The sequence below is a fragment of the Paenibacillus sp. FSL H8-0048 genome (genome assembly GCF_038002825.1).
Classification (GTDB): domain Bacteria; phylum Bacillota; class Bacilli; order Paenibacillales; family Paenibacillaceae; genus Paenibacillus_AQ.
Genome location: NZ_JBBODF010000001.1, coordinates 3,571,635 through 3,629,305, shown reverse-complemented (window position 1 = coordinate 3,629,305; position 57,671 = coordinate 3,571,635). Strand labels below are relative to the sequence as shown.

Here is a 57,671-nt window from a genome sequence, read left to right as displayed (position 1 = left end):
CCGGCTGGGCTGCTAAGCAGGGGCTGCATCCGGCGAATCAGCAGTACATCGGAATCTCACTGGATGACGGGGAACTTACAGAAGAGTCTGTATGCCGCTATGATGCTTGCATTACACTCCCGGAGGGATTCGAACGGGAGACCCACCGGGAGGAGGTAGCATACAAGACTCTATCCGGCGGGCTGTATGCGGTGTATTCCTACTATGATGCGGTAGATAGATTTGTCCTTGCGTATGATACCATGTTCAGCGTATGGTTACCCCGCAGCGGCTATGAAGCCGATGACCGGCCATGTCTTGAATTCTGCCTGAATGATCCTGCGCAAGATCCGCAGGGCAAGTGCATGGTTGATTTGTACGTCCCCATTAGGCCAAGCGCTTAAGGATCAGAGAAGGGAGTGCCCCGGATGAAGATGGAGATTGTGTTTGACCAGTTCCCTGTCTTAAGGTCAGAGGAGCTGGTATTGGGCAAGATTGAGGAGCAGCATCTGGATGGGCTATTCGAGATTTACAGCAATGACCAGGTGTTCGAATATTGCGGCATTATCCCCAAGCACAATAAGACTACAGTCAAGAGCATGATCGGTCATTATGAGCGGGATTATGGCAAAAGATCGCGGATCAAGTGGGGCATCTTCGCCCCCGCAGACGATACGCAACTGCTCGGAATTATTGAAGCCTGCGACTTCAATCAGAGGGTCAATATGGTGACCATTGGCTACTTCCTTGCGGAAGCCCAGTGGGGGAGGGGCCTCGCTTCCAAGGCCGTTGAGCTGTTGACAGCATTCCTTTTCCAGCAGGCTCAGGTGAACCGGATTCAGGCAGAGGTGATGCTGAACAATGAGCCTTCCAAGAAGGTGCTGCTGAAGAACGGATACGTCAAGGAAGGGATGCTGCGGCAAGCGGCCCTCTGGTCCGGCAAGGGAGTGGTCGATCTGGAGATCTACAGTATGCTGAGGGAAGAGTACATGAAGCAGGAATAAATAATGCACGGGTAACAGGTTTTCCGCTTAAAGGTTTTACCACCGGACCATGAGGCTCTTATTTTGTGAAAAAGATAGCTTTATCGCTCGCCTGCGGACTGAGGGGCCGTTATAGGGCCAATTGGTGATGGAAATGAGGCGAAAATGACTAGTTAAGTGCATGTGAGTCCGCCTGGCCCGCAAAATGGTACAATGTACAGGAATAGCGGCTCTCCAGTCCGCGTGGACCGCAGTAGTAGTACTGCTTCATTGCACATGATAGAGGAAGCCAGTAACAGTAGTGTTAGGCGGTATCCGTTCTTACATGTGTAACTATTCTTCACTGAAGATGTGCTGTACGGTTCAACTAAGCACGCAAAAACCGCAGACAGGGGAGTCCCTGCTGCGGTTTTTGGTATATGCCTATTGGGATCTAAGCTTTATCCTGCGTTGCACATCAGGCTTCCATCTTCTGCGCCGTATACAGCCGGTGGTACAGGCCGCGGCGGGCGATCAGCTCGTCATGTGAGCCGCTCTCGGCAATGCCCTTATTTGAGACATACATAATCCGGTCGCAGTTCTTCACCGTAGACAGGCGGTGCGCGATGATGAACGAGGTGCGCCCTTTGAGCAGCTCATTCAGCCCCTTCTGGAGCAGACGTTCGGTCTGCGCATCAATGGAGGAGGTGGCTTCATCCAGGATGAGTATCCGCGGGTTAGCCAGCAGTGTTCTGGCGAACGAGATCAGCTGGCGCTGTCCCTGGGAGAGCTTGGAGCCGCGTTCGTTCACCTCGGTCTGGTAGCCCTGATCGAATTCGCGGATGAAGTCGTCCGCACAGACCGCCTTCGCGGCGGCGATAACCTCCTCCTCGGTCGCATCCGGTCTGCCGTAGCGGATATTATCCAGAATGGTTCCCGAGAAGATGAAGCTGTCCTGCAGCATAATTCCCATCTGGCTGCGCAGTGATTTCAAGGTAATCTGTGAGATATCCTGCCCGTCAATCAGGATGCGTCCGCCGGTCAGGTTATAGAAGCGCGAGATCAAATTAACGACGGTGGTCTTACCCGCACCGGTCGGACCGACCAGAGCGATGCTCTCTCCGGCAGCCACATCGAAGGAGATGTTCTCCAGGATATTCAGGCCCGGATCGTAGGCGAAGGTGACATCATCGAACGTCACCCGGCCTTGTACAGGCGGCAGCGCCTTCGCACCGGGGATATCGCTGACCGTCACCGGCTCATCCAGCGTCTCGAAGATCCGCTCCAGATAAGCGACTGCATTAATGAAGTTATTGTACAGGTTCGACAGGTTCAGGATCGGCTGCCAGAAGCGTGCCGCGTAGCTGCTCATGGCGAGAATCACGCCCAGCGTCATGTTCTGAGGGTCCAGAGTCAGCAGGCCGACCAGGAAGATCATAGCTGTAACAATGGTAGACAGGTTATCGACACTGAACGGAATCAGAATGTTGTAACGCAGCGCCTTCATCCAGGCCGTGCGGAAGTTGCCGGCCAGACGGGTGAAGATGCCTTCATTGCGCGTCTCCCGGGAGAACATCTGGGTGACGCCGATGCCGCTGATGCTCTCCTGGAGATAGGCATTCAGATTGGAGCTTTTATTCGATACGGCCTGCCAGGCCCGGCGCTGCCGGGTCTTGATCAGCAGCATGATGCCGAGGAATACCGGCAGTCCGGCCAGAATGATGAAGGAGAGCCGCACATCCACGGCGAACATGAACACTGCAATGAAGATCAGGTTCACAATTTCCAGAATGAAGTTGATAATTCCGTTCGATAACACATCGGAGACCGCATTGACATAGTTCACGACCCGGATCAGGATTTTGCCCTGCGGCCGGTCGTCGTAATATTTGAATGGCAGGTCCTGCAGATGCTTGAACAGATCTGTGCGGATATCGAAGATAATATCCTGACCCACACTTGTCATAATCCGCGAGCGGATGGTCGCCAGAATGACGCTGACCACAATCGTTGCCAGCATTAGCGCCGACCAGCCGGCCAATGCGCCCATATCTTTGGCGGGAATCGTCACATCCACCACATGCTGCATGATCAGCGGGGCCGACAGGGCAATCGCCGCCGACAATGCACTAAGCGCGAATGCAATCAGCATAGGCTTCTTTTTGCGTCTGATATAGACCATGGCCCGCCGGAAATGCTTGATATTGAACGGCGATTCCAGATTCTCGTCGACATCGAATTTATTTCTGGCCACTCTCAGTCACCTGCCTTCCAATACCCTCGTTCTGAAGCATAAATACATCATAGTAATAACCCCGCTTCGCGAGCAGCTCGGCATGAGTCCCTTCCTCAATTAAGCGTCCGCCCTCAAGAATCAGAATGCGGTCAGCCTGGGCCGTAGTGGATACCCGCTGCGCAATGATGATCTTAGTGCAGGGGTACTCCAGCTCCCGGAGGCTGCGCTGGATATGCTCCTCCGTCTCCAGATCGACCGCAGAGGTCGTATCATCCAGGATCAGAATCGGACGTTGGACCGCCAGGGCGCGTGCCAGCGCAATCCGCTGCTTCTGTCCACCGGACAGACCGACGCCGCGCTCCCCGACTACCGTATCGTAGCCTTCGGGCATCTTAACAATGAAATCATGGGCAGCGGCCAGAGCCGCATAAGCCTTCGCATCCTCCTCCGGCAGATCCGGATCGCCGTAAGCGATGTTGCCGTCAATGGTATCGGAGAACAGCAGGACATCCTGCGTAGCCATCCCGATGTTCCCGCGCAGCTCATCCAGCTCCAGCTCCCGAACATCTCTGCCGTCGACCAGCACACGCCCGCCAGCCACATCATAGAAGCGGGGAATGAGGTTGATCAGCGAGGTTTTGCCGGAGCCGGTGGCTCCCATAATCGCAATGGTCTCGCCGGGGGCAATTGTGAAGCTCACATCATCCAGCACGGTAGCGTTATCATATTTGAACCGGACATGGTCGAATTCGATCCGTCCCTCATAGCGGCGTTGCTCCACCGGATTATGATCATTGGCAATCGCCGGACGGGCGTAATAGATATCGACGATTTTGGATAAGCTGGCAAAGAAACGTTGAATATCATTAATAATAATTCCGATATTGCGCATCGGGTTCGAAACGGCCCAGATCAGCGAGGAGAACGCCGTGAACTCACCGAAGGTAATCCGCCCCTCCATCACGTAGTAACCGCCGGCCAGCATCAGGACCACGTTGAACCCTTGGGCGAACGACTCCAGATAAGGGAAATAGTCGAGCCAGACGAGGGCCGCTTTTTTATTCGCCACCGCGTAGTTGACATTCTTCTCTGTGAACTTGGAAATCTCGAACTCCTCACGGGCAAAAGCCTTCACCACCCGGTTCCCGGAGATATTCTCCTGGGTCGTTGTATTGAGCTGGGACAGCCGTTCGCGCAGGTCGATGTACATGGGACGCACCCGTCTGGCGAAGATAAAGGCCACCACAAAAATCGGCGGTGACAGGATCAGCATCCACAGCGTCAGCTTCACATCAATCGTGAGGAAATAAATGACGGCTGCCAGGAAAATCGTAAGCGATTCAATGATCGTCTTGAAAATCCATGCCATCGAGTGGCGGACCATATCCAGGTCCCCCGTCATTTTGGTCATCAGGTCCCCGGTGCGGTTACGGTCATAATATTCCCGGTCCTGGCCCTGAATCTTGTTGTACAGATAAATCCGGATATTGTACATCATATTCTGTGAAGAAATTTCGTACTGCATGGTCGTGAAGTATGCCAGCCCTGTACGGAGCAGAGAGAAGCCGATCATGCCCAGGCACAGTGCAATGAGCAGTCCGCGTCCTGTAGCAAGATTCTCTCCTGCTTGGTCACCGGCAATGAACGTATCGACGATGCGCTGGCTGATGTAGGGGTTCACTATCGTAAGACTTGAGCCCACCACCGAGAGGCAGAGCGCCACGATATACCGCGCCCGGTTGCCCTCCAGGTTCTGCCACAGCCATTTGATTTCAAACATCTGATCACCTGTTTCCTGTTGTCTTGTGATAAACAAAGTGATTATAACACTATGAACCAAAATGTATAGGGATACGCTTAATTTCTTTTTACAAAAGCTTGAACTTTGTAATGGAGTAATTCTGCATTGCGTTAATGTAGATCACAGCTTACAATGATGCTTACATATTAAGATAGATTGCGTGGAGTACATGTGAGGTGTACAGGTGTACATTTGAGGGGGAGCATAACGCTTGGAATCGAAACAGTTAACAAGAGGACTTAAGCCGCGGCATATCGAGCTGATCGCACTGGGCGGCACGATTGGCGTGGGATTATTCATGGGCTCGGCAAGTACGATTAAGTGGGCGGGACCATCCGTGCTGCTTGCGTATCTTATGGCAGGAATCATTATGTTTTTTGTGATGCGGATTATGGGGGAGATGCTGGTGGTGGAGCCGGTGACCGGTTCGTTCGCCACATTTGCCCACAAATATATCAGCCCGCTGGCCGGCTTCCTGACCGCCTGGAGCTACTGGTTCCTCTGGGTGACGGTCGGTATGGCCGAGGTTACGGCGATTGGTATCTATGTCGGGTACTGGTTCCCGGATATTCCGCAGTGGATTCCGGCGCTGATCGGTGTAGGCATCATTGCAGCGGCCAATCTGGCGGCGGTGAAGCTGTACGGGGAGTTTGAATTCTGGTTTGCGATGATCAAGGTGGTCGCTATTGTGGTGATGCTGGTGATCGGCACCGGGGTGATTTTCTTCGGTCTGGGGAATGGCGGGCAGCCGCTCGGGCTGTCCAATCTGTATAGCCACGGCGGTTTTTTTGCCGGAGGACTCAAGGGCTTCCTGTTCGCGCTCTGCATTGTCACGGCGGCCTATCAGGGGATTGAGCTGGTGGGGATTACGGCCGGGGAAGCGGAGAATCCGAAGCATACGCTGCGAAAAGCAATCAAGAATATCATCTGGCGTATTCTGATTTTCTACGTGGGGGCCATCTTCATCATTGTGACCATCTATCCGTGGAATGAGATCGGCGGGATCGGCAGTCCGTTCGTGTTGACCTTCGCCAAGGTCGGGATTGTCGCTGCGGCAGGCATTATCAACTTCGTGGTGCTGACCGCGGCGATGTCAGGCTGCAACAGCGGGATCTACAGTGCGGGAAGAATGCTCTACACGCTCGCCCAGAACGGACAAGCTCCGAAGTTCTTCGGCAGAGTCTCTGCCAGCGGAGTGCCCCGCAACAGCATAATCACAACGATCTCCCTGCTGCTGGTCGGCGTATTGTTAAACTATCTGATGCCGGACTCCAAGCTGTTTCTCTATATTTACAGTGCCAGCGTGCTTCCGGGAATGATTCCGTGGTTCGCCCTGGCCTTCAGCCAGTTCAGATTCAGAGAGCGATGGGCAGGCGAGATGGCCGCCCATCCGTTCAAGTCCCGCTTTTTCCCGGTCAGTAACTACATTATTATCATCTTCCTGTCGCTGGTCATCATCGGCATGTGGTTCAACCCGGATACCCATCTGTCGCTGATCGTCGGCGCGTCGTTCCTGGCTGTTGTTGTGGCGGGGTACTATGCGTTTGGGATCGGCAGACGCCGTATGCCCGGGGATGGGGAGGAAGTGTAGGATTGTTGCGGAAGGGTGGCAGGCAAGCGGCCGCAGCTGCTTAACATAACAACAAGTGGATAAACGTCATCTAATTATAACAAAAACGTTGTTTGGCGAAGTGAAGTTGGAAATTATACACCTACTCCAGCCGGATACAGGTAATATCGCAGATATGGGCAGAGTTAAGTATCATAAATCCAACTAATTTCCGTCACACGGGAGATAGCCCGTTAACAAGTGCCTGAAATCCAACTAAAAGGCTTCCGAAGCAAACTACGCTCCGGAAGCCTTTTGCATGTCAATTCCTAAGAAGAAGCTGCCGCCGCAGCAGAGGCCGCAGCTACAGCAATCGCTGTCTGCTGGGCAATGATGATGTTGGTCAGACTGGTAGATAGGGCGGATTCAATAATGCCGTTTCGCACGTCCACTATATATTGATAGGAGACGAGTGCGGCAGACAGCAGGAGCAGCTCCTGCTTGTTGATCGACCAGCCGCCGAAGCCCTTCTGCGGACGGAGAAACTCATAGGTATCCGAGACATCGCTTACCAGCTGTTGCTGTTCGTACGGAAGCAGGGCCAGGATGCCAAGGGACGAGAGAGTATACTCCTTATCCAGCCGGATATCCCGGGCCCGGAACGCCTCGCGCAGACTTAGCACCCGGCTTGTGAGATCCCCGCCGCCCAGCACCAGCACCTGTGTCAGCGCCTGAACACTATTACCGGAGAAGAACTCGGGCTTGAGTGTAACATAGAGCTGTTCCAGCTGCTCCAGCCCTTGCTCTACAGGGATATCGGACAGCCCGAGCATGGCAGCGAAGATATAGTCGTCCCGTCCGGTGAGGAAACGGTGCTTCGACCGCATCCCTTCATAGAAAGCTTGAGTGTGGTCTATGGCTGCGGCATATTGATCGTACGGGGTATGAGCAGCGATCTGATAGGCGGCAATGACCAGGTAGTCGGAGGCCCGGAATTTACGTTCCTTAAGGAGGTCATATACAGCCAGCGTTGCTGCAAGCTGTTGTTCCGGCTGGGGGGACAGGGAGAGCAGCGCAGCAATACAGATGGCTGAGGTTCCCCGGAAGGACGAGAAGCCCCGGGTGTTATCCTTGACCATCTCATGGTACATGCGGATCGCCTGCACATTGGCGATCTTGTCCTCCACGGCGTAGAGCAAGGCTGCCAGCCGGTTCACGGAGGCATTTTGCCAGGGGAATTCCTGTTTGATCTGCTGGGCGTTGGTTACGAATAATTCAAGTCTGGCTATGTACGATTGCTTCATCTGATGCACCTCTCATTTAGCGGTAGAAATTTGGGTATATTCTACTATAAAAACCAAATCGATGAAATTGAAACTCATTCTGCAGACTTGCCCGCAAACCTATGAGAGCGTATTCTTGAATAAAGTATACTAGAATGATGGATATTTATTCCGGAAAGAGAGGCATGAGAATGATACGAGCATCTGAAGATAACCAATATTATGAGCTGTCCAGTCCCACAATCCTTCCTAAGGCTTCGGGGTTCCTGTGGAATGAGCAGATGATGATTCATATGAACTGCCGGGGATATGCGGTAGCCCAGTTCATGCAGCCCGAGCCTGCGAAGTATTCCTATGCGCCGAATCTGGAGGCCAAGACATTCATGCAGCCGGAGCAGCCTTATTATGCCCATCACCCCGGACGCTTCGTCTATGTCAAGGATGAGGAGAACGGCGAGCTGTTCTCTGCCCCCTATGAGCCTGTCCGCACCCCTCCGGATCATTACACTTTTGCGGTAGGTAAACATAATATTGTATGGACCATTGAGAAGAACGGGATCGCGATAGAGATGACGTTAAGCCTGCCTAAGGATGACCCGATGGAGCTGTGGCGGGTGAAGGTGACCAATCTGTCCGACGCTCCCCGCAAGATCAGCATCTATCCCTACTTCACCATCGGTTACATGTCATGGATGAATCAGTCGGGCGAGTATAAGGAAGCCTTGCAGGGAATCGTGGCTACAGCGGTCACCCCTTATCAGAAATATCAGGATTACGCCAAAATCAAGCATCTAAAGGACAAAACCTTCCTGCTGGCCGACCATGCCCCGGCTTCCTGGGAAGTGAATCAGGAAGCCTTCGAGGGCGAAGGGGGGATCGGCTCGCCGTCAGCGGTCAAGAACGAACGGCTGGCGCAAGGCGAAGCCCGTTATGAGACTCCGGTTGCTGCCTTGCAATACAGTCTGGACCTGGCTGCGGGGGAAGAACGTGAATACCGCTTCATCTTCGGGCCGGCCCACGATGAACAGGAGATTGCCGAGATCCGCCATCGGCTGTTCCTGGATGCGGGGGCAGACGGCGAAGACGGATTCGTCCGCGCCGAGCGGGAATATGCCCAGTACATCGCAGAAGGCAGAGGGAGCATTGATATCTCCACACCGGATGCGGACCTCGACAATCTGGTCAACCACTGGCTGCCCCGGCAGATGTACTATCACGGGCAGACCAACCGCCTGACCACCGACCCGCAGACCCGGAATTATCTGCAGGATAATATGGGGATGAGCTACCTTAAGCCGCAGACGGCAAGAGAAGCGTTCCTGACGGCCTTAAGCCAGCAGGAGGCCAGCGGAGCGATGCCGGACGGCATTATTTTGCATGAAGCGGCTGAACTGAAATATATCAATCAGGTTCCGCATACGGACCATTGTGTCTGGCTGCCGATTTGCCTCAGTACCTATCTGGATGAGACGGATGATTACAGCATTCTGGATGAGCAAGTATCGTATGCGGGCGGCCTGGAGACAGGGCCTGTGCATGAGCATATCGACCGTGCGGTACAGTGGCTGCTCCAAGAGCGGGATGAGCGCGGCCTGAATTATATCAATCAGGGAGACTGGTGCGACCCGATGAATATGGTAGGGTACCGGGGACAAGGCGTGTCCGGCTGGCTGACCATCGCTACCGCGTATGCATGTATGGTCTGGGCGGATATTTGTGAGCGTAGCGGCCGGCAGGAGGTTGCGGACACCTTCCGCCTGGCGGCGGACGAGGTGAATGCGGCGGCCAATCGGTATCTGTGGGATGGCGAGTGGTATGCGCGCGGGATCACCGACGACAATGTCCTGTTCGGAATCAGCAGCGACAAGGAAGGCCGGATATTCATCAATCCCCAGGGCTGGGCGCTGCTCAGCGGTGCAGCGGATAAGGAGAAGCGGGCGAAGCTGATGAAGTCGGTCCATGAACAGCTGGAAACCCCGTATGGAGTGGAAAAGCTCGCACCGTCCTATACGGCCATGCGCGAGGATGTGGGCCGGGTCACCCAGAAGCATCCGGGGACAGCCGAGAACGGTGCAGTCTACAATCATGCCGCCGCCTTCTATATCTATGGCTTGTATGCAGTGGGTGAGCAGGATCACGCGTACCGTCTGCTGCGCAAAATGCTCCCCGGGCCTGATATCGGGGATATCATCCGGCGGGGCCAGCTGCCGGTGTTCATCCCTAACTATTACCGGGGTGCTTACAAGCAGTTCCCGCAGACTGCCGGACGTTCCAGCCACCTGTTCAACACCGGAACCGTTCCTTGGGTGTACCGTTGCCTGATCGACGGGCTGTTCGGCCTGCAAGGCTGCCGGGAAGGGCTTCAGGTGAAGCCACAGCTTCCGTCCGTCTGGCAGGAGGCCACCGTGAAGCGCAGCTTCAGAGGGGCTGAGCTGCAGATTGAGATGAAGCGTGAGTCTGGCGTAGCGGCAATCGAAGTCTATCTGGACGGACAGCTTGTGGAAGACGGTGTTCTGAAGGAACTGAGACCGGGTAAGCAGTATCAGGTGCTGGTTAAGATTCCGGCAGGGGCTGTTACTATTTAAATAGAGGAGGCTGAATGAACATGACGAATCATATTCCGGAAGTACTGCTGAACGACGGGGTGAAGGCGCCAGCCATCGGCTTCGGAACCGCGTGGATCAGAGGCGCGAAGGGTGTAGAGAGCCTGAAGACGGCAATGGATCTGGGGTATCGTCTGATCGATTCCGCATTCAACTATGAGAATGAGGGTGTTGTCGGAGAGGCGGTGCGGCAGAGTGGTGTCCCGAGAGAAGAGCTGTTCATTACTTCCAAGCTGCCGGGCCGGCATCATAAGTATGATGAGGCGGTCAAGACGATTGAGGAATCGCTGTACCGGGCCGGACTCGACTATTATGACCTGTACCTGATCCACTGGCCGAATCCCAAGGTGAACCTGTATGTGGAAGCATGGCAGGCACTGATTGATGCGCGGGCAAAAGGGCTGATCCGTTCAATCGGCGTCAGCAACTTCCTGCCGGAGCATCTGGACCGTCTGATTAAGGAGACAGGTGTGGTACCGGCGATGAACCAGGTTGAGCTGCACCCCTTCTATCAGCAGGCGGAGCAGCGCGCGTATCATGAGCAGCACGGAATCGTCACAGAATCCTGGAGTCCGCTGGGACGCGGCGAGGATCTGCTGAAGAATGAACAGCTCCAGACCCTTGCCTCTGCTCGTGGCAAGTCCGTCTCACAGATTGTTCTGCGCTGGCATGTGCAGCTGGGAGCCGTTCCGATTCCAAGGTCGCAGTCGGAGGCGCATCAGCGGGAGAATATAGATATCTTCGGCTTCGAATTGTCGGAAGAAGAGATGAAGATGATCTCGGACATTCCGACCACCGGCCCGCTGTGGGAGCAGGACCCGGCCGTGTACGAAGAGTTCTGATTCATTAAATGATATACAGTGGGGGCCCCTTGCTCTTTTGGCAAAGGGCTTTTATTTTTGTGGCTGCACTCATACATAATTCGTTTAAGAAAAAGGGAAGCTGGTTACATAGAAAGAGTCAGAAGCCTACACAATCAGAAGCGAACAGAGGAGGAATATTATCATGAGTAATCAATATAAGATTCAAGATCCTGTGCAGCAATATGAAAAGGCTACGCCGGAATTCGAGCAGCAGCAGCCCAGCCCCGGCCTGGAGACGAAGATGCATCCGCGTCCCGATGACGGAGCGGGCACCTACAAGGGCAGCGGACGGCTCACCGGACGGAAAGCAGTAATCACTGGAGCGGACAGCGGAATCGGGCGGGCGGTGGCGATTGCTTTTGCCCGTGAAGGCGCGGATGTGGTATTGGCATATCTGCCGGAGGAAGAAGCTGACGCGAAGGAAGTGGTTAAGCTCGTAGAGGAAGCCGGCCGCAAGGCAGTGGCCCTGCCGGGCGATCTGAAGGACGAGAAGTACTGCGAGCAGTTGATTGCCAAGGCCGTAGAGGAGCTGGGCGGGATTGATATCCTGGCTAACATCGCCGGTAAGCAGCAGTTCGTGAAGACAATAGCCGATCTGACTACAGAACAGTTCGATGCTACCTTCAAGACGAATGTCTACTCGCTCTTCTGGCTCTGTAAGGCAGCGGTGAAGCATATGAAGCCGGGTAGTACGATTATTAATACATCCTCGATTCAGGCCTATGAGCCTTCAGAGATTCTGCTGGATTACGCCACCACCAAGAGCGCGATCAATACCTTCAGCAAGGCGTTCGCCCAGCAGGTGGCGCCGAAGGGAATCCGGGTGAACGTTGTCGCACCGGGACCGGTATGGACTCCGCTTCAGGTAAGCGGCGGACAGCCGGAGGAAGTCCTGAAGGAGTTCGGAGCCAAGACCCCGCTGGGACGCCCCGGCCAACCGGCTGAAATGGCCCCGGCTTATGTATTCCTGGCCAGCCAGGAATCTAGCTATGTCAGCGGCGAGACCCTGAATGCCAACGGCGGAATGCCGACCCCATAAATTAAGGTTGAGTAGCATCATCGGGCAAGAACATCGGGTAAAAACCTCCGTCAGGAGGTTTTTTGCTGTGAGGGGAAAACTTGCTGGCAGTCTGCGTCACCTGGATTCAGCGGGGACTTAGCTGCCGTGGCAGCCGGAGCAGCCGGAGGATGAAGCTTCATTCTTTTGAGGGAGAAATGGGCTAGGAGAAGAGACTGGCAGGCAGATCAGCAGGAAATAGTTGGATGAATGGCATTAGCTAATTAAGGTTGGGTCTAATAACAGACAACAGTTGGAAAAAAGCCACTTAAATCCGCCCGTTTCATCTAAAATAGCAAAATTGACCTGATTAGATGCTATTTTTCCACTTGCTTCCGGAAATATATTGGTAATCCGGGAATTAAGATACGTTTTTCCACTTGCTTACACTTGCTGCGACCCGCCTGGCTTGCTCCGGGGTCCTTCCGCTTGCTCTTCTTACTCGCGCGTGCTCCACGTCCTTCCGCGTGCTCCAGGTACTCGCCTGCTCCGCGTACGTGCCGCGAAGCGGCGGGTTTCCTTTTCCGCGAGGAGGTGCAATGCGTGATGCCCCTACTTTTGCCATCATAGGGGGTTCATGTGCTACACTTGAGTCATTGAATCGTATCTGCCAGTTCTGGTGCATTAGCGGTTTGTGGAGAAGACAGGAGGAGACGGCATGGCATTTGTAACGGTGAAGGACGAATATAAGCGCTATAAGATGGGGGAGACCCTGATTGTTGCCAATGACGGCATTGCGTTCGAGATTGAGAAGGGTGAATTTGCTGTAATTGTAGGGCCCAGCGGGGCAGGAAAGTCAACGGTGCTTAACATACTGGGCGGGATGGATTCCGCCGACGAAGGCCAGGTCATTGTGGACGGTACTGACATCGCACGTTTCAGCGCCAAGGAATTGACCGGCTACCGCCGTAATGACGTGGGTTTCGTGTTTCAGTTCTATAATCTGGTCCCTAATCTGACCACCCTGGAGAATGTCGAGCTGGCTTCGCAGATTTCGCCCCGGGCGCTGGATGCCCGGAAGGTGCTGGAGGATGTAGGCCTTGGCGCGCGGCTGAATAACTTCCCGGCCCAGCTCTCGGGCGGGGAGCAGCAGCGCGTGGCTATTGCCAGAGCGCTGGCGAAGCAGCCGAAGCTGCTGCTCTGTGATGAGCCGACCGGTGCGCTTGATTACAACACCGGCAAGCAGGTGCTTAAGCTGCTGCAGGATACCTGCCGCGACACCGGCACAACGGTGATTGTGATCACGCATAACCTGGCGATTGCTCCGATGGCCGACCGGGTCATTGAAATTAACAACGCCAAGGTACGGAAAATGGTGAAGAATCCAGCACCGGTATCCGTGGAAGATATCGAATGGTAAGGGGCCGGAAATGATGAAGAAACGGGCACTATGGAAGGATGTTTTTCGGGAAATCGGCCGCACCAAGGCGAGGTTCCTCTCGATCTTTGCGATTATTATGCTGGGGGTCAGCTTCTTCTCCGGGATCAAGTCGGCCGGGCCGGATATGCTGGATACCGCAGCAACGTATTATAAGGATCTGCGGCTGATGGATCTGCGGGTCCAGTCCACTTACGGCCTGTCGGAGCAAGGGATTGAACAGCTCCGGGGGATACCCGGGGTGCAGACGGTTCAGCCTGTATACAGCTCCGATGTCTTTCTTGGCGACAGCGGGCTGATTGCCAAGGTCTATTCATATACAGACAAGAATGAACTGAATGGCTACAAGCTCACCGCCGGGCATCTCCCGGCAGCCTCTGGAGAGATTGTACTGGATGAACACCTGCGCGAACAGGACAAATTCAAGCTCGGCGATTCCATTACCTTCGGCGGGGAGGCGGGGGAGCAGCCCGAACAGAGCTTCCGGACCAAGACCTATACCGTAGTAGGCTTCGCGCAGAGTCCGCAATATATTGAGACCGCGAACCGCGGAACCAGCCGCATCGGCAAAGGGACCCTGGATGCGTTCGCCGTCATCCCGGAAGGGGATTTCACACTTCCTGTATATACGGAGGCATACCTCAGCTTCAAGGATACGGCTGCCCAAACAGCTTATACGCCTGCGTATGACAAGCTGATTGAGCAGCATCTTTCCGGGGTGGAGGAGGCGCTGAAGGATTACCCGGCGCAGCGTCTGGAAGAGCTGAAGGCGGAGGCGGTAGCGGCGGCCCAGCAAGGGACCAAGCAGCAGCCGCCGCAACAACAGGCAGCCGCCGTCGCACAGAGCCAGCCGGAGCTGCCCAAGGTATATGTGGCAGACCGCACGATTAACCCGGGATACGCCGAATACAAGGATAATGCGGACCGTTTGTCTGCGATTGCGTCGGCTTTTCCGGTATTCTTTTTCCTGATTGCAGCGCTTGTCAGCTTAACGACGATGACCCGCATGGTGGAGGAGCAGCGGCTCCAGATCGGGACGATGAAGGCACTTGGATACGGCTCTATGGACATTATGACCAAGTTTCTGGTGTACGGAACACTCGCCAGCATAGCGGCGTCAATTGCAGGTCTGGCGGTCGGCTTCACGTTCTTCCCGGACCTTATCTATAATGCTTACAGCTCGCTCTATAACCTGCCGGATGTGATCAAGAGCTTCTATCCTTCTTACGCCGTTATTTCCATCATCGTGGCGCTGGTCTGTACAACGATGACGGCGATGATCGCTTCCCGGGTGGAGCTGCGGAGCAACGCCTCTGTGCTGATGCGGCCCAAGGCACCGAAGAGCGGGCAGCGGATTCTGCTGGAGCGCTTCACCTTCCTGTGGAGAAAGCTCAGCTTCGTGCAAAAGGTGACGGCCCGCAACCTGTTCCGCTACAAGCAGCGGATGTTCATGACCGTTATCGGGGTGGCAGGCTGTACCGCGCTGATCCTGACCGGCTTTGGGCTGAAGGATTCCATCGGCAGCATTACCGAGCGGCAATTCGGCGGGATTATGAAATACAGCGCCCTGGTGGCTCTGCATGATAATGCAGCCGCCTCAGATCAGGCTTCCTATAAGAAGCTGATTGAACAGGAGACTGCGGTAACAAGCACGCTGAATGTGCTGCAGGAGGCTATGACGGCCCGGGCCAAAGGCGTGAACGACCAGGAGGTGCGGATCTTTGTTCCCTCGGATACAGCGGAGCTGGCGTCTTTCGTTAATCTTAAGGACCGCAGCACTGGTAAGCCGCGTGTATTAAGTGACGAGGGCGCGGTCATAACAGAGAAGCTGGCTAAGCTGTACGATGTGGCACCCGGGGATATGATGACGCTTCTTGACAGCAACAATGAGCCATTCCAGCTCAAGGTAGCGGCGGTCACTGAGAACTACGTGCTGCATTATGTATACATGACCCCGGTTTACTACGCGAAGGTGTTTGGCAAGGAGCCGGTCTATAATACGCAATTATTGAACTACAGCGGCAAGGATAAAGCGTGGGAGAGCGCCTTCGGGGAGAAGCTGACTGCGAATGGACAAGTGGCCTTGGTCAGCTTTTCCAGCGGAGTGGGAGAAGCCTTCGAGGAAACTATGGACAGTATGGATATCGTCATGGTGGTGCTGATTGTCTCTGCTGCCGCGCTGGCCTTCGTGGTTCTGTACAATTTGACCAATATTAACGTGTCCGAGCGGGTCCGCGAATTGTCTACGATTAAGGTGCTCGGCTTCTATGATAAGGAAGTCACTCTGTATATTTACCGGGAAAATATTCTGTTAACGCTGCTCGGCATACTGTCCGGCAGTGCGCTTGGGGTGATCCTGCACCGGTTCGTCCTGTCGACCGCCGAGCTTGATGCCACCATGTTCGCTCCGCTCATCAAGTGGCAGAGCTACATCTATGCAGCGCTACTGACCATACTATTCTCAGGGATCGTAATGGCTTTCATGCACATCAAGCTCAAGCGGATTCATATGATTGAAGCACTGAAGTCGGTAGAGTAGTTCAGTCACGATTTTGTCAAAAAAAATCAGCATTACAAGGAAGGATAATGAGCCGGGGGCAGAGGGAGCCCGGTGCCATTATTCTTCTTTTTTATGTGATTTATGATGAATAGTGTCGAAATTACGCGAAAATAATAAGAATGTGTCATATAAACTAACCTTATTAAACTCATTACAATAATGAGAAAAAGGTTTATTTACAGTTATTCCAGAATACATTGGAAGTAAATGTTTCAATAGCAAAAAAGTAAGATTCCTCAGCGATAAATAAAAATATTGACGTAAGATATATTCACATGTAATATAAACCATAATTTATGAAGGAAGCTGTAAGGTTTCCCGCCGGGAAAGTTGTCCCTGACCCTAATTGACCTGCGGTCTATTCACCGCATTCCTTCCATATATATTAGGTGTGATGTTATGTCACATGTAATGCGAAGGCGGTCATTAGAAGTCTTAGGCGCACAACGATCCGGAGCATCCCAGTCTCCCGAGAAGCTTTGAAGAGCAGGAACAAGCACTTAACTAAGGAGGAGTAAAGGAATGGCGAAAAAGAGAAAATGGTGGTCAGGTTTACTAGTCTTATCGTTGGTAGGGGTTCTATTTACAGGATGCAGTACGAATAACACTGCGGGTTCTTCAACAAGTGCGCCTGCAGCCACTACAGCTCCGGCAGAGAGTACGGCGCCTGAGGCTACGGAGGCACCCGCGGCTGACGCGCCGGTTGACGGCGGAACACTGGTTACAAGCTCATTCTCCGATATTGTTAATATTAATCCCCTCTTAGTTAATGATACTGCGTCTGGTGATGTGGCCCAATTCGTCTTTGCCAAGCTGTACAATCTCGACCGTGAAGGCAATGTACAGGCAGAGGATTGGTCGCTGGCTGCCGCGCTGCCGGAGATCTCCGAAGATGGTTTGACTTACACCGTGAAGCTGAAGGATACCGCCAAATGGAGTGACGGCCAGCCCGTCGTTGCAGATGATGTAGTCTATACCGTGGAAACGGCCAAGAATAAGGAGACAGGCTCGCCCCTGATCAGTGCCTTTGATAAGGTGAAGACCGTGGAGAAGATCGATGACCACACGGTGAAATTCACAATGTCCCAGATTTACGCCCCATTCCTGTACGCCCTCGTTCAGGAGGTTGTTCCCGCTCATGTTCTCAAGGATGTGAAGCCGACCGAAATGCAGAAGAACGCCTTCGGTACAGATCCGGCTAAGACCGTTACAAGCGGACCGTGGAAATGGACAGCCTGGAAGCAAGGCGAGAGTCATACCATGGATGCTGATCCGAACTATTGGGGAACTGTGAAGCCTCATATCGCTCAGGTAATCTACAAGATCTATGCTGACCAGAACACTGAGGTTCAGGCGATTATGAAGGGTGACACAGACCATATCAGTGCGATTCCTGTAACCCAGGTTGAAGCAGTTAAGGCTAATGGCAAGATTGATATCATCCAGAAGCCGGGTGCACAGTACGAATATGTTAACTTCAACTTTGACGGCAAGAACTTCCCGGATGGCTATGGCCTGTTCCAGGGACAGAAGACCAGACAGGCGATTGCTCACGCCCTGAACCGTCAAGGGATGGTGGACAATATCCTGAAGGGTGTAGGCGCACTAATGAATGCACCGTTCCTGCCTGATACCTGGGCTGACCCGGGTGATGCTGCTGTGAACTATGATTACAATGCCGAGACGGCCAAGAAGCTCCTGGCTGAAGATGGCTGGGTTGCGGATGCCAAGGATGGCATTCTGGTAAAAGACGGCCACCGCTTCTCCTTCGAGCTGCAGTATAATGCCGGCAACAGCCGCCGTGAACAGGTAGCGGCTGTTATCCAGCAGAACCTGAAGGATGTCGGTATTGAAGTAAAGCCTAAGGCGATTGATTTCGCTGCATGGATTGACCAGAACGTAACGCCGGGTAAATATCAGGCGCTGCTGCTGGCATGGTCCCTGAGTACACCAGACCCGGATGCAGAGAGCATTTTCTCCTCCAAGTACTTCCCGCCTGCCGGACAGAACAGCGGCTGGTATAAGAATGAGAAGCTGGATAAGCTGTGGGTAGACGGATATTCTACGGTAGATCAGGCTAAGCGCAAAGAAGTCTACAAAGAAGTAGGTAAAGAAATCTCGACCGACCTTCCTTATGTATTCCTGTATCAGTATGGTCAGGCGATCGGAACAGGACCTAGAGTGCACTGGGCAGAGGAGGATGCTCCTGAGCCGTCACTGGGCTACGGACAGTTCTTCCACGCTATCAAATGGTGGGTAACCGAGTAACGTACCGACTAACTGAATAGACTTGCGGGAGGTGAAAGAGATTTCTCTTTCACCTCCCCCTTTTGTATAAATGGGGGGGCCTTCCGTAATCTATCGCCTTACCATCTCTAGGAGGATAGCCAATGACAGAATACCTGATACGTAGAGTGCTTCAATCGGTACTGGTCATCTTTCTGATTACCATACTAACCTTTCTTCTCATCCATGCGGCTCCGGGCGGCCCTACACAAGTGATGCTCGCACCGGGACTGACGCCGGAAATATTTGCGCAGCAAGCCAAGAACCTGGGACTGGATCAGCCGATTTATATACAGTATTTCCGCTGGATCGGTGACCTGCTGCAAGGAGATCTGGGATATACCTTCAAGAACCATATTGCGATCTCAGACCTGCTCTGGCCGCGTATTGGCAATACCATAATCCTGATGGGGGCGGCTTGGCTGGTATCGCTGCTAATCGCAATTCCCTGGGGAATCTATAATAGTACCAAAGTCTATGGTTTATCGGATCAGACGGCTTCGTTCATTTCTTATCTGGGCTTCGCCATGCCGACCTTCTGGTTCGGGATTCTATTGCAGCAGTGGCTGTCGCTCAAGCTGGACTGGTTCCCATTGTCGGATATGCATACAAGAGGCAAGGAAGACAGTATAGCTGATTTATTCATGCATCTGGTGCTGCCGGTTACCGTGCTGGCACTTGGGTTCCTGGCTTCTTATATGAAGTATGCGCGGGCCAGTATGCTGGAGGTGCTGGATCAGGATTATATCCGGACGGCACGGGCCAAAGGCGTCAAGGAACGGAAGGTCGTCTTCCGCCATGCCCTGCGCAATGCACTAATTCCAATTATTACGATACTAGGTCTTGATCTTCCGATCCTGGTGGGAGGGGCCGCACTAACAGAGAATGTATTCAACTGGCCGGGAATGGGCCGTTGGTTCGTAGAGATGGCCACTGCACGCGAATATTCGGCACTGATGGCTGTGACGATCGTCACGGCTGTGATGGTCGTCATTGGCAATCTTCTGGCAGATATACTGTATGTCGTAGTTGATCCCCGGGTGAAGCTCGGCAAGCAAGGGGGGAAGGCAGCATGAGTACAGACAATACAGAGCTTATCAAAGGGAAGGTATCCAAGCCGCTGGGAACGCCGGATATAAGTCCGATGCCGGGCGGGACCGACCCGGAAATTCCCGTGGCGGATATGGACAGACCTCCCGGCCCGTGGAGAGTGCTGTGGAAGAAGTTTTCACGCAATCCTTTTGCCATGGGCGGGTTGGCCGTCCTGCTTATCTTTGTGCTGCTGGCGATCTGCGCACCGTTCCTGACTTCCTATGGGCCGGAGAAGATTGATCTGATGTTCGCCAACCTGAAGCCGGGGGCGGAGGGGCATCCCCTCGGCACCGACGAGCTGGGCCGAGATATTCTCAGCAGGCTGCTGTACAGTGCGCGGATCTCGCTGCTTATCGGTTTCTCTGTTGCCTTTGTATCCGTACTGGTCGGATCGGTGGTCGGTGCGATCTCAGGTTACTTCGGAGGATTCGTGGATACGGTATTCATGCGGATTGTTGACGTCATGAACTCCGTGCCGTCCCTGTTCCTGAATATCCTGGTTATGGCTCTATTCGGTACAAAGATCGAATTCATGATCCTGATTCTGGCGTTCACGAGCTGGATGAGTATTGCCCGGCTGGTCCGGGGAACCTTCCTGCAGCTGCGGGAAATGCAGTATGTGGAGGCGGCCAAAGCAATCGGCGTATCCAGCTGGGGGATCATCTTCCGGCATCTGCTCCGCAACGCAAGCTTCCCGATCATTGTTAATGCCACGTTGATGGTCGGCGGCGCGATTCTCAGCGAATCCGCATTGTCCTATCTGGGTCTTGGTATCCAGGCTCCGGCTACGAGCTGGGGGCTGATGCTTAGCAACGCGCAGGAGTTCATGCTAATTGATCCGATGCAGGCGGTATATCCGGGCTTTTGTATCCTGATGGTGGTGCTGGCGGTTAACTTTATCGGCGACGGCATCCGGGATGCCCTTGATCCCAGACAGCAAGTGACCAAATCCCGGAGGAGGCTGGAACAATGGCGCAAAAACTACTCGAAATCCGGAAGCTAACCGCCGGCTTCGCGACAGAGAAGGGGCTGCTCAAAGCAACCGACGGCATCTCTCTTACGGTAAATAAAGGTCAGACGGTCTGTATTGTAGGCGAATCCGGCAGCGGCAAAAGCGTCACCTCGCTGGCGATCATGCGCCTGATCGATTATGCGGGCGGTATGATCCTGGATGGACAGATTGACTTCCATGGACAGGATCTGGGGCGCAAGAGCCAGGAGGAGATGCGGGAAATCCGCGGCAACCAGATCGCGATGATCTTCCAGGACCCGATGTCTTCGCTGAATCCGGTCTTCACCATAGGCGAGCAGATTGCTGAGAGTCTGCGGCTGCATCAGAATAAGAAGGATGCAGAAGCGCTGAAGCTGGCGGTAGATCTGATCCGATTGGTGGGCATACCCGCACCGGAAATACGTGCAAAGCAGTATCCGCATGAGCTGTCCGGCGGGATGTGCCAGCGCGTAGTCATTGCGATTGCGCTGGCCTGTAACCCTGAACTGCTGATTGCCGATGAGCCGACCACCGCGCTTGATGTTACCGTTCAGGCGCAGATTCTGGATCTGCTGCGCAAGCTTCAGTCGGAGCTTGGGATGTCCATCCTGCTGATTACCCACGACATGGGGGTTGCCGCCGAGATGGCGGACCGCATTGCTGTCATGTACGCGGGTGCTATCGTGGAAGAGGGCGGCGTGGAAGAGATCTTCGACCATCCCAGCCATCCTTATACGGTAGGGCTGCTCCAGTCGATTCCGGGGTTTGAAGGCGGACGGGGAGGCGAGCTCTATACGATCAGTGGAACGATTCCGCCGATAGGGCAGCTGCCTGCGGGCTGCCGCTTTCACCCGCGCTGTCCGCATGCCATGGACATCTGCCGGAGCCAGGAGCCGCCGGATTTCATGATCTCCGATGATCACCGGACCGCCTGCTGGCTGTTCAAGGATCAGCCGGTTTCAGCGGATACCAGCAGGGAGGCGAAGCGCGCATGATGAATAGGGCAGCAACCGTACCAGACCGTAAACTACCGGCTTCTTCTGAAGTGCTGGTGGAAGTTAAAGATATTAAGAAATATTTCCCGATCACCAAGGGCCTGCTTAACCGGACCGTCGGGCAGGTGAAGGCGGTGGATGGAGTCAATCTGGCGATCCGCCAAGGTGAGACGTTTGGGCTGGTTGGCGAATCCGGCTGCGGCAAATCCACCTTCGGACGGGTACTCCTCCGCCTGCAGAGTGCGACCGGGGGGCAGGTGTTATTCAAGGGCCAGGATATCCATTCGCTGGGTTCGCGTGACATGCGGAAGCTGCGGGAAGAGATGCAGATTATTTTCCAGGACCCGTTCGGGTCGCTGAATCCGCGCTTTCTCGTCAAGGATATTATCGGCGAGCCGCTGCGTATTCACTGGAAGATGTCCGGCAAGGAGATCGATGCCCGGGTGGTCGAGCTGATGGAGCTGGTGGGTCTGGATGCCAGCCGCCGGAACCGCTATCCGCATGAATTCTCCGGCGGACAACGCCAGCGTATTGGCATCGCCCGGGCGATTGCGCTGAATCCGCAATTTATTGTGGCCGATGAGGCCGTGTCTGCGCTGGACGTATCCGTGCAATCCCAGGTTATTAACCTGCTGATGAAGCTGCAGAAGGAGCTGGGACTAACCTTCCTGTTCATTGCGCATGGTCTTAACGTAGTCCGGCATATCTCTGACCGTGTTGGGGTCATGTATCTGGGTAAGCTGGTGGAGGTAGGAGAGACGGAGGAGCTGTTCGCGGCTCCGCTCCATCCGTATACTGCCGCCCTGCTCTCGGCTATACCCAAGCCGACACCAAGGCGCAAGCAGGAGCGAATTATGCTGGAGGGGGATGTGCCCTCCCCGGCCAATCCGCCCTCCGGCTGCCGGTTCCATACCCGCTGCCCGTTCGTCCAAGACAAATGCCGCTTAGTGGAGCCGCTGCTGGAAGAGGTCCTGCCAGGCCGTCCGGTAGCCTGTCATTTCCCGTTACTTCCGAAATCCTGACTAAGGATTACCTTATGCTGTACCGAAGAGGAACGCTGCTGAATCTTACGCAGTGTTCCTTTTTTTGTATGGCCCATTCAAACTAATCATTGTGCTGCAGGCATTTCTATAAGAAAATGAGAAAAAGACGGATTGAAGACTACTTAATACCGCAAAGGCTGCGGAACCGGAGGCTATGGTGAAAAAGGTCAATACAGCAATTTCAGCGTTCTTTATACTTGTTATGATAATAGCTGTCTGGGTATGGGCCGTGTCCGTGCATACCTGGACCCTGGCGGGGACCTTAGCTTCCCTGCTCTGTCTGGCCCTGTTTATCTGGACGGGCCTGCGGGCCATTCCCGCTATAACCGGATACATTATGAGCCCAGGCGCACTGCGGACGGTGAATACGGACGACTCGCCGGAGGAACGGCAGCGGACCTGGTGGAAGATTGTGCTGTGGGTGATCGCTAGCAGGGTGCTGTTGATCCTGGCGGCTTATGTATTCTGGGTGCTTCGTGAGGGAGGCTCCGGCAGCTTGTTCTCCCGGTTCATTGAGATGTGGCATATCCGCGGAATTGATGCGATGTCCTATCTGGGCATTGCCGAGCGGTGGTATGTGACGGAAGGGGACCCCAGATTTCATATTGTATTTCTGCCGTTCTTCCCCGTTATGATCAAGCTGGCGCAGTTCTTCACAGGCAATTATATGGCTGCCGGATTTGTTGTAGCCAATCTCTGCACGCTTGCAGCAGCGTTGTTCGCCTATGAACTGGCCCGGCTGGATATGGGGCGCAGGAATGCCCTGCGGGTAGTGAAGTACATCTTCATCTTTCCGTCGGCCTTCTTTTTCTTCCTTCCCATGACGGAGGCTTTGTTCCTGCTGCTCTCCCTGATGGCGCTGTATTTTGTGCGCAAAAAGCGCTGGCTGCTGGGCTGTCTCTGCGCGGCGCTGGCCGGATTCACCCGTTCCCCGGGAATTCTGCTGGCCGTGCCGATTGCCGTGGAATTTGCCCGGGAGCTCGCCGCTGGCTACAAGTCAATGGACCGGAAGGCTTTTACGAATAAGCTGATCTTGGCTGTCCTCTCCCTGGTGAGCGTCTCGTTCGGTCTGCTGGCTTATCTCTACATCAATTACAATGTGACGGGCAACGCGTTCCAGTTCAGTATTTATCAGCGGGAGCACTGGTCGCAGCGGTTCTACTTCTTTTTCGATACCGTGAGATATCAGATGGAATATGCGGTGAATACCTTCAAGGATGCCGATTACCGGACGTTCCTGGGACTATGGCTGCCGAATTTGTGCGCAATCCTCCTGGTTCTCTTCATGATGCTCCGCAGTGCGAAGAAGCTTAATCCTGCTTATATGGCGTACCTGATCGCCTATTTCGTCTATGTGGTGGCCCCGACTTGGCTGCTGTCTGCTCCGCGTTATTTCGCTGTAGCTTTTCCGCTGGCCTTCGCCGCTGTGCTGTTGACGGAGGATAAGAAGTGGAAGGATATCCTGCTGACGACGCTATTTATTGCGGGGGGTCTCCTGTATCTGGCGGTGTTTGTATCCGGTTATCCGGTCTATTAGTGTGTACTAGAAATTACAGAAATGATGGTGGCTATGCAGATTCAACTAGAAGATCAGATGGTTACGTTACATGTCCAGTATGCTAAGCGCAAGAAGCTCTCCGTAACGGTGGACGGCTCGGATCTCATTACCGTTAAAGCGCCCAAGGGAACGAGTGAAGAGACGATACTCGGTGCGGTAGTAACCTTAAGCCCGAAGATTCTGGAGAAGCTGCGCAGCAATGCCGCGGCCCGGCAGGTGCCGAAGGTTAAGGCTTATGAGGGCGGTGAAGAAGCCTTCTTGTACTTGGGGAAGGAATATGCGCTGCATGAGCTGATTGGGGAGCGGCAGGCGGAGGCGGAGGAACTGAAGCTTGCACTGAAGAAGTTCTATACAGCCAGTCTGAAAAAAATCATTGCAGAGCGCATCAAGCCCTACCAGACGCAGCTCAGAGTGAAGCCGAAGAGTGTGGATATTGTGGAATCGCGGACCAAGTGGGGGAGCTGTAGCTTTGACGGCAAGCTGACGTTCAACTACCGCCTGGCCATGGCGCCGCCTGAAGTGATCGACTATGTCATCATTCATGAGCTGTGTCATCTGCTGCATATGAATCATGACCGTTCCTTCTGGCGGCGCCTGGGAAGTATCATGCCGGACTATAAGGAGAAGGAAGCGTACCTGGCCCGGCAGGGGCAGTTTATGACGCTGTGACCTATGGCACACCTTCAGCAAGAGACTTAGTTAGAGCTGTTCTCACTTATTGCAATTTGATGCTTCACTAGTAGCCCATCAGCTTTAAAACTGTAAGAATGACCTAAGGATTGTTAACGTCTGAGCATGAACATCGAGCTGATATTAGGCTGATATTGCACCCGCTGCAGCCTTCTACTTTTACATTTAAGTAGGTGATTGTATATCCTGCAATAGAAAATGGATTACTGACCGTAGAATGAGATTCTATTGTATTTCATACAGTAGAATGTTGTATTTTGGGTAAAAACTGGCTTTTGTTCAACATTCCATTGTACGGAATACAATAGATTCTATTTCGAAGACTTTTTTACGGCATTCCATTGTACAAAATGCAGTTACTATCGTCCCAGCGTCTCATTCTCACAGCATCCGAATGAATGCTGTGAGAATGAGACGTTGGTTCGTTAAGGTTCGGTAATGGTCATATTCACAATATTAATTCCGATGTTTCACTAGGCGATGGAAGTAGCCGGATGCTTGACGTTCGCAGGATATTGCTGCCCGCCCCGAGTACGGACGAATAAGCCCTCTGAATGGCTGGTGCCTGACAACTCCAGGTCAGGGTCATCCGGGGTGAAGTGGAAGACGATCGTCTCCGTGTCGCTGTCTGCAAGCTTCAGGGCGATGTCAAGGCAGGAAACAGGCTGTGTACTGATCAGATCGAAAAGCTCAAGCTGCCCATTCTCCTGCTGGCAGATGGCAATGAGATTCTCGTTCTCCAGGTAGTAGAGCTGATCGCTGAACACATTCAGGCAGTAGAACATCAGGAGTCCATAGGCGCCGCTGACGCCAAGACGCTCAGATACCGGTACCCGCTGCCCTCCAAGGGTAGAGACCAGGCTCAGATCATGCGGGTCGGCGATATTCAGTTTGCGGATTGCCGCAGATCCGGCAGCACCTCCGGGGCAGGCCATGGAGAAGATCTGTTCTTCCACTGGACGGAAGCCGAACTTAGGATAGAACTCCAAGACTGACTCATTGGCAAAAAGATACATGAACTCACACGCTTGTCCATACTCCTCCAGCACCTTGTCCATCAACCGGGCAGACAGGCCCCGTCCTCTGTAGTCGGGATGAGTCATCACCGTGCCGATCTGCACGGCAGGGAACTTCACTCCATTAATGGTTAGCTCTATTAAATTCACCGAGACATTCGCCACGATCCGGTCTCCCTCCGCATAAGAATAAGGAACATACTTATCCGTCCAGAAGCCTCCCTCATACCAGCGCTCCAGCTCCAGCCCGAACGTATTTTTTGCCAGCTCGAAAAAGCTGCTGCGCAGCGGCTCTATATCTTTATAATTGTAGACAAATTTAAAGCTATCCATGGTAGTTGCTCCTTCTGTATCGCGGGATCAAGTAATATATCCTAATTGTATTGTAACTCCCCCTCCGGAAGACAGGCATAAGATAAGTAAAATTAACTATTCCCGTTAATATTCAGCCCCGCGAACCTTTGAGTAGACCATTGTGTCTCTTAAGTTCCCCTGTACATCAGTCTTGTCATTGCGCAGGATACCTTCCAAAGTAAAGCCGGTACGTTCGGCTACGCGAGCGCTCCGCGTATTACGTGAGTCGCAACGGATCTCCAGCCGGTTAGCTTGTAACTCCTGTATGGCGAACTCCGTAATGGCATTCACTGCTTCTGTGATGTAACCTTGACCCGCGTATGAGGTGCGAACCCAATACCCGATTTCAAATTTACGCACCCGCCAATCAATCCTGTGCAGGCCGCTGCTCCCGATAAGCTGTCCCGTCTTCTTATGAAAAAGCAGCAGCCGGATATCGCTGCGTTCCAGAAACTGCAGCCGTGATTTCCGGATGGATACCTCCGATTCTTCCACGGAAGGGACCTGCCGGGCCCAAGGCATCCAGTGACGTAATTCCGCTGCGCTTTCCTGTACGGCTTCATGCACAGCGGCACCGTCTCCCCATACTACTGAGCGGATTTGCAGGCGGCTGCTTTCGAAGCTTTCCGGTACGGGAATCAGGATGGGGTCTATTGAATGAATGTTCATAAATCTAGCTCCTACTAAAGGTTTTTGGTGAATCAGTCACTCTAGTATAATCCATTATATACCATAGGTCATATTTCACCATTTCAATACCATAGATTTTAACTAAAGTCAATACGCTAAAGGATACCTAAAAGTACTCTCAGGTACTATTCACATTTAATGGCAAGAACGTTATCTTAGGTAATAAGAAGTGTTCACTATTAAGAACCTGTTCTAATGAACCTAGTACTGAAACGGTAGCGAAATTATAGACAGCTGGAGGTAACCCATGAGTGCAATCGCCGGGATCTATTCAATGCAGCATGGGCCGCTGGACCCGGAGCTCGGCCTGCGCCTGATGCAGGAGCTGCAGCGTTATCCGGCGGATGATGCCCGGGGCTGGAATGCGGAGGGACTGTTCCTCGGGTGCCACGCACAGTGGATAACCCCGCAGTCCCGGGGCGAAGTGCTTCCCTATTATGACCCGCAGCGGAAGCTCGCGATTGTGGCTGACGCCATCATTGATAACCGCAGCGAGCTCTTGGGACAACTTCAGGTGGTCCGGGAGGATCAGGAGTCGATGCCGGACAGCCTGCTGATTCTTCTGGCCTATGAGAAATGGGGGGACCAGGCTCCGGTGCATCTGATCGGAGATTTTGCCTTCATGATCTGGGATGCCGGCAGGCAGACGCTGTTTGGAGCGAGGGATTTCTCGGGGAGCCGGACGCTGTACTTTCACCGCTCTGGCAGACAGTTCTCCTTCTGCACCGTGATTCATCCATTGCTCGCGCTAATGGATGGAGCACATGCGCTGCATGAAGGCTGGATCTCGGAATATCTGGCAGGCCAAGGCCGGATGGATGTCGCGGATATGTTCTCCACGGTCTATCAGGGTGTGGAACAGCTGCCCCCGGCGCATTCGATGACAGTCAGCGCGAAGGGGATTACCTTCTCCAGGTATTACACCTTCCAGACTCCGTCTCCACTCCGGCTGCACAGCAATGGCGAGTATGAGGAAGCATTCCGTGAGGTGTTCGGACGTGCAGTCCGGGACCGGCTGCGTACCCATCTTGAGGCTGGTGCGAATTTAAGCGGCGGGCTGGATTCTGGGGCGGTGGTGAGCTTTGCGGCGGAGGAACTGCGCCGCACCGGTAAGCCGCTCTACACCTTCAGCTCGTATCCCCTGGATCATTTTACAGGGTTCAAGCTGGGTCAGCGGGTGACCGATGAGCGTCCATATATTCAGGAGACCGTCGATTATGTTGGGAACATTGAGCCTAGCTTTTACAATTTTCCTGACCGCAGCTCTTATGGCGAAATCGACGAATGGCTCGATATTATGGAGATGCCCTACAAATTCATAGAGAATTCCTATTGGCTGAGGGGCATATATGAGCAAGCCGGGCTGAAGAATGCGGGTGTGCTGCTCAGCGGACAGCGGGGCAACTGGAGTATCTCCTGGGGACCGGCTCTGGATTACCAGGCGAAGCTGCTGCGTGAATTCCGCTGGTTCCGCTTTTACCGGGAGAATAAGCTGTACAGCCACTCGATGGGAGTAAGCCGCAAAAGAATGCTGAAAATTGCCGGGCGCAAGGTCTTTCCCGCCTTGGGCCAGCTGATGGCCGGGAAGCAGGAGGCTGCACCGGAGCTGATCCATCCTGAATTTGCCCGGCGGACAGGGGTGCAGGAGCGGCTGAAGGAGCTGGACCAGTCGCCTGCTTCCCAGACCGTGTACGATATTCGCAGAGAGCATTTCCGCCAGCCGCATGTCTGGAATGTGAACGGAACGGCGGCTACCAAGCTGTCGCTGAAGTACAGGGTATGGGACCGGGATGCGACTAATGACCTGCGTGTCATCAACTTCTGTATGTCGGTGCCTGAGGAGCAATATGTCCAGGACGGAATGGACCGCTCACTTATCCGCCGGGCGATGGAGGGGCGGCTGCCGGATAAGGTCAGGCTTAACCAGACCCGGCGCGGTATTCAGGGAGCTGACGGCATTACCCGGATGCTGCCTGAGTGGCAGAGGTTCCAGCAGGAGTTGATGGAGATGCTGCAAGACCCCCGTGCTTCGTCTTATCTGAATCGTCCCGGGCTCGCCGGATGCTTGGACCGGCTGGGTAGTGAGCCCGAACCATTATTAATCTTTAACACAGATTTCCGCCTTCTTACGCGAGGACTGGTGTTCTACCGCTTTTTGAAGCGGCTCTCCTGAAGGACGTTTCTTGAAAGGGGGTGACAAGATGAAAAAGGAATACAGCAAGCCTGCATTGGAAGTGTTGGATGTGAAAATGACTATGGCTGGCCCGGGGGTATCCATTGCCGATGCGTTCCAAGCCGATCCAGATGAAATCGTTAGTCACTCCTAGTCTTCCAGCATTACCGTTCAGCCCTAATCCCTCTTAGCTTGCTGGAGGGGGATCAGGGCTATCCCTTTATCCGAAGTAACGTTCCGATATGGTACCGTCCTTTCAAAGGACGGCAATGCCGTTTCCACTTGTCATCCGCAAGACAACGGGTGAAATTGACTGAGATGGAGTGAGCAGTATGGCTGGCACAGTGCAATGCCTCGGTTATAAGGCTTTTGGCCTGCATATCCTCAGTGAGTTCGCGCTACCAGAACTTCCCCGTACGGACCACCCCGGAAGGATAGGGAGCCTGTCGGTAGTGGAAGGCAGTCTGTCTGCGCGCTGGGAAGCAATACCGAAGATTACGCCGAACTTGGGCATCGCGGAGCATGAAGTGATGTTCATGGTGAAAGGCACTGCTATTTTTTCTATACAGAACGGCAGTACGATTACAGTCTCTCCAGCAGCAGGCGCAGATCCCGATAGTATCCGCTTGTTCATTCTGGGCAGCTGTATGGGGGTAGTATTGATGCAAAAAGGCATACTGGCCCTGCATGGCAGCTCGCTTGTGCTGGACAATAAGGCCTATGCGCTGGTGGGGCGTTCAGGTGCGGGTAAATCCACGCTTGCCTCCTATCTGATGGATCAGGGACATCTCCTGGTCAGTGACGACGTTATTCCCGTGTTGGTGCATAATGGACATCCATTAGCTGTTCCAGGTTATCCGCAGCAGAAGCTGTGGCAGCAGAGCCTGGACTATTTGGGAATGAATTCGTCTGCGTACCGTCCGCTGTTTCAGCGGGAGACCAAGTTCGCCGTACCGGTGCATGACCGGTTCCAGAGTGAGCCGCTGCCGCTGGCCGGCATATTTGAACTGTCTGTGGTGCAGGACGGGCCGGTGGCCGTAGAGGCGATAAGCGGCTTGGGCCGGCTTCATACCCTATACAATCATACTTATCAAAAAGCGCTGGTCGACCCGATGGGGGTCAGAGAATGGCACTTCGGGCTGCTGGCCTCGTTCGTGAACCGCCTGCCGATGTACCGGCTGACCCGCCCTGAGCAGGGCTTCAGTGCCCCGCAGCAGAGGGAATTAATTATGGAGACGATTATGCCCAAGGTGAAGGAGATGAACCTATGAATATGAATACTGCAGAAGTGCTGTCACTGGAGTCAGTGCTGGTTCAACGGGAAGGCAATATCGCAAGTGACATGGACGGCGAGAAGGTCATGCTGAATGTGAAGAACGGCAAATACTACAACCTCGGCGAAGTCGGCGGTGAGATCTGGGAAGCGCTGGCGTCACCGGTATCCATTAGGCAGATTGCCGGGAAGATGCAGGAGATCTTTGAGGTACCGGCAGAGCTGGCACAGCAGGATGTCATTGATTTTGTACAGAATCTGCTGAATGAGGATCTTGTCTCCATCGTTAGCGGACCATGATCACCCTTCGGCGGCTCCGTCTTCTGCTGGTGCATGACAAGGCCGTGCTTGCGCTGATTCCCGAGACGTTATGGCGGCTGATGCTGGTCCGCATCCAGCTGTTGTTCCCCTTTGCCGGGACAGCTCCGCAGCTTGGGGTGAAGTCTATGGAGACTCCCATAGTATCCAGACCTTCCGATATTCGCCGCATCCAGCAGATTACCAAGGCGATCCGGGTGATGAGCCGCTATACTCCCTGGAAAAGCACCTGTATGGTCCGGGCGGTAGCCGGCCTGAAGATGCTGGAGAAGCGGGGCATTGAGAGCACCCTCTATATGGGGGTGGCCCGCGATAAGCAGGGGAAAATGATTGCCCACGCCTGGCTGCGCAGCGGAGCCCATTATGTGTCCGGGGATGATGCTATGCAAGGCTTCGTGGTGGTGGAGAAGTTCGCAAAGGTGTTACAAGCCGAGTAATCGAGGTGGGTCCATGCAAGCTATAATCTACTACGTCCGGCAGCTTCAGCGGTTGTCGGGCGTGAAGCTGTATCTTAATCTGCTGGGCATGGTGATCAGCGGTCTGCTGGAGAGCTCCGCCATTCTGCTGCTGGTTCCCATGCTCGGCATGGCTGGCATTCAGCTGGGCGGCGCGGCGGCGGGCTATCATCTTCCTGTGTTTGGATTCATCAGTGAACTGCCGCAATCCACAGCGCTGCTGCTGGTGCTGGGCAGTTATGTTCTGATTGTGCTCTGCCAGAATCTGATTGCAAGGTTCGTGGCGATCCGCAATGTCGAAATTCAGCAGACCTATGGCAGGCAGCTGCGGGTTGAGGTGTATAGCGCATTGCTGCGGGCGCAGTGGTCTTTTTTTCTGAGAAAACGCACCTCTGATCTGATCAATATGATGACCACCGAGCTGGCCAGAGTCCTGGCGGGTATCAGCGGCTTCCTGCAGTTTCTCACTTCGCTGTTGTTCACCCTGGTGCAGATTGCTTTTGCCTTCTGGCTATCTCCCAAGATGACACTGGCGGTGCTGGTCTGTGCGGCACTGCTGTCCATCTTCTCCCGGCGGTTCATCCGTAAGGCGAAGAGGCTGGGCAGCCGCAGCACGGAGCTGGGCAAGACGTATCTGGGCGGTATCACCGATCAGCTGAACGGGATCAAGGATATCAAAAGCAATAATCTGGAGCAGTCCCGCCTCGAGTGGCTGCATGCCTTCACCGGCGAGGTCAAGCAGGAGCAGCTCGACTACACACGCCTGCGCTCTAACTCCCAGCTCCTGTATAAGCTGTCCTCCACGCTGCTGATTGCTGTATTTATCTTCGTCTCCTTCCGGTTCATGCAAGTGCAGGGGCCGAATCTGCTGCTGGTCATTCTCGTCTTCACCCGGCTGTGGCCGACCTTCTCGACGCTCCAGTCGCTGCTGGAGCAGCTGGCCTCTGTAGTGCCATCCTTCAAACAACTGCAATCGCTGCAGCAAGAATGTCTGGCTGCTTCCGAGCATGAAGCCGATCAAGGCGGAGAACGGGTGCCGCCTATGACGCTGGAGTACGGCCTGGAGGCCCGGAATGTCGATTTCCGTTATCATGCAGGCGAGGAGTATTCGCTTCAGAATGTGAATGTGCGGATTCCTGCCCGGCAGATGACGGCGATTGTCGGACGTTCAGGCGCCGGCAAAAGCACGCTCGTCGATCTGCTCATGGGACTGATGCAGCCGGAGAACGGGGAGATTCTGGCGGATGGTGAGCCGGTCACAGGGGAGCGGCTGCTGTCCTACCGGAGATCCATCGGGTATGTGGCACAGGACCCGTTCCTGTACAACGCTACCATCCGCGATAATCTGATGATGATCAAGCCGGATGCGGAGGAAGCGGAGCTGTGGGAGGCACTGGAGTTTGCTTCCTCAGCGGACTTTGTCCGCAAGCTGCCGGACGGACTGGATACACTGCTCGGTGACCGGGGTGTCCGCCTGTCGGGCGGCGAGCGGCAGCGTCTGGTACTGGCGCGCGCCATTATCCGCAAGCCGTCGATTCTGGTGCTCGATGAGGCGACCAGCGCGCTCGATACCGAGAATGAGCAGCGGATTCAGGAGGCGCTGGAGCGGATTAAGGCTTCCGTGACCGTCATCGTCATTGCCCACCGCCTGTCCACGATCCGCGATGCCGATCAGATTCTGGTCATCGACCAGGGCCGGGTCATCCAGCAGGGAGTCTATAGCGGCCTGGCTTCGGAGAAGGGCGGCATGTTTAGCCGATTGTTGAAGGGGCAGGAAGAAGCTGGATAAGGGTCGGACGGAGATGGACGGAGCTTAAATACATGAAATTGAAATTGCCTAAGAGCTAGAACGTCACTCACTGCGGAGATTTAATCGAAAAACCGATTACATTGGATGAGCGCAGAGGTTGTGGCCCGAATGTAATCGAAAAACCGATTACATTGGATGAGCGCAGGGGTTGTGGCCCGAATGTAATCGAAAAACCGATTACATTGGGCGAGCGCAGGGGTTGTGGCCCGAATGTAATCGAAAAACCGATTACATTGGGCGAGCGCAGGGGTTGTGGCCCGAATGTAATCGAAAAACCGATTACATTGGCTGGCCGCCACCCCGCTCCGAAACCGTAAAAAGGCAAGTGCTGCTAATCTAACGCAGCACTTGCCTTTTTGGTATAGCTGTCCCTGCCTACATCTCCTTCTCCGCCCCCGTAATCTTCCGCCAGCTCCACAGTAAAGGCCGCAGCGGGAAATACAAGAAATGCAGCATCTTCGGCAGCGGCAGCGTCTTGGCATCCGCAGCATAAGGGTACAGGAAGCTGGCGGAGCGGAGCATCCGGCTTCGGGTAGATAGAATGCTCGGCAGGTACCGCTTGAAGTGTTGCTCCACCTCCGGCTCCAGCGGAGGGGTATTCAAATTCACAATCCGGGGGAGATAGAACAGAATGTCCTGTGCCAGCCTGCGGGCCTTGGGGCTGTCCATCAGAGGGGCAAGGCTGGAATCGACAGGCGTCTCCAGCAGCTCACTGGCCAGAATCAGCGTCTGTCCTCCTATGGCGTTGTGATCATAGCGCTGTAGTAAGCGGACCAGGTTGGCGGAGTCGGGCGGCTGCTGCCCCATTAGCAGCATTTTGATGTCCTGCAGCCATCTCAGCCTGGACCAGGCATGTCTCGCACCGTGTACAGCCAGGAACATGAACAGCTCCTCCGGCCCCAGATAGCGGACATTCTGGCCGAAGGTGCTGCTGGTCCGTGAATGACGCCATAGTTCATCGAACGCAGGTTCTTTGGCAGGACCCGGTCCTAGCCGCCAGTGCAGCTCCAGATTAACATTGCTAATCGGATGCACGAACGTCGAATGATGCTCCCGCCATTTCCAGTCGCCAAGCAGGCTCTCGAACTTGTCTTCCTTCTCATAGCCCAGCCGGATCAGCAGGGTTTCGGCTTCCTCCAGCTGTTCAATCGGCACCAGGAAGTCCAGATCCCGGGAGGTGCGCTGCGACAGGTCTCCGTACAGCTCCTGCCCAAGCACCGGCCCTTTGAGGAACAGACAGCGGATATTCAGCTCGGCCAGCTGACTTGCGATATTGCTCATTTCACCGCTAAGCTGGAGCATCTGCACCGTATTCCTGCGGTATTGCCATTTCAGCTGCTCCAGAACGTCAGAAGGAACCACCTTCTCCTCCATCTTGCTCAGCCTGGAATAGAGATAGGGATACACCCTGTGCTGACGGTTCAGCTCCACGAATAAGTCCCAGTTCACCTCTGTGAACAACTGCGGATGCTTCCGCGCCGTCTCATCTGGATTTCCGGAATTCAGTAGTGCAAGAATAAGGCGTACTTCCTTGGTTAAGCTTGCCTGATTAAGAATCATCCGGTCAGTCATAGAGACGCTCCTTACCTTCTATTAAAAACGATATTAGTGAGCGTACCATCGATAACCGAAATTTGTCAATTTTCCACCGGTGCGTCTTGGAACCTGTCATTCCTGCCGGCAGAGAATCATCTTGACTCCACAGTGGCGGCTGCCCTTATAATGCAGATTAAGAGAGAAAAGAATCGACGGGAGAGTTGCTGAGGAATGGTACTGCTCGGAGCAATCGTGAATGGAATAGCAATAATTGCCGGGACTCTGCTGGGCAGGTTGCTGGAGCGGATACCGGAGAGTATGAAGAATACTGTAATGCAAGCGATTGGACTGGCGCTTATGCTGCTGGGGGTGCAGATGGGCCTGAAAAGCGGGAATTTCCTCATCGTCATTCTAAGTCTGGTGATCGGCGCTGTGGCCGGGGAGTGGATCAACATTGAAGACAAATTCACCCGCGTGGGCGATTGGCTGGAGCGCAGAGCGGGTGCGGGCGGACAGGGGAGTATCTCGCTGGGTTTTGTCACGGCAAGTCTGGTGTTCGTTGTAGGGGCCATGGCTATTCTAGGAGCGCTGGACAGCGGTATCAAAGGCAACCATGAGATCCTCTACGCCAAATCCATCATGGACGGATTCATTGCCATAATTCTGACTTCTACATTAGGCATTGGTGTGATGTTCTCGGCCATTCCTGTTGTTCTGTATCAAGGGGCCATCGCTTTACTGGCTACGCAGATTACCCGGTTTGTACCTGATGCGCTGCTGAGCGACTGTATTGCAGAGATGACCGCTACAGGCGGGGTCATGATTATCGGAATCGGGCTGAATCTGCTCGGGATCACCAAGATCAAGGTAGCCAACCTGCTGCCCGGTATCCTGGTGGCTGTGCTGCTGGTCGTGCTGATACATAACTTTCAAGTGAATTGAGACCTTCTCTACGCTGGAAAAAGAAGATCCCGTTATTGCTGCTTTTCAATTATCGTGATAGCAATAACACCCTGTGCCTTCCCGCTTACGCTGAGCGCATGGGCAGTATGCAGCCCTTCCTTACTCATCGGAAAAGTACCGCCGGTCAGCAGCTGCAGCTTCCGCCCGGCCGTCAGCCGGGCCAGCTCGCTCAGCTGGTAGAGATCGGCAGCGGGAGTCAGATAAGCTGCTGTAACTCCTTGCTGTGCTGCCAAGGCCGGATCAGGCTGTTCAGCCGTGGAGATCAGCCTTCCGCCCGGAGCCAGTACCGCGAAGCTGCGGCTTAGCACATTGCCTCCTGCGGTATCAATCACCACATCGATGCTCTGGCCCAGAATCGCGGCACAATCCTGCACGCTGCTGTTAATCGCCTGATCGGCCCCGAGGCCCCAGACAACATCCAGCTCCTCATCGCTGCTGACGGTAGTAATCACCGTGGCGCCCCGGAGCTTGGCCAGCTGCACCGCGAAGCTGCCGGTTCCGCCTGTACCATTCTGCACCAGCACGCGGTCCCGGCTTGCGACCTTGGCAGCAGCCAGTGCCTGCCAGGCAGCAAGTCCGGCAGCGGGTAACACCCCGGCTGCTGCGAAGGATATACCCGGAGGCTTAAGCGCAAGCTCATCCTCCTTGGCCAACGTATATTCCGCGTAACCTCCGCTCTCGGCAGCAGACTTCAGACCGAATACCTCGTCGCCAGCCTTGAAGCGGTTCACCCCTGCGCCGGTATCCGTAACGATTCCGGCTACAACCACGCCTGGAATGAACGGACGGGCAGCAGGGCGTTCTCCACTGGCAATCCGCGCTTCTTCCAGGTTTCTGCTATCTGCCGGATGAAGCGAGGTCGCATACATCTCAATCAGCACCTCGTGCTCACCCGGAACAGGCAGAGGGAGTTCTATCTCCGTTAGATCGCCGTGCGGTCCGGTCATATGTATAGCAATGGCCTTCATCTATAGTTGGCCTCCTTTATCTAATGGCGGATGATTTGGTACATACTATACGCATACGGCTACCGTTAGTCAAAATCCGTACCCCAAGTCTTTTTCCATGAATGTTTGGACAAAAGATTGAAATCAAGCAGCGCAGTACGGTAGAATTGCACTAGGTAACGTTCTAAATATCAGATTTAACCAAGAAGGGGATTGTAACGCTTGAATAATGAAGAAGTAATCCAAGAGCTGCCAGAGAACTATGACGAACTGAAGAAGGCCGCCGGCCGTTCCGCAGACTGGAGAGCGCGTCTTGCAGCGGTAGAAGAGCTGGGCCGCTACAACCACAAACAAATTATCGATATCCTTAATCGTCTGATGATCAGCGATCCTGTATATACCGTGCAAGAAGCCGCATATAACAAGCTGGTGGCTTTTGGCGAAGAGGTCAAGGTTCCATCGAAGAATAAAGCCGAACTGTTCAGAGGAGTGTCCAAGATTATTCTGCGGATTAAGAAGAGTCTCCCCAAGGACCATTCTTACGAAGAGTTCAAAGAGAAGCTGAAGAAGATGCGGATTGACGTCTACGATGCTTATGAAGGCGAGAAGGGCGCGGATTTCGATCAGTGGCTGGAGAAGATGTGGACTTCGGCTGCCAAGTAACCGGTCTCCAATAACATAGCGAATTAGCATGACGGCACCAAGCGGAGAGATAGGGGCGTTCCTTATCGCTCCGCTATATTTTTGTGGGAAAGGATGATTACATGCTTACCGGTACATTTCAGGAGTTCCTTGAGTTGTCCACGCAGCTGCGTCCCGGGTACACCGCCAGTCTGGGTGAAGCTCCGGCAGGAGGCAGCGATGTGATATTAGAGTTTACACCCGAAGTACCTGCGCTCCTGCGTGTGGTCTATGATAAGGTTCTTGGAACGGGCCAGGCCGAGGAAGATCCCAGTCTGCTGGAGTTCATTCCGGGCTACCGGCTGATTCATATCGGCGAATACGGCCATGAAGTGAAGATCCTGTCAGGGATTCTGCAGGAGAAGGGATATACCGGCGGTGGAACCGTGTTGCCGCTGCTAACGAACTATGGAAGTGATTATATCTGCTACTACCGCTCTGAGGAAGGCGTGGAACGGATATGCGATCTGCTGCACGACTACGGCGATCTGGTGGTGATGTACGATTCACCGGAGAATTTTCTGGAGACGCTGTGTGAATTCTATAAGCATGAGGTCTATTTCCTGGATGAGGAAGGCTACCTGGACTGCGATCTGGTAAAAGAAGGCGAAGTAGGCGCAGCGCTCAACCCGGAGGCGGAATATTGGTCTGAGTAAGGTACGTACTGCCCGCTCAGGCGTCAAAAACAAAAAAATCCCCATCCTGTATCACTACAGGAACGGGGATTTTTTTGTTTAGGCAGAGTAGCTTTTGTTACAAATTAGCACGCTTCTCCTGCTCGCGCAGCTCGATTCTGCGGATTTTTCCGGAGGTAGTCTTCGGCAGATCCGTGATGTATTCGATTTTGCGCGGATACTTGTAGGGAGCGGTCTGCTCCTTCACATGGGCTTGCAGCTCTTTGGTCAGCTCCGGTGTTCCGGCATGGCCGTCTCTCAGTACGATAAACGCCTTGACGACTGATCCGCGGATCTCATCCGGGCTTGCAACTACCGCACATTCCTTAACAAGGCTATGCTTCATCAGCGCCTCTTCGACCTCGAATGGCCCGATCGTGTAGCCCGAGCTGATGATGATGTCATCGCCGCGCCCCTCGAACCAGAAATAGCCGTCCTCATCCTTGCGCGCCCGGTCGCCGGTTACAAAATACTCCCCATGCGAGCAGTTCGCTTTGCGCTCAGGATCTTTGTAGTAGTTCTGGAACAAGGCAGGCATGCTCAGATGTACGGCGATATCACCAACCACCCCGGCAGGCAGCGGATGGCCGTCCTCGTCGATCACCTCGACAATGCCCGGAGCAATCGATTTGCCCATGGAGCCGACCCGGATCGGTTCATCCTTCAGCGCTGCGATGATGAGTGTGCTCTCTGTTTGTCCATAGCCGTCACGGATTGTAATATTGAAGTGTTGCTGGAAGGTATGAATCACTTCCTGATTCAGCGGTTCACCGGCGGATACAGCACAGCGCAGGTTGGACAGGTCGTAGTCTGCCAGACCTTCAGTCTTCGCCATCAGGCGGTATTCTGTCGGTGTGCAGCATAATACCTGGATCTTCTCATCTTGCAGCAACTGCAGGTAGCGTTCCGGATGGAAGGCTCCGTTATAGACAAAGCCAGTCACCCCGTTGCCGAGTACCGTCAGGAACGGACTCCAGATCCACTTCTGCCAGCCCGGTGCGGCTGTAGCCCAGACCGTATCTGATTCACGGATATCAAACCAGAGGGAGGACGTGATCCGCAGATGGGCATATCCCCAGCCATGCGTGTGAACTACTGCTTTGGGATTGCCGGTGGTTCCGGAGGTATAGGCCAGAATGGCAATATCATCGCGGCGGCTGGCAACCGTAGGGTAGGAATCAGCTTGTCCTTCCATTAGACCCTCCAGGTCGATCCAGCCTTCTTCAGGCTCAGCCGCACCACTGGAGACGGATAAGCGGTAGTCCAGTGCGGGAAGATCATCGGAGATTTTGTTGACTTCCCCTGTAGCTTCAGACCAGACAATAACGGCCCGTGCTTCAGAGTGTTGCAGCCGGTACGAAAGATCCTTTGCCCGCAGCATTTCAGACGAAGGAATAACAGCCAGTCCCAGCTTCAGGCAGGCCAGATATATCGCGTAAGCGATGATGCGGCGGGGGACCATAACCAGAACCCGGTCGCCTTGCGTAAGTCCGAGACCGGCCAGTCCGCCGGCGAGACGGTTAGCCTGAGCCATGAGCGCACCATAAGTGATTTGCTCCAGGCTCCCATTTTCATGTAACCATTTAATGGCAATCTTATCTTCAGGATGCTGCTCCATTTCCGAAGTGAGATTGTAGAATTCAGGTGCGACCCAGCGTTGATTATCCAAATGAACCTCTCCTATTATTAAGTAATGATGTATCTGTTAACTACAGTATAGCACGTTCTCCTAGTACCAGATGCTAATCAGCCCCTGGGACATTGGAGAATGTTCTGTGACAGTCTTTATTTTGAACAACTTGATGCATACAGGCTCCCTGGAAGTATTTTTATCTTGATAAGGGAACCATACATTAGAGCCCTTTGCGCAGCGAAGCGGCAGAAAGCAGGCCATTGCAATGGACGAGAATAAAGTGATCAATGAGACATTAATTAAAGAAGCAGGTATCAGTGAAGCAGAATTCAATGAAATATTCGCTATCATGGAAGCCTCTTTTCCGGTAAGTGAGATTAGAACCCGCAGCGGGCAGCAGGCTTTGCTGAATCAGCCGAATTATCATCTGTATACCAGCAAGGATGCGGAGGGGGAGATACTGGCTTTTTTGGCGGCATGGGAGTTACCCCAGCTGCGGTTCATTGAGCATATTGCCGTGAATCCACAGCGCCGGAGCGGAGGGATCGGCCGCAAGCTGATGAGCAGCTATCTTCTGCGTTCGGACAAGCCGGTGCTGCTTGAGGTAGAGCCGCCGGACGGTGAGCTGGAGCAGAGAAGAATCGGATTCTATGAGCGGCTGGGCTTTTACCTGAATCCCTATGATTATATGCAGCCGCCGCTGCGTGCGGGGCAAGCCGATCTTCCGCTGTGCATTATGACCTACCCGGAGCCTGTGACAATGAAGGAGTTCCGCCGGTTCAGAGATGTTTTGTATACAGAGGTGTATGGGGTGAGCATTTGAATTACTTCTTTACAATCCGGATACAAGTTAGAAACAAGTTAATGGTTTAATGAATTCATAGCAAGGAACACACTAACAGCCTAACTAAGGGAGACGATATTCAATGAAAAGCAAAAAAATGATCATAGCAACAATGGTATTCGGAATGGCCGTTACAGGTTCAGCAGGGGTCTACGCGGGAACCAATATGCAGAAGATCAGCGCCTATCTTAACCACGGCATCGGGTTCAAAGTTAACGGAGCGGCCTATACCCCCGTCGATAACAACGGCAAAACGATGGCGCCAATCACTTATAAGGATACAACGTATCTTCCGGTCCGGGCGATGGCAGATGCACTGAAGGTGCCGGTGACATTCAATGCCTCCACGAATGAAGTTATCCTTGGAACTGGAACAGGGACCACAACGCCGGATAATGGTTCAGCTGTGAAGCTGACGGCGGTACAATACACTGCAGCGCAGAAGGAGCAGATTGCTAAGGCGTTTGCGAACTTCGAGGGCTTTGAGACAGCCTATGCCCCTACACAAATGGTCAACGGAGATGCCTTCCAGAAGGTTGCGGGCGGTGATGACGGAGTAAGCTTCCTGTTCAATAAAATGCGTGTAAATGTCTCGCCGCGTGACTATTCCGATGGTTATGACAGCACTACAGTGAAGCTCTCCAATGGAACAGAAGCGAAATGGTATACCCCTTCGGATAAGCCAATGCTGACCTTCAAGCTGGCAGACCGTTTTGTAACCATCAGTTCCACTGACAAATCACTCAGCAAAGCACAGATCGAGAAAGTGGCTGTAGGCGTAACGAAGCTAAACAAATAATCACTACTGCTTCTATAGAGTAGAATGCAAAAGGGATGTCTGCAGAGCCGTAACTGGCCGGGCAGACATCCCTGCTTTTTTAATAGAAGAATGCATACTTTTCACGCTATACATTATCCTTCTATTTCTCGCCAAAACGGTGGCGTCCTTTATAAGACGGTAAAGCCGTTTCCGCTTGTGACATGCTTGTTACTGTTATTTGTTGGAGCTATGCTGCTTGTTGGCCAGTCTTGCGCCTGGGGTTCCTTTACCGCGGTTTCTGTTCTTTAGCGCTTTACGCTGATTCTCCTGGAACTTCTCCACGAATTCATGAGTGTCCATAACAATCCCCCTAGATGGTTAGATAACGTAGGCTTATGGCTTCCATAGCTTACGTTTAGGTATTCGGTTATTCTGTCCATTTGCAGCTAATAGCATTCTAAGATGTTAGTTATAAAATAATGCTTGCAATGAATTATTATCCGTGATATATTCTATTTCTGGCCGCGAAACATCAACGCCGGGCTCGAAAAGAAGTTAAAAAAAAGAGCTTGCATTGATCGGCTGAATGTGATATATTATAAGAGTTGCTGGTGACGCGGTAATCGTCGCTGACAACGAGCTTGATCTTTGAAAACTGAACAACGAGTGAGTATCTGGAGATCACTTCGGTGAGATCCAAAATTAGAGAATGTAACAATTCTCGTCAGATGTTTCAAAATGAGCAATCGCTCTTTCTATACTGCAAACTCTTCATCCGCTCAGCTGAGCTGGACCGAAGAGTTTGCAGGTGACGCTTACTTCGTAAGTGTCCTAATTGGAGAGTTTGATCCTGGCTCAGGACGAACGCTGGCGGCGTGCCTAATACATGCAAGTCGAGCGGAGTCTGAGAGGAAGCTTGCTTCCTTTCAGACTTAGCGGCGGACGGGTGAGTAACACGTAGGCAACCTGCCCTCAAGGCTGGGATAACTACCGGAAACGGTAGCTAATACCGGATAATTTCTTTCTTCTCCTGAGGAGAGAATGAAAGGCGGAGCAATCTGCTGCTTGGGGATGGGCCTGCGGCGCATTAGCTAGTTGGTGGGGTAACGGCCCACCAAGGCGACGATGCGTAGCCGACCTGAGAGGGTGAACGGCCACACTGGGACTGAGACACGGCCCAGACTCCTACGGGAGGCAGCAGTAGGGAATCTTCCGCAATGGGCGCAAGCCTGACGGAGCAACGCCGCGTGAGTGATGAAGGTTTTCGGATCGTAAAGCTCTGTTGCCAGGGAAGAACGTCCGGTAGAGTAACTGCTGCCGGAGTGACGGTACCTGAGAAGAAAGCCCCGGCTAACTACGTGCCAGCAGCCGCGGTAATACGTAGGGGGCAAGCGTTGTCCGGAATTATTGGGCGTAAAGCGCGCGCAGGCGGTTATTTAAGTCTGGTGTTTAAACCTTGGGCTCAACCTGAGGTCGCACTGGAAACTGGGTGACTTGAGTACAGAAGAGGAAAGTGGAATTCCACGTGTAGCGGTGAAATGCGTAGATATGTGGAGGAACACCAGTGGCGAAGGCGACTTTCTGGGCTGTAACTGACGCTGAGGCGCGAAAGCGTGGGGAGCAAACAGGATTAGATACCCTGGTAGTCCACGCCGTAAACGATGAGTGCTAGGTGTTAGGGGTTTCGATACCCTTGGTGCCGAAGTTAACACAGTAAGCACTCCGCCTGGGGAGTACGGTCGCAAGACTGAAACTCAAAGGAATTGACGGGGACCCGCACAAGCAGTGGAGTATGTGGTTTAATTCGAAGCAACGCGAAGAACCTTACCAGGTCTTGACATCCAACTAACGAAGCAGAGATGCATCAGGTGCCCTTCGGGGAAAGTTGAGACAGGTGGTGCATGGTTGTCGTCAGCTCGTGTCGTGAGATGTTGGGTTAAGTCCCGCAACGAGCGCAACCCTTGACTTTAGTTGCCAGCAGGTTGAGCTGGGCACTCTAGAGTGACTGCCGGTGACAAACCGGAGGAAGGTGGGGATGACGTCAAATCATCATGCCCCTTATGACCTGGGCTACACACGTACTACAATGGCCGGTACAACGGGAAGCGAAGCCGCGAGGTGGAGCCAATCCCAGCAAAGCCGGTCTCAGTTCGGATTGCAGGCTGCAACTCGCCTGCATGAAGTCGGAATTGCTAGTAATCGCGGATCAGCATGCCGCGGTGAATACGTTCCCGGGTCTTGTACACACCGCCCGTCACACCACGAGAGTTTACAACACCCGAAGTCGGTGGGGTAACCCGCAAGGGAGCCAGCCGCCGAAGGTGGGGTAGATGATTGGGGTGAAGTCGTAACAAGGTAGCCGTATCGGAAGGTGCGGCTGGATCACCTCCTTTCTATGGAGAATCGTTTCCTGCAACGGAAACATTCAAATCTTAAATCTAGCCGGTCGGCTAGTTACTCACTCGTTGGTCAGTTTTGAGAGCTCAAACTCTCACGCAAGAAACTTGATCCTTGAAAACTGGATACCGAAACGAATTTGCGTTTTAGAACATTCCTTTAAGCTGAACTTGTGTAAACAAGTTTCAATATTTTAGTGATGCTAAGCGATTTTCCTAACGGAAAACGCATTGGTTAAGCTACTAAGAGCACACGGAGGATGCCTAGGCGCCAGGAGCCGACGAAGGACGTGGCGAACAACGAAACTGCCTCGGGGAGCTGTAAGCAAGCTTTGATCCGGGGGTGTCCGAATGGGGAAACCCAGCTGTGGTAATTCGCAGTTACTCGTATCTGAATACATAGGATACGCAGAGGCAGACCAGGGGAACTGAAACATCTAAGTACCCTGAGGAAGAGAAAACAATAGTGATTCCGTCAGTAGCGGCGAGCGAACGCGGAACAGCCTAAACCAAGGGGCTTGCCTCTTGGGGTTGTGGGACGTCTCACATGGAGTTACAAAGGAATAGGGTAGGCGAAGAGGTCTGGAAAGGCCCGCGATAGAGGTAAAAGCCCTGTAGCCGAAATGGTATTCTCTCCGAGACGGATCCCGAGTAGTGCGGGGCACGTGAAACCCCGTATGAATCCAGCAGGACCATCTGCTAAGGCTAAATACTACCTGGCGACCGATAGTGAAACAGTACCGTGAGGGAAAGGTGAAAAGCACCCCGGAAGGGGAGTGAAATAGAACCTGAAACCGTGTGCTTACAAAAAGTCAGAGTCCTCTTTATGGATGATGGCGTGCCTTTTGTAGAATGAACCGGCGAGTTACGTTTAACATGCAAGGTTAAGGTGAGAAGCCGGAGCCGCAGCGAAAGCGAGTCTGAATAGGGCGACTGAGTATGTGGACGTAGACCCGAAACCGTGTGATCTACCCCTGTCCAGGGTGAAGGTGCGGTAACACGCACTGGAGGCCCGAACCCACGCATGTTGAAAAATGCGGGGATGAGGTGGGGGTAGCGGAGAAATTCCAATCGAACTCGGAGATAGCTGGTTCTCCCCGAAATAGCTTTAGGGCTAGCCTCGGTGAATGGAGTGGTGGAGGTAGAGCACTGATTGGGTGCGGGGCCCGCAAGGGTTACCAAGCTCAGTCAAACTCCGAATGCCATTTACTTCTTGCCGGGAGTCAGACAGTGAGTGCTAAGATCCATTGTCAAAAGGGAAACAGCCCAGACCATCAGCTAAGGTCCCCAAGTGTGTGTTAAGTGGGAAAGGATGTGGAGTTGCACAGACAACCAGGATGTTGGCTTAGAAGCAGCCACCATTGAAAGAGTGCGTAATAGCTCACTGGTCGAGTGACTCTGCGCCGAAAATGTAACGGGGCTAAACACACCACCGAAGCTATGGCTAGATGCTTTGCATCTGGGGTAGGGGAGCGTTGTATGTGGGTTGAAGGTGTACCGTAAGGAGCGCTGGACAGCATACAAGTGAGAATGCCGGTATGAGTAACGAAAAGATCAGTGAGAATCTGATCCGCCGAAAGCCCAAGGTTTCCTGAGGAAGGCTCGTCCGCTCAGGGTAAGTCGGGACCTAAGGCGAGGCCGACAGGCGTAGTCGAAGGACAACAGTTTGAAATTACTGTACCACCGTAATCCGCTATGAGCGATGGGGTGACGCAGGAGGGTAGTGACGCGGACTGATGGATGTCCGTCTAAGCAGTGAGGCTGGTGTGCAGGCAAATCCGCACACCGTGAAGGCTGGGCTGTGATGGGGAGCGAAAATTACAGTAGCGAAGGTCATGATCTCACACTGCCAAGAAAAGCCTCTAGTCAGGAGAAGGTGCCCGTACCGCAAACCGACACAGGTAGGCGAGAAGAGAATTCTAAGGCGCGCGGAAGAACTCTCGTTAAGGAACTCGGCAAAATGACCCCGTAACTTCGGGAGAAGGGGTGCCTCGGTAGGGTGAATAGCCCGAGGGGGCCGCAGTGAAAAGGCCCAAGCGACTGTTTAGCAAAAACACAGGTCTGTGCGAAGCCGTAAGGCGAAGTATACGGGCTGACGCCTGCCCGGTGCTGGAAGGTTAAGGGGAGCGGTTAGGAGCAATCCGAAGCTGTGAACCGAAGCCCCAGTAAACGGCGGCCGTAACTATAACGGTCCTAAGGTAGCGAAATTCCTTGTCAGGTAAATTCTGACCCGCACGAATGGCGTAACGACTTGGGCGCTGTCTCAACGAGAGATCCGGTGAAATTTTAATACCTGTGAAGATGCAGGTTACCCGCGACAAGACGGAAAGACCCCATGGAGCTTTACTGCAGCTTGATATTGAATTTGGGTACGATCTGTACAGGATAGGTGGGAGCCGTTGAAGCAGGAGCGCAAGCTTCTGTGGAGGCGCCGTTGGGATACCACCCTGATCGTATCTAGGTTCTAACCTGGTACCCTTAGCGGGTACGGGGACCGTGTCAGGCGGGCAGTTTGACTGGGGCGGTCGCCTCCTAAAGAGTAACGGAGGCGTTCAAAGGTTCCCTCAGAATGGTTGGAAATCATTCGCAGAGTGCAAAGGCATAAGGGAGCTTGACTGCGAGACCTACAAGTCGAGCAGGGACGAAAGTCGGACTTAGTGATCCGGTGGTACCGCATGGAAGGGCCATCGCTCAACGGATAAAAGCTACCCTGGGGATAACAGGCTTATCTCCCCCAAGAGTCCACATCGACGGGGAGGTTTGGCACCTCGATGTCGGCTCATCGCATCCTGGGGCTGAAGTAGGTCCCAAGGGTTGGGCTGTTCGCCCATTAAAGCGGTACGCGAGCTGGGTTCAGAACGTCGTGAGACAGTTCGGTCCCTATCTGTCGTGGGCGCAGGAAATTTGAGAGGAGCTGTCCTTAGTACGAGAGGACCGGGATGGACGTACCGCTGGTGCATCAGTTGTTCCGCCAGGAGCATGGCTGAGTAGCTACGTACGGACGGGATAAGCGCTGAAAGCATCTAAGCGTGAAGCCCCCCTCAAGATGAGATTTCCCAACATGTAAGACCCCTTGAAGACGACGAGGTAGATAGGTTGGAGGTGGAAGTGCAGCAATGCATGGAGCTGACCAATACTAATCGGTCGAGGGCTTATCCAAAAAACTACCCCAAAAAGTGAAGATGACGCTGACGAAGCGGATTCCGAGTACTTTCCGGGGGCCCCGTAAGAAGGGCGAGCGCAGATTCGTTTCGGATTCAGTTTTCAGGAATCAAATTCCTGAAGCATTTACGCTGTAAATGCCCGTTTGGTGGCGATAGCGGAGGGGTTCCACACGTACCCATCCCGAACACGACCGTTAAGCCCTCCAGCGCCGATGGTACTTGGACCGAAGGGTCCTGGGAGAGTAGGACGCCGCCAAGCGGACCATCCACACACATTGTGGTATTTTTTTTGCCTAATTGTTTACATATTCCCTGATAGCTCAGTTGGTAGAGCACTCGACTGTTAATCGAGTTGTCACAGGTTCGAGTCCTGTTCGGGGAGCCATATGGAGAGGTGTCCGAGTTTGGCCGAAGGAGCACGATTGGAAATCGTGTAGGCGCCACAAGCGTCTCGAGGGTTCGAATCCCTCTCTCTCCGTAGCTGTACTTCCCTGCAAGGGGATGAGAACCCTCTGTGGTTCGTTGGAGCATAAGCTTCGTTAGCACTACATCGCAATCTCGTAACGAAGTGAAGAGTATCCCTCTCTCTCCGTAGCGTTACCTCCCTGCAAGGGGATGAGAGTAAATGTATTTACAGCATGGCTCGTTGGTCAAGGGGTTAAGACACCTCCCTTTCACGGAGGTAACATGGGTTCGAATCCCATACGAGTCACCACTTTCTTCTTTGGATGATGGGATGAGAATTCCCTGGGTTCGTTGAAGCATAGGCATCGTAAGGAATACTTCGCAATCTCGTAACGGAGTGAAGAGTCTCCCAAACGAGTCATATATGGAGGCTTAGCTCAGCTGGGAGAGCATCTGCCTTACAAGCAGAGGGTCGGGGGTTCGAACCCCTCAGCCTCCACCATCTTTCTTAACCGAATAGATTTTGTACAATGACGCGGGGTGGAGCAGCCCGGTAGCTCGTCGGGCTCATAACCCGAAGGCCGCAGGTTCAAATCCTGCCCCCGCAACCAATCTTCACAAAGTACTAAACCTGGAACCGTGGTGTAGTTGGCCTAACATGCCTGCCTGTCACGCAGGAGACCGCGGGTTCGAATCCCGTCGGTTCCGCCATTTTAATTGGTATTAAGACATGAGGGATTGAGCATCCTATATCTCGAAGTATAGAGTATCCATCCGATTCCGTAGTATTTTGCTAATTATAATATTGGGGATTAGCCAAGCGGTAAGGCAACGGACTTTGACTCCGTCATTCATAGGTTCGATTCCTATATCCCCAGCCATCTATTTTCGATTGTTTCTCTTGTGAGAGCCATTAGCTCAGTTGGTAGAGCACCTGACTTTTAATCAGGGTGTCGAAGGTTCGAGTCCTTCATGGCTCACCATTTTCTTGTAACGTGTGCGCGTGTGGCGGAATGGCAGACGCACCAGACTTAGGATCTGGCGTTTCACGACGTGGGGGTTCAAGTCCCTTCACGCGCACCATGTTTTTGCGGACGTGGCTCAGCGGTAGAGCATCGCCTTGCCAAGGCGAGGGTCGCGGGTTCGATTCCCGTCGTCCGCTCCATATAGATTTTGCGCCCTTAGCTCAGCTGGATAGAGCGTTTGACTACGAATCAAAAGGTCGGGAGTTCGAATCTCTCAGGGCGCGCCATATATTGCTTCCTTGAATTATCTAAGTGTCCGTCAGATTCGAACGAGTTCGTTGGAGCATATGCTTCGATAGGATTACTTCGCAATCGGATGCGTTGCATCCGTATCTCTCAGGGCGTGCCATTACTACTTCATTAATTATTAACGGGATGTAGCTCAGCTTGGTAGAGCACCTGGTTTGGGACCAGGGGGTCGCATGTTCAAATCGTGTCATCCCGATATTTCATTTCACCTATGCGGGTGTAGTTCAATGGTAGAACTTCAGCCTTCCAAGCTGATAGCGTGGGTTCGATTCCCATCACCCGCTTATATCTGTATCACGTGAGTCTGTCATCCCTATAGGGATGACAGACTTTTTTGCTATTCGGATATGTATGCGAAAAATCGAATACGTTCGCTGCTGATGAGCTATATAAGGAGAATGTATGCGGAAAACCGAACACAATAGAATTCAGAGTATCTATGGTTAATTTGGCTAAGCTGTAGCAGTCAAATGGCAGCCAGAAGGCAGAGAGATGGAGAAAAGTAAGCTCCGTTTAGAGTGGTATTAGCACCAGTATCCTTCACCCGCTAGGGTGATCTTCTTGTATGGCCGGGATTGCAATAGTATTGAAGGGCGTTATGTTTCTATAGAACTGATATAGTATAACTATTGGACTATTGGATCATAGGCAACACTTACTTGGAAGCTGAGGAGCATTTGTTATGACAGACAAAGTAATACGGATTTTTAGAATCATTAACGCTATTCAGTCGAACCCCGGGATTACTGCAGCAGATTTGGCCTTTAGGTGCGAGGTGAATATTAGAACGATCTACAGGGATCTTGAGGTGATCAGCCATTTTGCTCCGGTTACGAATGAGGGAAGGGGCACGGGGTACCGGTTCATGGGGAAGTTCTTTTTGTATCCGCTGGATTTCTCGGAGCAGGAGTCGCTGGCGTTCTCTTTGCTGCCTTCGGTACTGAACCAGGATAGAATTCCGCCGGGTTTTCATTCTGCGTATGACAAGGTGATGGGTACTCATCTGAAGGAGAAATCGCGGCAAAATGGCCTGCTGGAGAATATCGCGGATATTATTCAAATGGGCACCCCGGCCTACCGCAAGGAAAGCCGGAACTTCCTGCAGCCGCTGATTGGAGCAATTCTGGAGCAGCGCAGCATCCGTACGGTATACCACTCGCAATCAAGCAACGTCACTACGGCGCGGAAGATTGACCCGTATTATCTGATCCCGCGGGATCAGCGCTTTTATCTCATTGGCTATTGTCATCTGAAGGGCGCCATCCGTACGTTCCGGATCAGCCGGTTTGAGCAGGTGGAGATGACGGCATCCACTTTTGATAAGGGGAATTTCAATATTAAGCAATATCTGAAAAACACCTGGTCGATCAACCGGGGAACCCGAAATGTCACGTTCAAGGTACGGTTCGATCCGGAGGTGGCGCGTTACATTAAGGAAGAGGAGCTGTTCGTGCAGCCGCGGATGAGCGAAGAAGGCGATGGAACACTGCTGTTCGAAGTCACGGTTAATAATGAGAAGGAGTTCATCAAGTGGATTCTGCAGTATGGCCCAAATGCGGAGATTCTGGAGCCGGAGTCGGCCAGGGAGCGCTTGAAGGAGCGGCTGGAGCATTGGCTGGATGTGTATCAGCAGTAGCCGCAGACTACAATATTACATAATATGGAATAAAATATGTCGAAAAGGTTAGATTGAATAGCTCAACTGGAGAATAAAGGATTTTTTAGAGAGATATATGCCCTGAATGAATTGACCGGAGCGGTGAAGCAGGTTATTATTGGAATATAATGGAATGATAGGAGGCAAGATAGAAATTGCTGGAACTGGATGGGATGAATGAAGACTCTTTGACTGATATGCTTAAAGTCTCGTTCTCATGGGAGAACTGGGCGGCAATTCTCGAGATTTCAGACAAGCTCTTTGAACTTGCAGTTCTAACCTACGGCTCCCATCAACAGGGTGCAAAGAAGTATTTTTTGAAAAAAAATATAGTGTATTATCTCGGCTACAGCGCGTGCATGAAGGGGATTGCCTATCAAAAGCTCGGTAACCTCGCTGAATCAAGAAAATGTATAGGCTTGTATTCAGATTTGAGCTGGATCAAGGATGTGGATCAGGAAGCTGCCGCAGAAGTGGAATACTACAGGAACATTGCGATAGCCAACACCTTCGTCATTGATCTGCTGGAAGGAAAGGTAGAAGTTCTCCCTGATTATGTTGAATTCATTCGCACAGGGGACCAGGAGGAGCTGCTTGCCTGCCTGATTACTGTGCTGGAATCTGCCATTAAGTACAATTTTTCTATCGATTGGGTACTGGATGAATTCAATGAGCAGCTACAGGAACTAAGCTGCAGAGAGAAACAGGAAGATATCAGATACTACATAGACTATATGCATCTTAGTGCAATTTATTTGTATAAAAGGGAGAAAATTCATGATGCAATTAATTTGACTCTCTATATTTTGGTAATAAGTAGTAAACTTTATGACGGGACAGGCTTTAGGAAGATCGTGTCGTTTTATGAGCATATCCGAAGCCATGCGACCGCAGAACAACAAGAATCTTATCAAAATATAATGAAAAATATCTTAGAGAGGGAGTTTTTAAAAGATGAAAAAGGCGATCTCGTTATTAACAGCCGTATTGTTGATTAGCGCAAGCGTAGTGGTAACAACAGCAAGCGCAGGCGGCCAACTTTCCGCAGCCTCCGGCAATATCTCTATTAACAATCACGGAGCAGGCCACTAGTCTATAATCTCTCTGTCTCATGAATCTGGAAATATAATCTGCATATCATGCAAAAAAGGGGTAAGCGATGATGCTTATCCCTTCTTTGCTGCGGAAAGAGGTTACTCTGTTACAGCCAATCCCAGTCCTTCTGCAATTCGCCGTCCAAACTCCGGATCGGCTTTGTAGAAGTGGCCAATCTGGCGGAGCTTGATCTCCTCAGACTCTACTGGAGTCATGGCACCTACAATATTGCTTACGAGCCGGGCACGCTCTTCTTCGCTAAGCAGACGGTACAGGTCACCCGGCTGGGTGTAGTGATCGTCATGATCATAAGACACGCTATCCGCCTGGCCGGAGACTTCAAAAGCAGCTGCCTTATGCTGCGCTGACTCGGTTGCCCCGGCGGAGCTGTTAGGCTCGTAGTAGACGGAGCCTCCCCCGTTATTCGTAGCATTCATCGCGCCGTCGCGCTGATTATTGTTGACCTCGGCGATGGGGCGGTTAATCGGCAGATGGTTATGGTTCGCTCCTACCCGGTAGCGGTGGGCATCCCCGTATGCGAACAGGCGGCCCTGAAGCATTTTATCCGGAGAAGCCTCTATGCCTGGAACGAATGAGCCGGGGGAAAAGGTGGCTTGCTCCACTTCGGCGAAGTAATTCTCAGGATTGCGGTCCAGCACCATGCGGCCTACCTCAATCAGCGGATAATCCTTCTGTGACCACACCTTGGTTACATCAAACGGATCGAAGCGGTAGGTGTCGGCATCCTCCACAGGCATAATCTGCACATGCAGCCTCCAGGCCGGGAAGTCTCCTGTATCAATGGCGTTGAACAAATCCTCTGTATGATAATCCGGGTTCTCCCCGGCTAGCTGTGCTGCCAGCTTAACATCAAGATTCTTGACGCCCTGCTCTGTCTTGAAGTGGTATTTCACCCAGACAGCTGCGCCTTCGGCATTCACCCACTTGAACGTATGGCTGCCGAAGCCATGCATATGGCGGAGAGTAGCCGGGATGCCGCGGTCAGACATCAGAATTGTTACCTGGTGCAGAGACTCGGGGGAGAGGGACCAGAAGTCCCAGACCGCATTCGGGTTCTTCAGATGGGTCTGCGGATGACGCTTCTGGGTATGGATGAAGTCCGGGAATTTGATGGCATCACGGATGAAAAAGACAGGCGTGTTATTGCCGACAAGGTCGTAGTTGCCTTCCTCGGTGTAGAATTTCACAGCAAAGCCGCGCGGATCACGCACGGTATCGGATGAGCCCAGTTCCCCGGCTACGGTAGAGAAACGGATGAACATCGGGGTGCGTTTGCCGACCCCGGACAAGAAGGCCGCCTTCGTATATTGGGAGAGATCATTGGTGACTTCAAAATAACCATGGGCACCGGCACCTTTGGCATGAACGACCCGCTCAGGAACACGCTCACGGTTGAAGTGGGCCAGCTTCTCCAGCAAATGGACATCCTGCAACAGTACGGGGCCACGGGCACCGGCGGTCATTGAATTCTGGTTGTCGCCTACAGGGGCGCCCCAGCTAGTCGTTAGCTTGTTGTTATTGTTTGTGGTCATGAACACAATCACCTCGTATAGGATTTGATTTTAGATTAAGTATAAATATTATAATAGCAAGAATTTAAATAAAATCAATCTTTTTTTATAATCATTATTATTAAGCTTATGTAGAATAAGGAAGGTTGATGATACAATCGGAACAAAAAACTCCCGCCCGCAGCAGCGGACAGGAGGAGGGATTCGTGAACAGAAGCGGAGTAGTAAGGAGATGAAATTGACGGGAGCAAGAACTACTGCAAGTTAGCTTGTGATATACATCCGGTTATAGTATTCATCCAGCATGCGCTTGGTAGCGAATTCGGTGCGGGTGGTCTCGATGCTGCGGTGCATCATCTGCACCCACTTGGCCTGATCCTCATAAAAGACGGGGAGGACGCGGTTCAGAAGGGTGTCGTAGAGTGCATCGCTGTCATGCTGGTCAAGCACCGCAAAATCGGTGGTCTCGAAGCCATCGCCGATCTGCCAGCCGTTCTCGCCGTCGATACAGGCCTCCGGCCACCAGCCGTCCAGGATGGAGCAGTTCAGGACGCCGTTCATGGCGGCCTTCATCCCGGAGGTTCCGCTGGCTTCGAGCGGTCTGCGCGGATTGTTCAGCCAGATGTCAGAGCCGCGGGTCAGCTGGGCTCCGATGGTCATATCGTAGTTTTCCAGGAAGACTACGCTTTTTGGATATTTGCGCATCATGGCTACAAGATTGCTGACGATCCGCTTGCCGTTGTCGTCCAGCGGGTGCGCCTTGCCGGAGAAGACAATCTGAATCTTGCCGCTCTCCAGGTACGGCTCTATAATGTCCGGCTGGGAGAAGATCAGGTCACTGCGCTTGTAGGGAGCGGCGCGCCGGGAGAACCCGATCAGCAGCTGATCTGCATTCAGGGCGATGCCGGAGCGTTCTTCGATGAAGCCGATCAGCTCCTGCTTGATCTCCTTGTGCACGGCCCACAGGTCGCCGCCCTCTTCATAAGCGCGGGTCATCCGTTCATCTACCCAGGTAGGGGTGTGAATCGCATTGGTGATGCCGATGATGGCTGATCTGCCGGCGACTTCCTTCCACATTTTGTTCGCGGTGTCGGCATGAAGCTGGGCAACCGCATTCGAGATCCGCGACAGCCGCAGGCCGGCAACGGTCATGTTAAAGGGTTCTCCGCCAATCCGTTCCATTTGTGCCCGTGTTAAGCCATTAAAAGCCCCCATATATTCCAGACGATCCAGCGGGTGGGTCTCGTTGCCTTCCTTAATCGGTGTATGTGTAGTGAACACAACCTCTTCCCGTGTAGCCTTCCAGGCTTCTTCAAAGGTACTGCCGCCGGACATCTTCTCCCGGATCAGCTCGATCGCAGCAAGCGCTGCATGACCCTCGTTGAAGTGATAGACATCGATCTTAATGCCCAGGGCGCGCATGGCTTTGACTCCGCCGATGCCCAGCACGATCTCCTGGGCTATCCGCTCTTCCCCGAACCAGCCGTAGAGCTGGCCGGTAATCCAGGCATCACTGTTCTCCGGGATATCGGTGTCGAGCAAATAGAGCGGACGGTTGCCGAAATGGTCTGTTTTCCACACTTTGCAGACCACATCAGTCTTTCTGACTTTTACCGTGACCCTGACGCCTGTATCTTCCAGGAAGTCGTACACATAGTTGTGGTAAGCGTCGTAGGGGTTGCCGTGTGCATCAATCTTCTGGTCCGTGTAGCCCTGTTTCCATTTGAGTCCGATGGGGATGATAGGTGCCCCGATATCCTGCGCGCCCTTGATGTAATCTCCGGCCAGAATGCCTAAGCCTCCGGCGTACATTTTGAAATCGGAATGCAGTCCATACTCCATGCTGAAATAAGCTACTGACGGTAAGTGGTTCTCGCTCACTTGATAAGCCTCCTAAATGCGATTTAGATGGTACTGCGAATAAGAATTGCTGCAGGCTGTATCTAAGATGCAAACGTTTGCTCAATAAGGCAAGACAAGCTCTGGAAGCGATTGCACCATCATTCTAGCATATTTATCCTTAAAAAGCACAGCGAAGTTTCGGTAACGGCTGGCTGCCTGCGGAGCCGATAAATAAAATTTGATTAACCTGCCGGAAGGCCATAAGATAAGGGGAGAATAAATGTACAAGGTTCATCTAAATCATAAGCTAAACCATAAATCAAACAATAAACCAAGTGGTGGTGTAAAGGATTGAGTATAGTTGTTATTGGAAGTCTGAATATGGATATGGTCGTGCGGGCAGAGCGTGCGCCGGAGGCCGGGGAAACGCTGTTCGGTCAGGGGTTTGCTCTGTCTCCGGGCGGTAAAGGGGCGAATCAGGCCGTTGCGGTGGCCAGACTTGGCGCGGATGTGACAATGATCGGCAGAGTGGGGAAGGATGCTTTTGGCAGCGGACTGCTGGAGATTATGGAGCAGGAGCGGGTCCATACCGAGTATATCTCGCAAAGCGAATCCCAGGCTACAGGGGTTGCTTCCATTGTGGTCGACGGGTCCGGTGAGAACCGGATCATTGTGGTGCCTGGTGCGAATGTGGAGATGAAGCCGGAGGATATTGAAGCGCTTGAGACCGTGATCAGCGGAGCAGGGATCGTGGTGATGCAGCTGGAGACGGATCTGGCGATGTGCGAGGCTGCGGCAGTCCTGGCGTTCCGGCATGGGATTCCGGTGATTCTTAATCCGGCTCCGGCCCAGCCGCTGAGCGACGAGATGCTGCACCATGTGACCTACCTGACTCCGAATGAGACAGAGGCGGGGATTCTGGCCGGTATCTCTGTGGACAGTGTGGAGGATGCAGAGCGTGCCGCCCGGATGATGCTGTCAAAAGGGGTCCGGCACGTGATTGTAACGCTTGGCTCCAAAGGAGCGCTAATCGTGGATGCTGCCGGAAGCCGGCATGTCCAGGGCTTCCCGGTGCAGGCGGTAGATACGGTAGCTGCCGGGGATTCCTTCAACGGGGCGCTGGCCTGGCAGCTGACCTGCGGCAGGACGCTGGAAGAAGCGGTCCGCTTCGCCAATGCTGTCGGTGCGCTGGCGGTTGGCAAGAAGGGGGCGATTGCTTCCCTGCCCAGACTGGAAGAGGTGGAGCAGTTCCTGCGGGCAGCTGCTGATGCGGAGTCTCGTGAGCAGTAGATCATAGTAGATAATAGACAAATTAAGCGGGGAGCGTCAGAGGAAGCTCTGAGACTCCGGGTCCGCTAAGGAGCTGACACGTTTGAGCGGTACAGTAACTGTTAAGAATATAACCCTCGGAGAAGGGATGCCCAAAATCTGTGTTCCGCTGGTCGGAACGACGCGTACTGAGCTGCGTGCAGAAGCTGAGGCGCTAATCGCGCTGGCACCGGATGTGGTGGAGTGGCGCAGTGATTTCTTCAAGGAGGTGGAAGATATTCATGCGGTAACCCAGGTATTGGAGGACATTCAGCGCCTGCTGCCGGAGGTTCCGCTGATCTTCACCTTCCGCAGCGCCAGGGAAGGCGGCGAGAAAAAAATCTCCTCGGCCTATTACTTCCGTCTGATCCAGGTGGCGGCAGAGAGCGGGCTGGTGGATATGGTGGATGTGGAGCTGTTCCAGGAGGAAGCGGAGGTGCGCAGACTGATTGCAGCAGCGCATAGTCAGGCGGTGTTCGTGATTCTCTCGAATCATGACTTCCACGGGACGCCGTCTGAGGAAGAGATTGTCTCCCGGCTGCGCCGGGCGCAGGAGCTAGGCGGCGATCTGCCGAAGATTGCCGTCATGCCGCAAGGTCCAGCCGATGTGCTGACCCTGCTGGCGGCGACCAACCGGATGCAGGAGCAGTATGCGGACCGTCCGATTATTACGATGGCGATGAATGGGGAGGGCGTGATCAGCCGGCTGGCCGGAGAGATCTTCGGCTCGGCGCTGACCTTCGGTGCGGCGCATAAGCCTTCGGCACCGGGGCAAGTGGCGGTTGCCGAGCTGCGCGGTGTGCTGGAACTGCTGCACCGCAGCTTGTAGCGGCTGCCGGTTCAGACGCAGCAGGAGTGGAGATGGACAGGGGTGTTTCCGGCCGGTGAAACGGTGGAAGCACCCTTTTGCATGTAAAGAGAGATAGTAAATAGCGGGCGGAGTTTGAAACTGTAGCAGTCCATGCCCTACAATGGAGGCAACCAAGTAGAAGGGGCGGAGCGCTGATGACAGAATTGATTCTGGTGGTGGAGGATGAGGTGAGAATTGCCCGTCTGCTGCAGATTGAGCTGGAATGCGAGGGATACCGTGTGACCATTGCCGGGAGCGGCCATCAGGGGCTAGAGATGTATCAGGAGCAGCAGCCGGATCTGTTATTGCTGGATGTGATGCTGCCTGGATTCAGCGGTATAGAGCTCTTGCGGCGAATCAGGGCAGGTGATCCCGATACGCCGGTTCTGCTGCTTACAGCCAAAAGTTCAGTAGAGGATAAAGTGTCAGGCCTGGACCTTGGGGCTAATGATTATATTACGAAGCCGTTTCAAATTGAGGAGCTGCTGGCGCGTGTCCGTGCTGCGCTACGGCTGGCCTTGGGTCGAAAGAGAGAGGAAGCCGTCAACCTGCTGCTGGCAGATGATCTGGAGCTGAACGAAGCTACGCGGGAGGTGAAGCGGGCAGGCCGGAGCATCGAGCTGACGCCCCGGGAGTTCGACCTGCTGGTCTACCTGCTGAAGAATAAGCGGCAGGTGCTGAACAGGGAACAGATCATGGCTGCCGTCTGGGGGTACGATTATTACGGCGATACGAATATTGTGGATGTCTATATCCGCTATGTCCGCAAAAAAATTACGCTGGACCACCAGCCTGAACTGATTCATACCGTGCGGGGCGTTGGTTATGTGCTAAAGGATGCTCCATGAAGCTGCGGAGCACCATTCATCTGTATTCCAGCGTGCTGTTCGCCGTGCTGCTTATCCTCATGAACCTGTTCATCTATGCCGTATTCAGCCGAATGTCACTAGACAGCCAGCTCGGGCAGGCTTCTGCCGAGACGGCCAGAATCGCTGCCGCGATGAGAAAAGCGGGAGACGGGGTGACGGCACCGGAGCTGCTCCGGGCTTATGTGCCGGTGGAAGGAATGCTGCGGCTGCTTAGTGCAGACGGAAG

At 53.3% G+C, this 57,671-nt stretch carries 43 protein-coding genes, 13 tRNA genes and 3 rRNA genes (2 of these 59 cut by a window edge); 48 read left to right on the top strand and 11 right to left on the bottom strand.

Annotated elements, in window-relative coordinates:
* Positions 1–383 carry the final stretch of an AraC family transcriptional regulator gene (locus NSU18_RS15370; protein WP_341014442.1) on the top strand. The gene continues 535 nt to the left of window position 1, outside the view, so the window shows 383 of its 918 coding nt (coding positions 536–918); its start codon lies beyond the left edge, outside the window; the stop codon is at positions 381–383.
* Between the two features lie 24 nt (positions 384–407).
* On the top strand, positions 408–983 hold the full coding sequence (locus NSU18_RS15365; protein ID WP_341014441.1) for a GNAT family N-acetyltransferase: 576 nt from the start codon (positions 408–410) through the stop codon (positions 981–983).
* Positions 984–1,419: 436 nt separating this feature from the next.
* Here the strand turns inward: NSU18_RS15365 and NSU18_RS15360 are convergent, their stop codons facing one another.
* Entirely contained in the window at positions 1,420–3,195 is a 1,776-nt protein-coding gene (locus tag NSU18_RS15360; protein ID WP_341149434.1) for an ABC transporter ATP-binding protein, read from the bottom strand.
* Positions 3,182–4,957, bottom strand: coding sequence for an ABC transporter ATP-binding protein (locus tag NSU18_RS15355; protein ID WP_341149433.1), 1,776 nt, complete (start codon positions 4,955–4,957; stop codon positions 3,182–3,184). Before NSU18_RS15355 ends, NSU18_RS15360 begins: the two co-directional genes overlap by 14 nt.
* Before the next feature lie 232 nt (positions 4,958–5,189).
* Here NSU18_RS15355 and NSU18_RS15350 point away from each other — a divergent pair, with 232 nt between their 5' ends.
* Positions 5,190–6,569: an amino acid permease gene (locus NSU18_RS15350; RefSeq protein WP_341014438.1), complete on the top strand. Its 1,380-nt coding sequence runs from the start codon at positions 5,190–5,192 to the stop codon at positions 6,567–6,569.
* Positions 6,570–6,856: 287 nt separating this feature from the next.
* On the opposite strand, the gene NSU18_RS15345 is transcribed toward NSU18_RS15350, so the two are convergent.
* Complete coding sequence (locus NSU18_RS15345) at positions 6,857–7,831, bottom strand: DUF4003 family protein (RefSeq protein WP_341149432.1); 975 nt, start codon at positions 7,829–7,831, stop codon at positions 6,857–6,859.
* A gap of 170 nt (positions 7,832–8,001) precedes the next feature.
* On the opposite strand from NSU18_RS15345, the gene NSU18_RS15340 reads away from it, so the two are divergent.
* The 12 genes from NSU18_RS15340 to NSU18_RS15285 all read left to right on the top strand — a co-directional run bounded on the left by NSU18_RS15340 (position 8,002) and on the right by NSU18_RS15285 (position 24,905).
* Entirely contained in the window at positions 8,002–10,395 is a 2,394-nt protein-coding gene (locus NSU18_RS15340) for a GH36-type glycosyl hydrolase domain-containing protein (protein ID WP_341151050.1), read from the top strand.
* A gap of 20 nt (positions 10,396–10,415) precedes the next feature.
* Entirely contained in the window at positions 10,416–11,255 is an 840-nt protein-coding gene (locus tag NSU18_RS15335) for an aldo/keto reductase (RefSeq protein WP_341149431.1), read from the top strand.
* 163 nt (positions 11,256–11,418) lie between these two features.
* Positions 11,419–12,315 (top strand): SDR family oxidoreductase, encoded by an 897-nt coding sequence (locus NSU18_RS15330; RefSeq protein WP_341023414.1) that lies wholly within the window; start codon positions 11,419–11,421, stop codon positions 12,313–12,315.
* A gap of 676 nt (positions 12,316–12,991) precedes the next feature.
* A complete protein-coding gene (locus NSU18_RS15325; RefSeq protein ID WP_341023416.1) occupies positions 12,992–13,693 on the top strand; it encodes an ABC transporter ATP-binding protein in 702 nt (233 codons plus the stop codon).
* A gap of 13 nt (positions 13,694–13,706) precedes the next feature.
* Positions 13,707–16,250 carry an ABC transporter permease gene (locus NSU18_RS15320; protein ID WP_341149430.1) on the top strand — a complete coding sequence of 848 codons (2,544 nt, stop codon included), beginning with the start codon at positions 13,707–13,709 and terminating at the stop codon, positions 16,248–16,250.
* Between the two features lie 543 nt (positions 16,251–16,793).
* Positions 16,794–18,539: an ABC transporter substrate-binding protein gene (locus tag NSU18_RS15315; protein ID WP_341149429.1), complete on the top strand. Its 1,746-nt coding sequence runs from the start codon at positions 16,794–16,796 to the stop codon at positions 18,537–18,539.
* A 122-nt stretch (positions 18,540–18,661) separates the two neighbouring features.
* Positions 18,662–19,633 (top strand): ABC transporter permease, encoded by a 972-nt coding sequence (locus tag NSU18_RS15310; RefSeq protein WP_341023427.1) that lies wholly within the window; start codon positions 18,662–18,664, stop codon positions 19,631–19,633.
* 68 nt (positions 19,634–19,701) lie between these two features.
* The gene (locus NSU18_RS15305) at positions 19,702–20,652 is read left to right on the top strand and encodes an ABC transporter permease (protein ID WP_341151049.1); all 951 of its coding nucleotides are present in this window, start codon (positions 19,702–19,704) and stop codon (positions 20,650–20,652) included.
* Entirely contained in the window at positions 20,619–21,635 is a 1,017-nt protein-coding gene (locus NSU18_RS15300; protein WP_341149428.1) for an ABC transporter ATP-binding protein, read from the top strand. The genes NSU18_RS15305 and NSU18_RS15300 overlap by 34 nt, the downstream gene beginning before the upstream one ends.
* Entirely contained in the window at positions 21,632–22,657 is a 1,026-nt protein-coding gene (locus NSU18_RS15295) for an ABC transporter ATP-binding protein (protein WP_341023430.1), read from the top strand. The genes NSU18_RS15300 and NSU18_RS15295 overlap by 4 nt, the downstream gene beginning before the upstream one ends.
* Before the next feature lie 223 nt (positions 22,658–22,880).
* A complete protein-coding gene (locus NSU18_RS15290; RefSeq protein WP_341149427.1) occupies positions 22,881–24,215 on the top strand; it encodes a hypothetical protein in 1,335 nt (444 codons plus the stop codon).
* A 33-nt stretch (positions 24,216–24,248) separates the two neighbouring features.
* A complete protein-coding gene (locus NSU18_RS15285; protein ID WP_341149426.1) occupies positions 24,249–24,905 on the top strand; it encodes a M48 family metallopeptidase in 657 nt (218 codons plus the stop codon).
* 494 nt (positions 24,906–25,399) lie between these two features.
* Here the strand turns inward: NSU18_RS15285 and NSU18_RS15280 are convergent, their stop codons facing one another.
* Together NSU18_RS15280 and NSU18_RS15275 are read right to left on the bottom strand one after the other, a co-directional pair.
* Complete coding sequence (locus NSU18_RS15280; protein WP_341149425.1) at positions 25,400–26,275, bottom strand: GNAT family N-acetyltransferase; 876 nt, start codon at positions 26,273–26,275, stop codon at positions 25,400–25,402.
* A 105-nt stretch (positions 26,276–26,380) separates the two neighbouring features.
* Positions 26,381–26,965 (bottom strand): GNAT family N-acetyltransferase, encoded by a 585-nt coding sequence (locus NSU18_RS15275; RefSeq protein ID WP_341149424.1) that lies wholly within the window; start codon positions 26,963–26,965, stop codon positions 26,381–26,383.
* A 268-nt stretch (positions 26,966–27,233) separates the two neighbouring features.
* On the opposite strand from NSU18_RS15275, the gene NSU18_RS15270 reads away from it, so the two are divergent.
* The 6 genes from NSU18_RS15270 (at position 27,234) to NSU18_RS15245 (ending at position 32,994) form a co-directional block, all read left to right on the top strand.
* Complete coding sequence (locus tag NSU18_RS15270; RefSeq protein WP_341149423.1) at positions 27,234–29,159, top strand: asparagine synthase-related protein; 1,926 nt, start codon at positions 27,234–27,236, stop codon at positions 29,157–29,159.
* A gap of 28 nt (positions 29,160–29,187) precedes the next feature.
* Positions 29,188–29,313, top strand: coding sequence for a paeninodin family lasso peptide (locus NSU18_RS15265; protein WP_036694602.1), 126 nt, complete (start codon positions 29,188–29,190; stop codon positions 29,311–29,313).
* Between the two features lie 178 nt (positions 29,314–29,491).
* Positions 29,492–30,430, top strand: coding sequence for an aldolase (locus NSU18_RS15260; protein ID WP_341149422.1), 939 nt, complete (start codon positions 29,492–29,494; stop codon positions 30,428–30,430).
* Positions 30,427–30,732 carry a lasso peptide biosynthesis PqqD family chaperone gene (locus NSU18_RS15255; protein WP_341018709.1) on the top strand — a complete coding sequence of 102 codons (306 nt, stop codon included), beginning with the start codon at positions 30,427–30,429 and terminating at the stop codon, positions 30,730–30,732. The genes NSU18_RS15260 and NSU18_RS15255 overlap by 4 nt, the downstream gene beginning before the upstream one ends.
* The gene (locus tag NSU18_RS15250; protein WP_341149421.1) at positions 30,729–31,187 is read left to right on the top strand and encodes a lasso peptide biosynthesis B2 protein; all 459 of its coding nucleotides are present in this window, start codon (positions 30,729–30,731) and stop codon (positions 31,185–31,187) included. The genes NSU18_RS15255 and NSU18_RS15250 overlap by 4 nt, the downstream gene beginning before the upstream one ends.
* A 13-nt stretch (positions 31,188–31,200) precedes the next feature.
* Positions 31,201–32,994, top strand: a complete 1,794-nt coding sequence (locus tag NSU18_RS15245; protein WP_341149420.1) for an ABC transporter ATP-binding protein — start codon at positions 31,201–31,203, stop codon at positions 32,992–32,994.
* 396 nt (positions 32,995–33,390) lie between these two features.
* On the opposite strand, the gene NSU18_RS15240 is transcribed toward NSU18_RS15245, so the two are convergent.
* Positions 33,391–34,587, bottom strand: a complete 1,197-nt coding sequence (locus NSU18_RS15240; RefSeq protein WP_341149419.1) for a nucleotidyltransferase domain-containing protein — start codon at positions 34,585–34,587, stop codon at positions 33,391–33,393.
* Between the two features lie 195 nt (positions 34,588–34,782).
* On the opposite strand from NSU18_RS15240, the gene NSU18_RS15235 reads away from it, so the two are divergent.
* Positions 34,783–35,493: a DUF554 domain-containing protein gene (locus tag NSU18_RS15235; protein WP_341149418.1), complete on the top strand. Its 711-nt coding sequence runs from the start codon at positions 34,783–34,785 to the stop codon at positions 35,491–35,493.
* Positions 35,494–35,525: 32 nt separating this feature from the next.
* Here the strand turns inward: NSU18_RS15235 and NSU18_RS15230 are convergent, their stop codons facing one another.
* Positions 35,526–36,482 carry an NADP-dependent oxidoreductase gene (locus tag NSU18_RS15230; protein ID WP_341149417.1) on the bottom strand — a complete coding sequence of 319 codons (957 nt, stop codon included), beginning with the start codon at positions 36,480–36,482 and terminating at the stop codon, positions 35,526–35,528.
* Between the two features lie 201 nt (positions 36,483–36,683).
* Here NSU18_RS15230 and NSU18_RS15225 point away from each other — a divergent pair, with 201 nt between their 5' ends.
* Positions 36,684–37,124, top strand: coding sequence for a HEAT repeat domain-containing protein (locus NSU18_RS15225; RefSeq protein ID WP_341018720.1), 441 nt, complete (start codon positions 36,684–36,686; stop codon positions 37,122–37,124).
* Positions 37,125–37,225: 101 nt separating this feature from the next.
* Complete coding sequence (locus tag NSU18_RS15220) at positions 37,226–37,798, top strand: hypothetical protein (protein WP_341018722.1); 573 nt, start codon at positions 37,226–37,228, stop codon at positions 37,796–37,798.
* 97 nt (positions 37,799–37,895) lie between these two features.
* On the opposite strand, the gene NSU18_RS15215 is transcribed toward NSU18_RS15220, so the two are convergent.
* A complete protein-coding gene (locus NSU18_RS15215) occupies positions 37,896–39,434 on the bottom strand; it encodes an acyl-CoA synthetase (RefSeq protein ID WP_341023070.1) in 1,539 nt (512 codons plus the stop codon).
* A gap of 280 nt (positions 39,435–39,714) precedes the next feature.
* Here NSU18_RS15215 and NSU18_RS15210 point away from each other — a divergent pair, with 280 nt between their 5' ends.
* Both NSU18_RS15210 and NSU18_RS15205 read left to right on the top strand, forming a co-directional pair.
* Positions 39,715–40,272, top strand: a complete 558-nt coding sequence (locus NSU18_RS15210) for a GNAT family N-acetyltransferase (protein WP_341149416.1) — start codon at positions 39,715–39,717, stop codon at positions 40,270–40,272.
* A gap of 103 nt (positions 40,273–40,375) precedes the next feature.
* Positions 40,376–41,092, top strand: a complete 717-nt coding sequence (locus NSU18_RS15205) for a hypothetical protein (protein ID WP_341149415.1) — start codon at positions 40,376–40,378, stop codon at positions 41,090–41,092.
* Positions 41,093–41,287: 195 nt separating this feature from the next.
* On the opposite strand, the gene NSU18_RS15200 is transcribed toward NSU18_RS15205, so the two are convergent.
* Positions 41,288–41,413: a DUF4023 family protein gene (locus NSU18_RS15200; protein ID WP_076161612.1), complete on the bottom strand. Its 126-nt coding sequence runs from the start codon at positions 41,411–41,413 to the stop codon at positions 41,288–41,290.
* A 472-nt stretch (positions 41,414–41,885) separates the two neighbouring features.
* Between NSU18_RS15200 and NSU18_RS15195 the strand changes: the two genes are divergently transcribed.
* The 18 genes from NSU18_RS15195 (at position 41,886) to NSU18_RS15110 (ending at position 50,947) form a co-directional block, all read left to right on the top strand.
* A 16S ribosomal RNA gene (locus NSU18_RS15195) occupies positions 41,886–43,446 on the top strand.
* 236 nt (positions 43,447–43,682) lie between these two features.
* A 23S ribosomal RNA gene (locus NSU18_RS15190) occupies positions 43,683–46,609 on the top strand.
* Positions 46,610–46,755: 146 nt separating this feature from the next.
* Positions 46,756–46,872: ribosomal RNA gene (gene rrf / locus NSU18_RS15185) — 5S ribosomal RNA — on the top strand.
* Together the 16S, 23S and 5S rRNA genes with 13 tRNA genes alongside form the textbook arrangement of a ribosomal RNA operon.
* Before the next feature lie 50 nt (positions 46,873–46,922).
* Positions 46,923–46,998, top strand: a tRNA-Asn gene (locus NSU18_RS15180).
* Positions 46,999–47,001: 3 nt separating this feature from the next.
* Positions 47,002–47,091, top strand: a tRNA-Ser gene (locus tag NSU18_RS15175).
* 162 nt (positions 47,092–47,253) lie between these two features.
* Positions 47,254–47,328, top strand: a tRNA-Glu gene (locus NSU18_RS15170).
* A gap of 116 nt (positions 47,329–47,444) precedes the next feature.
* A tRNA-Val gene (locus tag NSU18_RS15165) sits at positions 47,445–47,520 on the top strand.
* A 32-nt stretch (positions 47,521–47,552) separates the two neighbouring features.
* A tRNA-Met gene (locus tag NSU18_RS15160) sits at positions 47,553–47,629 on the top strand.
* Positions 47,630–47,651: 22 nt separating this feature from the next.
* Positions 47,652–47,729: transfer RNA gene (locus NSU18_RS15155), tRNA-Asp, on the top strand.
* Between the two features lie 95 nt (positions 47,730–47,824).
* A tRNA-Gln gene (locus NSU18_RS15150) sits at positions 47,825–47,899 on the top strand.
* A gap of 26 nt (positions 47,900–47,925) precedes the next feature.
* A tRNA-Lys gene (locus tag NSU18_RS15145) sits at positions 47,926–48,001 on the top strand.
* A gap of 16 nt (positions 48,002–48,017) precedes the next feature.
* Positions 48,018–48,101, top strand: a tRNA-Leu gene (locus tag NSU18_RS15140).
* A 7-nt stretch (positions 48,102–48,108) separates the two neighbouring features.
* A tRNA-Gly gene (locus NSU18_RS15135) sits at positions 48,109–48,183 on the top strand.
* 10 nt (positions 48,184–48,193) lie between these two features.
* A tRNA-Arg gene (locus tag NSU18_RS15130) sits at positions 48,194–48,270 on the top strand.
* A gap of 144 nt (positions 48,271–48,414) precedes the next feature.
* Positions 48,415–48,488: transfer RNA gene (locus tag NSU18_RS15125), tRNA-Pro, on the top strand.
* 17 nt (positions 48,489–48,505) lie between these two features.
* Positions 48,506–48,576 (top strand) — tRNA-Gly (locus NSU18_RS15120).
* Between the two features lie 398 nt (positions 48,577–48,974).
* Complete coding sequence (locus tag NSU18_RS15115; RefSeq protein WP_341149414.1) at positions 48,975–49,928, top strand: helix-turn-helix transcriptional regulator; 954 nt, start codon at positions 48,975–48,977, stop codon at positions 49,926–49,928.
* A 176-nt stretch (positions 49,929–50,104) separates the two neighbouring features.
* Positions 50,105–50,947: a DNA-binding protein gene (locus NSU18_RS15110; RefSeq protein ID WP_341018729.1), complete on the top strand. Its 843-nt coding sequence runs from the start codon at positions 50,105–50,107 to the stop codon at positions 50,945–50,947.
* Positions 50,948–51,142: 195 nt separating this feature from the next.
* On the opposite strand, the gene katA is transcribed toward NSU18_RS15110, so the two are convergent.
* The gene (katA, locus tag NSU18_RS15105; RefSeq protein ID WP_341149413.1) at positions 51,143–52,597 is read right to left on the bottom strand and encodes a catalase KatA; all 1,455 of its coding nucleotides are present in this window, start codon (positions 52,595–52,597) and stop codon (positions 51,143–51,145) included.
* 243 nt (positions 52,598–52,840) lie between these two features.
* Complete coding sequence (glgP, locus tag NSU18_RS15100) at positions 52,841–54,457, bottom strand: alpha-glucan family phosphorylase (RefSeq protein WP_341149412.1); 1,617 nt, start codon at positions 54,455–54,457, stop codon at positions 52,841–52,843.
* Between the two features lie 312 nt (positions 54,458–54,769).
* Here glgP and rbsK point away from each other — a divergent pair, with 312 nt between their 5' ends.
* From rbsK to NSU18_RS15080, 4 genes are all read left to right on the top strand, one after another.
* Positions 54,770–55,708 (top strand): ribokinase, encoded by a 939-nt coding sequence (rbsK, locus tag NSU18_RS15095; protein ID WP_341149411.1) that lies wholly within the window; start codon positions 54,770–54,772, stop codon positions 55,706–55,708.
* Between the two features lie 82 nt (positions 55,709–55,790).
* A complete protein-coding gene (aroD, locus tag NSU18_RS15090) occupies positions 55,791–56,555 on the top strand; it encodes a type I 3-dehydroquinate dehydratase (protein WP_341149410.1) in 765 nt (254 codons plus the stop codon).
* 176 nt (positions 56,556–56,731) lie between these two features.
* Positions 56,732–57,424 carry a response regulator transcription factor gene (locus NSU18_RS15085; RefSeq protein WP_341149409.1) on the top strand — a complete coding sequence of 231 codons (693 nt, stop codon included), beginning with the start codon at positions 56,732–56,734 and terminating at the stop codon, positions 57,422–57,424.
* Positions 57,421–57,671, top strand: the 5' end (the start) of a protein-coding gene (locus tag NSU18_RS15080; protein WP_341149408.1) for a sensor histidine kinase. Its footprint extends 1,117 nt past the window's final position; 251 of the gene's 1,368 nt are visible here — the first part of the coding sequence; it begins with the start codon at positions 57,421–57,423; its stop codon lies beyond the right edge, outside the window. The genes NSU18_RS15085 and NSU18_RS15080 overlap by 4 nt, the downstream gene beginning before the upstream one ends.

Bases quoted from the DNA above. Each gene is read 5' to 3' on its own strand.
- NSU18_RS15205 (WP_341149415.1), top strand. From the start codon at position 40,376: ATGAAAAGCAAAAAAATGATCATAGCAACAATGGTATTCGGAATGGCC.
- NSU18_RS15115 (WP_341149414.1), top strand. From the start codon at position 48,975: ATGACAGACAAAGTAATACGGATTTTTAGAATCATTAACGCTATTCAG.
- NSU18_RS15230 (WP_341149417.1), bottom strand. From the start codon at position 36,482: ATGAAGGCCATTGCTATACATATGACCGGACCGCACGGCGATCTAACG.
- NSU18_RS15220 (WP_341018722.1), top strand. From the start codon at position 37,226: ATGCTTACCGGTACATTTCAGGAGTTCCTTGAGTTGTCCACGCAGCTG.
- NSU18_RS15330 (WP_341023414.1), top strand. From the start codon at position 11,419: ATGAGTAATCAATATAAGATTCAAGATCCTGTGCAGCAATATGAAAAG.
- NSU18_RS15240 (WP_341149419.1), bottom strand. From the start codon at position 34,587: ATGACTGACCGGATGATTCTTAATCAGGCAAGCTTAACCAAGGAAGTA.
- NSU18_RS15085 (WP_341149409.1), top strand. From the start codon at position 56,732: ATGACAGAATTGATTCTGGTGGTGGAGGATGAGGTGAGAATTGCCCGT.
- NSU18_RS15200 (WP_076161612.1), bottom strand. From the start codon at position 41,413: ATGGACACTCATGAATTCGTGGAGAAGTTCCAGGAGAATCAGCGTAAA.
- NSU18_RS15275 (WP_341149424.1), bottom strand. From the start codon at position 26,965: ATGAACATTCATTCAATAGACCCCATCCTGATTCCCGTACCGGAAAGC.
- NSU18_RS15290 (WP_341149427.1), top strand. From the start codon at position 22,881: ATGATAATAGCTGTCTGGGTATGGGCCGTGTCCGTGCATACCTGGACC.
- NSU18_RS15310 (WP_341023427.1), top strand. From the start codon at position 18,662: ATGACAGAATACCTGATACGTAGAGTGCTTCAATCGGTACTGGTCATC.
- NSU18_RS15270 (WP_341149423.1), top strand. From the start codon at position 27,234: ATGAGTGCAATCGCCGGGATCTATTCAATGCAGCATGGGCCGCTGGAC.
- NSU18_RS15210 (WP_341149416.1), top strand. From the start codon at position 39,715: ATGGACGAGAATAAAGTGATCAATGAGACATTAATTAAAGAAGCAGGT.
- NSU18_RS15365 (WP_341014441.1), top strand. From the start codon at position 408: ATGAAGATGGAGATTGTGTTTGACCAGTTCCCTGTCTTAAGGTCAGAG.
- NSU18_RS15235 (WP_341149418.1), top strand. From the start codon at position 34,783: ATGGTACTGCTCGGAGCAATCGTGAATGGAATAGCAATAATTGCCGGG.
- NSU18_RS15280 (WP_341149425.1), bottom strand. From the start codon at position 26,275: ATGGATAGCTTTAAATTTGTCTACAATTATAAAGATATAGAGCCGCTG.
- NSU18_RS15340 (WP_341151050.1), top strand. From the start codon at position 8,002: ATGATACGAGCATCTGAAGATAACCAATATTATGAGCTGTCCAGTCCC.
- NSU18_RS15355 (WP_341149433.1), bottom strand. From the start codon at position 4,957: ATGTTTGAAATCAAATGGCTGTGGCAGAACCTGGAGGGCAACCGGGCG.
- NSU18_RS15250 (WP_341149421.1), top strand. From the start codon at position 30,729: ATGATCACCCTTCGGCGGCTCCGTCTTCTGCTGGTGCATGACAAGGCC.
- NSU18_RS15245 (WP_341149420.1), top strand. From the start codon at position 31,201: ATGCAAGCTATAATCTACTACGTCCGGCAGCTTCAGCGGTTGTCGGGC.
- NSU18_RS15315 (WP_341149429.1), top strand. From the start codon at position 16,794: ATGGCGAAAAAGAGAAAATGGTGGTCAGGTTTACTAGTCTTATCGTTG.
- NSU18_RS15285 (WP_341149426.1), top strand. From the start codon at position 24,249: ATGCAGATTCAACTAGAAGATCAGATGGTTACGTTACATGTCCAGTAT.
- NSU18_RS15300 (WP_341149428.1), top strand. From the start codon at position 20,619: ATGGCGCAAAAACTACTCGAAATCCGGAAGCTAACCGCCGGCTTCGCG.
- NSU18_RS15260 (WP_341149422.1), top strand. From the start codon at position 29,492: ATGGCTGGCACAGTGCAATGCCTCGGTTATAAGGCTTTTGGCCTGCAT.
- NSU18_RS15305 (WP_341151049.1), top strand. From the start codon at position 19,702: ATGCCGGGCGGGACCGACCCGGAAATTCCCGTGGCGGATATGGACAGA.
- NSU18_RS15265 (WP_036694602.1), top strand. From the start codon at position 29,188: ATGAAAAAGGAATACAGCAAGCCTGCATTGGAAGTGTTGGATGTGAAA.
- NSU18_RS15295 (WP_341023430.1), top strand. From the start codon at position 21,632: ATGATGAATAGGGCAGCAACCGTACCAGACCGTAAACTACCGGCTTCT.
- katA (WP_341149413.1), bottom strand. From the start codon at position 52,597: ATGACCACAAACAATAACAACAAGCTAACGACTAGCTGGGGCGCCCCT.
- NSU18_RS15215 (WP_341023070.1), bottom strand. From the start codon at position 39,434: ATGGAGCAGCATCCTGAAGATAAGATTGCCATTAAATGGTTACATGAA.
- NSU18_RS15325 (WP_341023416.1), top strand. From the start codon at position 12,992: ATGGCATTTGTAACGGTGAAGGACGAATATAAGCGCTATAAGATGGGG.
- NSU18_RS15335 (WP_341149431.1), top strand. From the start codon at position 10,416: ATGACGAATCATATTCCGGAAGTACTGCTGAACGACGGGGTGAAGGCG.
- NSU18_RS15345 (WP_341149432.1), bottom strand. From the start codon at position 7,831: ATGAAGCAATCGTACATAGCCAGACTTGAATTATTCGTAACCAACGCC.
- NSU18_RS15320 (WP_341149430.1), top strand. From the start codon at position 13,707: ATGAAGAAACGGGCACTATGGAAGGATGTTTTTCGGGAAATCGGCCGC.
- NSU18_RS15255 (WP_341018709.1), top strand. From the start codon at position 30,427: ATGAATATGAATACTGCAGAAGTGCTGTCACTGGAGTCAGTGCTGGTT.